The following is a 47,414-nucleotide window of genomic DNA, read 5'->3' as shown; positions in this document are numbered from 1 at the left end:
TTATGCTAGTTTACAGATGTTTTATGATGCTGTTGTTGATTATAGCAAAGGGATACAACTAAATCCGAACTATGCTGATACCTATAATAATCGGGGGGTTGCTTACTATAATTTAAGAGACTATCAAAAAGCGATCGCCGATTATGAACAAGCGATTAGATTAAACCCCAATCATCCCCTAGCGAGGACTAATCTAGAGAACTTAAGACAAGAATTAGGAAGATAAGGACGCCGATAAACAACGTCCCTAACTATTTTATCCTAAAAGTTCCTGCGCAGAAGAAGCGATCGCTTCTACCGAATCCTGTGCTAAATGTTCTAAGATAGAACGAGATTCTGGGGTGATGCCCAAATTCGAGATAGCTTGTACTAAACGGTAGCGAATTTGCCAATCAGGATCTTGAGCTAGAGGTAATAACAAAGGTATTGCTTGAGGATCTTTTAACTCACCTAGTGAACTGACAGCTGCGGTTTTCACCAAAGGATTATCAGAGTTGAGAGCATCTGTTAGGAGTGCAAAACCCCGAGGATCGCCAAATTCTCCCAAACTAGCGATAATACTCATTTGAATAAGCCATTCAGAGGTGGAGTAGTAAACCTTTTCCAAATCGGCAAAAGCTTCGGTTAATTTTAACCCTCCGATCACATCTGCTGCTGCTGCTTGTACATCAACTTCAGAGTCATTATAGAGGCGATCGCGCAATAGTTCTAGAGTTTTGCTGAGATCACTTTGACCCAATGTATCCAATTGGCTAACCGCTGCATAACGTATCCTTGTGTTTTCGTCATTTAACAGAGGTTCAAGTATTTGAAAACTCCTATCTGGATCATTTAGGTGACGTAATTGATTAATTCCTTTGATGCGATCGCCGAAATTTTCCGAATTAATTAACTGTTGAACTGATTCTGGAGTAATGCTCATTATAAACCTGCCATGCTCCGAACGATATCACCTCTGGTAATTATTCCGACTACCTGAGCCGCTTCATTAACTACAGGTAATCTACGTACGTGTTTATCGTGCATTAAGCGAGCCGCATCCTTAACAGAAGATTGAGGATCGATGCTAATCGCTTTAGCCGTCATTACCTCTCCTACGGTTTGTCCAAGGGCTTTGTGAACCTCTTTTTCATAACGTGCGGGATTTTCTAGATAGATAACACTATCAAGGAACATCACGTAGGGTGGAGGCTCTATACCCGTTTCCTTCCACATTAAATCCGTTTCTGAAATCACCCCTACCAATTTACCATTATCATCGACAACTGGTAAACCACTAATCCGTTTTTCGGCGATAATTTTAATCGCCTCTGTCAGAGAAGTTTCTCTGGTAACGGTGATAGGATCTCTTGTCATTACCTCTGCTACTGTTTGATTCATAATTTAATGACCATTACTAGCTAACACATTAGCAGTTATTTTCTCTGGTACTTCTTGAAGATGATCATATTCCCAGTGGAAGAAGCCAACCCCTAGAGTCAGAGAGCGCAATTCAATGATCAGATTTTGCATTTCTGCTTGGGGTAAATAACCTGTCACCTGATCCCAACCTTTCCAATTAGCAACAGGTTCAAACCCGAGAATTTGTCCTCTTCTAGTGGTAATTAACTGCAAGACTTTAGAGGTAAACTCACTAGGAGCAGAAATAGTTACAGTTAGAATCGGTTCGAGTAAAATCGGCTCACAACTTGGCAATCCCTCACTCATAGCGATTCTCGCTGCTTGTTTAAAGGCTTGTTCAGAACTATCTACCGAGTGATAAGAACCATTAGTTAGGGTTACATCTACATCCACCACAGGAAACCCCAGAGGTCCTTGTTGCAGGTATTCTCTGACACCCATTTCTACTCCAGGTATATACTGTTTAGGTACAACTCCACCGACGATGGTTTCCTGGAAATTAAAACCTTGACCACGAGAGAGAGGTTTAATATCGAGATACACATCACCAAAAGCACCATGACCACCGCTTTGATGTTTATAACGTCCGTGGACGCTTTTACCTTGACGGATAGTTTCTTTATAGGGAATTTGGGGTAAATGGGTTTGCATAGGTAGATTATACTTACGTTTGAGACGTTCTAAAGCTACCCTTAGATGGATTTCACCTTGTCCCCAGAGTATCACTTCGTGAGTATCTCCATGTTGTTCCCAATCTAAGCTAGGATCTTCTTCTACTAATTTAGTTATAGCTGCACTGAGTTTTACTTCATCTTTACGATTTTCTGCGACGATCGCCAAAGCATAAACGGGTTTAAGTTGTTCCAACTTAGTCAACTTTTTCGGTTTCACCGTACCATTACTAAGAATATCCCCTGTTTTCACTCCTTCTAAGCGACTAACCGCGACTATTTCCCCAGTTTGAGCGGTGATTACACCTTGTGTTTGTTGTCCTAGCAATTGATAGAGATTACCAACCCGAAGCTCATTTAACACCATTCCTTCGGTTAGTTCTCCTTGCCACACTCTCACTACCGATAATCTGCCACCTTGGGGATTATAATAGGTTTTAAGAACTTGAATGATGGTATCGTTACTTTGATTTTTCAGTCCTCGACGAGCTGCACTTAATTCAGGTTCGGGAGCTTCTTTGACCAAAATATCTAAGAGAGGACGAACCCCATAATCTTGTTCAGCCATACCAAAACAAACAGGTACAATCTGATCTGCGCCTAATTCTTTCTTGAGATCTTCTCTAACTTCTTGTTGAGGTGGCTCGATATCTTCTAACAATTCTTCGAGGAGATGATCATCAAAATCTGCTATAGTTTCCAACATCTGGGCGTGAGCTTGTTTTTCTTCGGCTCTTAACTCTTCTGGTAAAGAAACCCGATCAGCTAAACTTCCTGGATGATAGTGATAAGCTTGTTCGGTAACTAAGTCTATATAACCTACTAAATCTCGTCCTTGATGAATTGGGTATTGTAGCGGTACTAGAGGACGACTTGATACTTCTTTGAGTGCTTGTAAAATTTCTTGATAGTGGTTGTTGGCGCGATCTATCTTATTGATAAAAACGATGTGAGGTATTTCCCAATCGTCTAGAAACTTAAACAAAGGTGCAAGGGTTAAAACCTTTTCCACTACTGGTTCACAAACTACTACTGCTGCGCCAACACCTATTAAAGCGTTATAAGTTTCTTGCAAAAATTCTACAGATCCTGGACAATCTATGAATTGTAAATCTATGTCTTGATACTCTGTTTTAGCTAAAGAAATCTCTACACTCATTTGGTGTTCTCTAGCTTCAGGACTACTATCTCCTACTGTATTTCCTTCTTTAATGCTTCCTTTGCGGTTAATTTTTCCCGTTACAAACAGTAAACTCTCTAGTAAACTAGTTTTACCGCTGGAATAAGGACCTACCAGGGCGACATTACGAACGCTATTAATCGCCATTTTTTCTTTCATACTATACTCCTAATATAGTCTCACTAAAATCTTTACTTAGTTCAGTTGCCGATTTTAGTTATCTATTGGGGAAACATTGTATTGATCATTTCCCCTTACTTTTGAGATTAGCGTATTCAGCATCAGGAGTAACCAAATTGCAATGTATTTTAACTTACAAATCCTTAAAAAAATATTAATTTAACCGTTTCCAGGCTATTTCTCGATGTTTTAGCTTAAACCAATCGGGATGGAGTATTTCTGCGAGAATTTCTATCGATTCTACTAAACGAGGTCCAGGACGATTGAAATAAGCATTACCATCGGTTATATACAAGCGATCGCTGTTAACTGCACGTAATTTTTGCCAATTAGGGTTAATATCCATGATTGCGGTTATTTCTGCTTTTGTTCTCTGCAAATCAAACCCGCAACACATGACAATAATCACATCAGGATCTGCTGTTAGTAAGTCTTGCCAAGATAAATACACCGATGGTTTACCTTTTGTACCGAATATATCCTCTCCTCCTGCTAATTCTACTAGTTCGGGTATCCAATTACCACTTCCCATCAGTGGATCTAGCCATTCTAAGGTTGCTACTCGTGGTTTTGCTAATAACCGTTGGCTATGTTGTTGATATTCTTCTACTCGTTGTTGTATTTTACTTAAGGTAGGTTGGGGGTCAATACCTAATTTTGTGCCAACACGGGTAATATCTCCCCACACATCAGCAAGGGTATGAGGTTGTAGAGAGATAATTTCGGGTTGAGGTTCAGCTAAAGTAGCTACTGCTTTAGTAACATCAGCAAAAGTAACCGCACAAACATCGCATTGATCCTGAGTAACAATATGAGTAGGTTTTAACTGTTTAATAACCTCAATATTGATTTCATAAATACTTAAAGCTGTTTGTAACAATTTTTGGACTTCTGTATCAATTTCAGCACTAGATTGATTAGTACTGAGTTTTGCGCCTGTACAAATCGGTAAATCGATAATTTCGGGTGGATAATCGCACTCGTGACTACGTCCCACCATCGCGGAGGTTAGATTTAAGGCTGCCAAAATTTCTGTAGCACTAGGTAATAAAGATATTATGCGTAAAGATTGTTCTTGTTTCATTTTTGAAATTGCTATCTTGATCTAAATGTCCTTACATTTTATCTAAACTTGATGAGCTATACTCTTGACAAAACTACATCTATCTTAGATACACCTGGGCGATCGGTTTGGAGAAATTAGTCTCTGTATCGCTGAACAGTTGTCTCAAGAAGGGATTGCACTCTTCAACAACAGTATAATTAGGTTACAATCAAGACAAGAATCAATGAAAAAACAGATGATAAAATGGAGTTAACAGAAAAGTACATTACGGATAGACAAGGTAATCGAATAGGTATTCTTTTGGATATAGAAGAATATCAAAAACTCTTAGAAGAATCAGAAGAACTAGAAGCCATCCGAGCCTATGATCAGGCTGTTTCATCAGATGATGAGGAAATTTCTTTTGAGCTAGCAGTGGCTGAAATTGAAAATTGTCGTCCATAAATTACGATATTACTATTAAAAAAGCTGCGGCTAAAGCTTTAAGCGTTCTCCCGAATGAAGATTATCAAAAAGTTCGGGATGCTATTCGGGCACTCGCCGAAAACCCCAGACCTTCAGGATGTTTGAAATTAACAGGACGAGAAGGTTGGCGTATTCGGATAGGAGTTTATCGGGTTATCTATAAGATCAATGATCAAGACAAAAAAGTAGTTGTCCTTGCTCTTGGACACCGACGCGATATTTATAGGTAAGATCATTGAGGTTAGATTTAAAGCTGCCAGAATTTATGTAGCACTAGGTAATCAAGATATTATGCGTAAAGATTGTTCTTGTTTCATTTTTGAAATTGCTATCTTGATATAAATGTCCTTACATTTAATTTAAACTTGATGAGCTATACTCTTGACAAAACCAAATCCATGCACATCAACCCTATCTTTAATCCAGAAGGGGATGACGCAATTGAAAATCGTTCGATTTGGTTCGGTAATACCACTAATTTAATGCAATTAAACGATGTTAGATACACCTGGGCGATCGGTTTGTATCAACAAATGCGTGAGAATTTTTGGATACCACAAAAACTGGATATTACCCAGGATGTGACTGATTATACTAATCTTACTCCTGAAGAGAGATACGCCTACGATGGGATTTTGTCTTATCTAACTTTTTTGGATTCTGTCCAAACCTGCAATATACCTCACCTTAAAAATAGTATAACAGCACCTGAAATCAGTCTGTGTATGGCTGAACAGCTTTCTCAAGAAGGGATGCACAATCAGTCTTACCAATATATTATTGAGACGATTATTCCTAGTGAGAGAAGAAGTGATGTCTATGATTTTTGGCGTCAAGACAAAGTTTTAGCCGATCGCTGTGAATTCATCGCTAAATTGTATCAACAATACGTGGATAACCCTAGTGCTGAAAATTACTTCATTTCTTTGTTAGCTGATTATTTGCTCGAAGGGTTATATTTTTATAACGGGTTTATTTATTTTTATAATTTAGCCTCACGGATGTTGATGCCAGGTTCAGCTGATATCTTCAAGATGATCAACAGAGACGAATTAAGTCACGTCAGACTCTATCAGCGCATTATCCCCGAAGCGATGAATACTTTTACTCACTCTCGGGAACAAATTTACGAAATGTTTGATTTAGCGGTTAAACATGAGTGTCGCTGGACTAACCACATTGTGGGTAATAATATTCTTGGTATCACAGAAGAAAGTACAGAACAATATACTAAGTATCTCGCTAATATCAGATTACGCTCAATTGGTTTAAATCCTCTCTATCCTGAAGAAAAGTACACCAAGAGTCCCTATAGTCATCTAGAACGCTTTTCTGACACTAAAAAAGAAGCCTTTACCAAAGCTAACTTTTTTGAATCTAGTGTTACCAGTTACGTTATGTCCTCTGGTGTCACAGGCTGGGACGAAATTTAAACAAAAACTATGCTAAGCTAAGGTAGCTAGCATAGTGGAGAGATGGCAGAGCGGTTGAATGCGACGGTCTCGAAAATCGTTACACCCGCAAGGGTGTCGAGGGTTCGAATCCCTCTCTCTCCGTTCATCAGGTTAAAAAATCTAAATGTTTGCCCTCTATCTTGCTTAATTCTGCCAAACTACCCTGTTGTTTAATCTTCCCTGATTCCAAATAAATAATATAGTCTGCTCTTTGTACTACCGTTGGGCGATGACTGATTAAAATTGTTGTTTTATCTTGACGATAGCTCAATAATTTATCTAGCAATTGAGCTTCACTAATGGGATCTAAACTGGCGGTGGATTCATCTAAAATTAAAATAGGAGGATTATTGACAATCGCCCTCGCCACTGCAATGCGTTGTCTTTCACCTCCTGATATATTTGCCCCAAATTCCCCTAAAACCGCATCGTATTTTTGTGGTAAATCGTTGATAAATTCGTGGGCTTCTGCTATTTTACAAGCGTTAACTATTTCTTCAAAAGTAACCAAAGGTGATGCTAAATAAAAATTTTCTCGGATAGAGCGACTCCAAAAATGCGCTGTCAATTATATTTGATGTGTGAAGTAACTAAGTATATTTACCACGTATAATCTAAAGCCTTTGCTATTAGTCGATTACAGAGCTTTGAAATACGATAAGTTTTTTTTAATGAATCTTTTAATTTATGGATTAAGCTGTCGATCGCGCTCTAAAATAATGTCAGGGAATCTTGATATTATTACGGAATGATTAAGTACCAAATATGGTACAATAACATCATGGATGACCAAAACTTAATTTTAACAGTTATTTTTTATCGTTCCGAAAGTAAACGAGAACCAGTTAGAGAGTGGTTAAAAAGTTTGTCTCAAGAAGAAAAAAAACTGATAGGGGAAGCAATTAAAACAGTACAATTTTCCTATCCAGTAGGAATGCCATTAGTCAAAAAAATATCTAGTGATTTATGGGAAGTAAGAGTTAATTTAAATAATAAAATTGCCTTTTCTTTACCATTCAAGATCAATCAATGATTTTACTACATGGTTTTATTAAAAAGTCGCAAAAAACACCCCATCAAGAATTAGAAATAGCCCAAACAAGATTGAAAAAGTTACAAGGATGAATAATTATGAATAATCAGCATTTAGGTAGTAATTTTGATGATTTTTTAGCAGAGGAAGGTTTATTGACAGAGGTGGAAGCAGTTGCTATTAAGAGGGTAATTGCTTATCAAATTGAACAAGAAATAAGTAAAAAAGGATGGACAAAAACAGATATGGCAAAGAAAATGAATACTAGCCGTTCATCTTTAGATCGTTTATTAGATCCTGAAAACTCCTCTATTAATCTGCAAACTATTATCAAGGCAACATCTATTTTAGGAAAAAAATTAAAGATAGAATTAGTTTAATAGGCTAATTTATTAGGTTCTCCCGGACTAAATATGGTAAATCAGTAAGAAAAATACCAGTTAAGTAAAATTCTTATTTTCTTTGCAGTATGCAAACAGTCTCTTTCCCGATGAAGAGGAGATGGTTTAGTGCCATTCAAGCCATTTACCTGGTGTCACAGGTATCAAGCGTATTCCTGCTGTGGTGTTGTCGTCCGCAGCTTATTTGCATATATTTTTAACGGAACTTCCCCCTGAAAAAAAATCAAGAAAGAGCTGAAAAGAGCTTCTAGAAGAGAATTGAGCCTAATAATGTCTGAGAACTGTACCCATGTAAATTTAAGATTTTCTTAAGATTTTTGACTTAAGGAAAATGTTAAAATTGTAGACATGTATATAGAAAGAGTTCCCAATCGTAATTCTCCCCCAGCCATATTACTTCGCGAATCATATCGCGAAGGAGATAAGATTTGCAAAAGAACCATAGCCAATCTTTCTCAACTACCAGATGATGTCATTGACAATCTCAAAGCCGCTCTTAAAGGCGGTAAAATTATAGATAATATTGAATCAGTATTGAAGGTTAAAAGAAGTCTACCACATGGTCATATTGCCGCAATACTAGGAACAATTAAAAAGATAGGATTAGAGCCAATAATAGAAAGCGAAAATAACAAGAGAAACGCCATTATAAAAAGTCTAATTACCGCCAGAATTATTGACCCAAAATCCAAGCTAGCCACGAGTCGAGGGTTAAGAAGAGAAACGGCTAACAGTAGTTTGGGCAAAATACTGAACTTAGAAAAAGTAACAGAAGATGATTTATATGAAGCCTTAGATTGGTTGGGAGACTCTCAAGAAGCAATAGAAGAGAAATTAGCAGCAAAAGAATTAAGAGAAGGTTCACTAGTCTTATATGACCTCACCTCAACTTATTTAGAAGGAGAGGCATGTAACTTAGGAAAATATGGATATAGCAGAGACAAAAAAAGAGGATATACTCAAATAGTATTTGGCTTAATTTGTAACAGTCAAGGATGTCCTGTTGCAGTAGAAGTGTTTCCAGGAAATACAAATGATGCTAGTACAGTCAAAAAACAAATTGAAAAAGTTAGAGATAGATTTAGACTCTCTTCAGTAGTGTGGGTAGGAGACAAAGGAATGCTCACTAATCTAGTTATCAAAGAAGAATTAAGCAACAGTGAAAGTATCGATTGGATAACTACATTAAGAAAAAGCCAAATCAAGCAACTAGTTGAAAGACAAGAAATACAGCTCGGACTATTTGATGAAAGAAACATAGTCGAAATTGAATCAGATGAATATCCAGGAGAAAGATTAGTAGTCTGTAAAAATCCCTTATTAGCAGCAAGTAACCAATATAAAAGGGAAGAATTAATCAAAGCTACAGCTATTGAATTAGATAAAATAGTAGCAGCAACTCAAAGAGAAAAAAGAGCCTTATCTGGTCAAGATAAAATCGGATTAAGAGTAGGTAAAGTAATTAATAAATATAAAGTAGGGAAATACTTTGAGTTAGAAATGACAGACAACAGTTTCCATTATTCCCTGAAACAAGAAATCAAAAAAGCCGACGAGGTTATGGATGGACTATACATGATTAGAACGTCAGTAAAAGCAGCAAATATGTCCGCAATTGAGACAGTAAAAGCCTATAAAAAATTAGCAAAAGTTGAACAAGCATTTCGCTCATTGAAGAGCATAGATTTAAAAGTTAGACCAATTTATCATTATCGTGATCATCGAGTTAAAGCACACATTTTCTTGTGTATGCTATCTTATTATGTAGAATGGTATATGCGGCAATCGCTCACAAGTTTATTATTTGAAGAAGAACCAGAAGAATTAAGTCTTGATGAAAGTCGAGTGCTGAAATATCAAGCTAGTTCTAAAACTAAAAGAAAGAGTAGAACGAAAAAAAATGAACTAGATGAGCCCGTACATAGTTTTCGGACTTTACTTAATGATTTAGGCACAATCTGTTTAAATACTATTGAGGTAGTCACTATTGGTCAATCTTTGATGTTTGAGAAGATTACAGAATTGACTGACTTACAACAGAAAGTGATAGATTTACTCAAAGTTACTCCCTTTTGTACCCATGTAAATGGCTAGCGTTCGCCCTTAAAACTCAGACACAGCATAGATTTCTATTTTTGTCAAAAGGGAAGTTCCGTTATATGAGCGCTTCTTTTTTTCTTCTTGCTTTGAGCGTAGCGCTATCTAAGGTTTTCGTCAAAAACTTTCCCTATGATTACCAGAAAATGCAATTTAGTATCAAATATTGTAGAATACAAAAAACCTTTGTATGCCATGTTGCTATAATGTGATTATGATTTACACAAAAACTATTCCTTTTCATGGTCAAAAATCAACAGTTATTGGTACCGCTCAAACCATTTTAATACAAAGTAGTTTTGTTATTACTTCATTAACTGAAAATGGAATTGTCGCTCTTGCTAATAATCCTTTTACCTCAGAAAATAAACAGTTTAGTGAGCTGGCTTATGTTAAAATTTATGTCACGGATAGTTCAATTACTCTAGAGTCTAAGACAAAAAAAATGGTTGATTTTGGGATGATTTTTGCGAGTTTTACGGTAATTATCTCATTTATTGTTATGTGTGTGTTTTTATTTCGGACATTGAGAGCAGATAATTCTATTGAGCCATTTTTTGTATTATTTTTTGCGTCAATGAGTCTATTCTTCGGCTTTTTGCCAATACTTACAAACAAATTATATAAACGACAATTAGATATCTTGCTCAAGAATTTAGCTCAAGTTGGCTAAATCAATCGGGATTAGGCTCTTTCGCCATTATGATACTCCCGTCAGTTAAGCTATTCCCCTTATTTTTCGAGAAGATTTAGCTAATATGGGCTTCTCGTCCCACACTTTGTTTTCGACACAAAAATAATCGCTCCAAGTGTAGGATGAATCGCCAGTGTGTGTTACTATTTTCCTAGTGGAGCTGGACGTGTACCTCACTATAAAAAGCTGTAGTGGGAAAGAAGGAGTACCACGATGGAAGTTCAAGAAGGATAATTTCCGCTTGAAGCCTACACTTTACGAACGTAAGTGTATGGAGCGTCACCCTCAATTCATTTTTGGGCTAATAATTTCATAATTGTATCCTAGGGATATCAATTTATTTCTTTAGGCTACGTCATGAAAATCATAGATTAAAACTCCAGTAACAGGGTGGTTAGTAAGAGATATATAACCTCGTTTAACCATCTCTGAGAGAATAGCTTCGGCTTTTTCAAAAGTTATCCCTGTATCAATCACCGCGTCTGTGAGAGAGAGTTTACCTTGTTTTTTTTGTGAAGCTTTAGTCAGAATAACCATTAATTCTTGGTCAGATAGATTATTAATATTTTCAGCTTTTTTATCTGGTACAGTAAGGGTAACTTGGGGTAGTTGAGATCCGCCAACAGAACCAGGATTTAATAACCCATATTTGCGATAGACTTTAAAGTTATGTTCATCTACCATATCCGACATGACAAATAAGTCAATAAATTGACCTATACCAAAAAATCCCCAGGTACACAACCAGAGTAAACCAGTAAAAATCTTTTTATTATAAAATCGATGTAATCCAGCTACTCCAAACAGACAAGCTAACCAGAGTAGGTAACTCATCCCAACGTTGTTAAGATGGTATTTGATATCGTTTGAATTGTTATTCATAGTCTCTGACTTTTTAAGTACCTCTAATTTCCATTATGAGTCGTTTTGCTAAAGATAACAACAAGGGGAAAGTATATTTAGTAGGTGGTGGACCTGGTAATCAAGATTTGCTGACTCTCCAAGCTCAAGAAGTATTACAACGAGCAGAAGTACTAATTTATGATGCTTTAATAGACTCTGATTTGTTAAATATAGTTCCCGAAGACTGTTTAAAAATAGATGTGGGTAAACGGGGAGGACAAAAAAGTACTCCTCAAACTAAGATTAATCAGTTACTCGTGGCTTATTGTCATCAGGGTAAACAAGTAGTCAGATTAAAAAGTGGTGATCCGTTTATTTTTGGGCGTTCTCGCGCTGAAATTGAGGCTTTAAACCAAACTAATTGTGCTTATCGAGTTATTCCTGGTCTTTCCTCTGCTTTAGTTGCTCCTTTGTTAGAGGGTATCCCTTTGACTGATCCTCTCTTGAGTCGTCATTTTGTGGTTGTGAGTGGACATCAACCCACAGCTTTAGATTGGTCTGGTTTAGCTAAGATAGATACTATAGTGATTTTAATGGGGACTCATAATCTAGAAGTAATTATAAATAAACTAGAAGAAGAAGGGCGATCGCCTAGTGAACCTATCGCTATTATCCAATCTTGTGGTACTAATAAACAGAAGATTTGGCGAGGGACTTTAGCTGATATAGTAGAAAAAACCAAGAATTTGTCTCTCTCACCTGCAGTAATAATTATTGGTCAAGTTATTCAAAATAGTTTTATGTCTCAATCTCTACCTTTAACGGGTAAAACTATCCTAGTTACCCGCGCTGCTGAACAGGCGAGCGAATTTACACAATTGCTACAACATGAAGGAGCAAAGGTCATAGAAATGCCAACTCTACAGATTACCCCTCCCTCGGATTGGCAAGATTTAGATAGGGCGATCGCTTTTCTTGATGATTTTGATTGGCTAATTCTTACCTCAGCTAACGCGGTTGAATACTTTCTACAACGCTTAATTAAGTTAAAAGGAGATATCCGCGGGTTAAGTAAACTAAAAATAGCGGTAGTAGGCAAAAAAACCGCTAGTAGTCTAACTAAATATCATCTCAAACCCGATTTTATTCCCCCTAATTTTATCGCTGATTCTTTAGTAGCCAATTTTCCTGAGAGATTATCTAATCTACAGATTCTTTTTCCTAGAGTAGAAACAGGAGGGAGAGAAATACTTGTACGAGAATTTACTAAACAAGGTGCTATGGTTACTGAAGTTGCAGCTTATCAGTCTCAATGTCCTCAAAATCTAGATAACATCACCAAAACTGCTTTACTCAACCGAGAAATAGATATCATTACTTTTGCTAGTTCTAAAACCGTACAGAATTTCTCTACATTAATAGCATCTCTTCCCTTGTCTAGTCTCGATGGGGTGATTATTGCTTCTATAGGACCACAAACTTCTCAAACTTGTCAAGAATTATTCCAAAGGGTGGATATAGAAGCGCGAGAATATACTCTTTCAGGTTTAACCCAAGCAATCTGTGATTATACCGCTAAGAATTCTTGAATAATTTCTTTACTTAAATCCTCGGTTAAACCAGAAGCAACAATACCTCCTTTTTGCATAGCATAATATCTATCAGCTTGACGGACAAAGTGTAAATGTTGTTCTACCAATAATACTGAAATACCTGTAGCTTGGATAATTTTACGTACTGCAGCTTCAATCTCTAAAATAATCGAGGGTTGAATACCTTCTGTGGGTTCATCTAATAATAACAGACGGGGTTGTCCCATTAAAGCACGAGCGATCGCTAATTGTTGTTGTTGTCCTCCACTTAAATCACCTCCCATCCGAGATAACATCGTCTCTAAGACGGGAAATAATTCGTAAATCGTTTCGGGTATTTCTGATTTACCATTCCCTCTGTCTCCTAGACTCTCTAAACCCAACAGTAAATTTTCTTTTACCGTTAAACGGGGTATAATTTCCCTTCCCTGGGGAACATAACCAATACCTAAGCGTGCACGTTTATCTGTAGAATAGCGCAATAAGTCTTTATCGTCGTAAATAATTGTACCAGTACGAGGCTTGAGTAAGCCCATAATCGTTTTCATCAGAGTTGTTTTACCAACCCCATTACGCCCAATTAAACACACCATTTCCCCTGTAGGTATATTCATATCTACATCTCGCAGAATATGACTCTCACCATAGTAAACGTTTAAATTAGTAATCTGTAGCATTATTTTGATCTATTTAGTAATTGCAACTGCTCGAAGAATATTTAAGGGTTGATATTCCTTAACAAAATCTAATTCCTCTTGATGACGCACTAACATTGCACCTGCAAAACCTAAAGAATTGATACCAATCTCTTGATAACCAGGTTGAGAGCGCGGAATTATTAACATCCATTCTCTTCGCATTAATAAATTATAGGGTGCGCCCTCGGTTAAATTCAAAGCGGTTAATAATTTTTGATAGCTATTTAAACTAATTTGAGCTAATTCTGCTATTGTCTTGGATTCTTGATATTCCAATTTAGTATAAACATGACTGAAGGGAAAAGCTTTAATTATTCCAATTGATTGTTTCCACTCGACATTATTCATAACTCCTTCAATAGGAATCCCAGGAACTCCTGGAGCTAATTCTAAAGGAATCAATTGTAAATGTTTGTGTTTAACAGAAGCTCCTGCTATTTTGCCAGCGTTGTAAAAGGCTAACCCGTCAAAATGGGCTAAAATTGCCCAAAGTCCTAGGAAATCAGCGAAATTGAGCAATTTTTCTTGTTCTTCAAACTCACGAGTAACAATCAATAAGTGCTCATCTATGACATTATATTTATTCAATAGACATAAGTGAGTATCAGAAATATCTGTCACAAATAAATCTGTTTCGTAGGGTAGAAAAGGGTTAAAGTTGGGTTTGAGCGCTTCTTTTTGTTGTGCTTCTTGTTTACGTCTTAAATTCTTAACAATTCTAACGACAAAATCTATCCCACCATTAGATATTATTTCATAAGCGGTGGGAATAGACTGTAATGCTCCTGTTTGTTGAGCTAGAGATATTTGGTTTTTGAGTTTTTGCTGGAAGTCTTTTGATTCTAAAATAATTGTGCTCATTGATACATTTTTTTGTGATAATAACCAATAAGCATTAAGCTAGCGTTCTAAGATTTAAGAAGCTATATAACGAGATTGTTGTTTAACTTGACCCCTGATGACTGCTTGTTGTAAGCTCATGAAGGCTTCTAAATCTTCCTGCTCGTATTTTTGCTTTAACATTAGCCTTAGTTTTTGTTCGTTAGCCAGGGTTAGACTTCCTGTAGCTATAGCCGCTTCGGCAATTTCACGTATAAAGACCATTATTTACCCCTCACCTTGATTTAGTCATAGGTTAACAAATTTTTAGTTAAATTAGGGTTAACTTTATATAAATATAAAGAAAATATAAAGAAGAAAAGCCTCCCACCTAAGAGAGACTTCATCTGCTATAATGATAAACCTAGCTTACCTAACTTTTTTTTCAATGACAGCTAACATTCGCTCCCGTACCACCTGTGCCCATAAGGAAAAATCAAATTGAGCATCGACAGGGTCAAGAGCGCGTTTATAAGTGTAAATACTAATTACGTTGGTGGTGGGTAGCTGGACAGAGTTAAGTTGATTTTCTGGTGTTTGTTTAATCATTGAAGAACCTTTGCCTCAAATTTAAGAGTAAACTGAATGAGGCGCGTTCCTTCGGGAGAGCTATCTCCTTACTTCCGTCTCTAATCTAGAGATGAACGTTTTTATTTTACTGTTATTAATATAATTATAACTTACAAAATTGGAGAGTTGAGCTTATTTTTTGTCAACTTTCTCGGATATTGAGGACGACAGGGATTCCCCCAAGCGACTAAATTTTCAGATAAATCATTAAAAACACTGCTACGCGCTCCTACCACTGTATTATTACCAATGATTACTCCAGGAGCTATAAAACAGTCTGTAGCTATCCAAACACCACTACCAACAATAATTGGTGCAGTAATCAACCCAAAGTGTATATCTTCTAGATCATGACTACCAGTACAGAGATAAGATTTTTGGGAAATTACCGTATGAGAACCAATCTCAATATTATCTAGACTATAAAAGGTGACATTATCGCCAATCCAACTATAATCACCAATGGTTACTTTCCAAGGATAAGTAAATCTAGCTGTAGGACGAATAATAACTTGTTCACCAATTTTAGCGCCAAATAGACGCAACAGTGCACATCGAAACCAGTTAAAATTGTGTAAGCTCAAAGGAAAACCAATACTTTGTACTAACCACCAGAGTAAAATAAACCAAGTTGGACGTCCTCTGTCGAATCCCGATTGGTCATATTTACGTAAATCTACTGTTTTCATGCTCTCGATTCGTCTGGTAAATTGAGTTTACCGCCAAACTTGCGTAGCTCATAGAGTTTTACTTGAATTTGATATTCATATTGACTTAGTAAACGAGCGTAAATATAACCCGCTTTACCATCGAGAAAACCTAAACGAATCCAGTAAAACCAAATAAATCGCAATAGGGGTTTAAAGGGTAAATAAATCCAAATTTTTTTGAGAAAACGTTTTCTTTGTATAGGATTACCTAGAAAATTAGCCTTGATGGTGTTTTCTTGTTTTCCCCCCTGAAGCAAATTATAATAAACTCTCGCTTCCCAGTTGGAATAACGGTTATGACGCTCTAACCATTGATAGATATCTCTAAAATCTATGTGCAACATATCATTTTGCAGATAGCCTGCTTTTCCTGTTAACAGGATATGCTCATGAACTTCGTTATCTCCTGTATTGGGTACATCTTCTGTATGTAAATTTTCGTAACGACCTTTTTCGTGTCGAAATAACCGTAAATTCCAGTCGGGATATTTCCCACCATAACGAATCCATTTACCGAGAAAATAAACCCTACGATTGAGATAATAACCGTTGTACTCCGTATGTTGAATCACTGTAGCAATTTCTGACCACAATTCTGGAGTGATTCTTTCGTCACAGTCAACGATTAAAACCCACTCATAGTTAAAAGGGAGATTATCTAATGCCCAATTTTTCTTTTTGGGCCAACCTCCCTTAAAATAAAATTGCACTACTTGTGCTCCATAACTTGTGGCAATTTCAAGAGTGCGATCGTCGCTTTGAGAATCAACCACAAAAACTTCAGCTGCTTTATTGACGCTTTCTAAACAACTAGGTAAGTTTAATTCTTCGTTTTTAGCAGGAATCAAGACAGATACAGGGATTTTTTCAGACTGACTAGTCATGGTCACAATTAGTTTATCTTACTGGGAAGAGCGAAGATCTTGGATATTGCTAATCAACCATCGTTGATCAACTTTATTCAAATCATAACGTACTCTTAAGGTTGAATCATAGGATTTATCGGCAAGAAAACGCTCATTTTGATAGTATTTACCAACTTCTCTGACTTGGGCTATTATTATCGCTTTTTCTGGGTTATTTTCATCCATAATTACCGATTCAATCTCAAAATCATGCTCATATTCTCGGTAGCTATTTTGACTCTTAACTAGATTAGCTATTTCTACTCTTTTACTTAGTAAAGGATCAACTAAAATCTCATTGAGAGCATTAATTTCATGATTAATCCCAAAAGCTCTCGATTTTGCTTCTAACCATTTAGCTACTATTATACTAGCTTGATCATTATTTAATATTTCAGGTAAGATATTTTCAGTAACAACAGGAGTTGGTATCTCAATTTGATTGGTTTCGGGTATAACTATCATAGGTTGATTTAAACTTAATATTAATTGTGAATCTGGTGTAGTTGTTTTTTTCCACAGACTAGCAATTATTGTTAAAAATCCTATCCCTAATAGACTAGCTAAAACTATTTTCCAGAGATTACTATTCTGCAAAATTTGGCTCTGCTTGTTTGTTTGTCTAGCATTAGTTTCTCTAACTGCTTCTTCCATAGTTAAATTGGCAGTCGTTTTAGACTCTTTAACTGGTGGTTGCAGAGTTTGTAGAGAACTAGCATTAAATAATTGTTCACTAACAGGAGTTATTATGGGTGTTTCCTTAATTATTTCTGGTTGTTGGTTTAATTCTTGGGGTAAACTATTTAAATAATTTTGCACATCTAAATCATTAAAATAGTCTTCTAGAGAAGTAGAGCAATCGGTTAAGTCTCGAAAATGGGGAAAAACTTCTGACTGTAACCATCTTTCACTATATAGACATAATCCTGGGAGTAAATCAGGAGAATTTGCTGATTGTTGTTTAATAAAATCAAGAGTTGCTGATTCTTGACTTTTGTCTAGAGACTGTAAAGCTGCTTCTGTTTGTCCTAATAATAAATTACATACTCCTTCTTCTAGATAAATGTCTTGATGTTTGAGCAAGGGTTTTAATAAAGTTTTAGCTCTAAAAATTAACTCAGGTTGTTTGTGTGCAAAACCCCTAGCTAACAGAGCATAAAATGCTAAATAGGTGGCTACAGGAGAAGGACGTTTAGCTTCTCGTTCAAAAATAGTTTGTTGTTCAGTTACGGTTAAATAGCTTTGAATTTGTTGAATAAATCGCAAAAAATCATCAAGACTTAAACCAGAATAATCATTAGTTTTTCCCTCTATACCTTGACGTTTATCCAGCATTTCTTGGAGTAAATTTAAGCCAGTTTGACGCTCTTTAGTATGTTTAAGATTTAAAGACAATAATTCAATAATGCGATAGGGACGAAGTTTACAAAGGTCTTGTTGAATTTCCTGTTGTATTTTTAAACAGATTTGTTGCTCTGCTAAAATTTTTTGTCCTGCTAAGAGAAAAGATGCTGCTTTTTCGTATTTACCCTGTTGCCATCTTTCTCTACCTAATTCTAGATTAGCTAAAGCTACACTTAAGAGAATATCTTGATTTTCTTGGGGAGTTAAATTAGAATCTTGATAATTTTGGCTAAGTTTTACTACTAATTCGTATTCCCCAAATTCTTGTAAAATAACTAAAGCACCTGCTAATTGTGTAGGAGCAATAGTAATTTCAGGAGTTGAAGAAGAGAGGAATTTTGTATCATAATTTTGTCTTTGTTGTGGTTCAGATAAAATTTGATAAGATTCTCTGATCAATTGTTGACGAGCTGTAATCGCTTTATGACTATACTCAGCGCGAGGTAATTGTACAGAGCGATCGTGATAAGCTTGGGCTATTTGTTCGGTGGTTGCTTGAACAGGTACGCCTAAAACGCGATAATAATCTAGAGGGATATTAATTGGGTGCTTCTCTAAGGCAAAATCTTCTAACGAAAGCATATTGACCACTTTTAAGTTCCTTTGCACATAATCTTCAATTATGATGTTATCTCATATCTCTAACAAGCAAAACAATTAATTAATCATAATGACAATCATCTCAGAACGAACTATACCCCCCTTTGACCCTAATTCAGTAACCATTACTCGCGAAGAAGCGATGATCTTATATAAAGATATGGTGCTTGGTCGTGTTTTTGAAGATAAATGCGCGGAAATGTATTATCGGGGCAAAATGTTTGGGTTCGTGCATTTGTATAATGGACAAGAAGCCGTATCTACAGGAGTAATTAAAGCCTTACGGCAGGATCATGATTATGTATGTAGTACTTATCGTGACCACGTACACGCTCTCAGCGCAGGTGTACCACCAAGACAAGTAATGGCGGAATTATTCGGGAAAGAAACGGGATGTAGTAAAGGTCGTGGCGGTTCAATGCACATGTTCTCAGCAGAACACCACCTGCTAGGAGGTTATGCGTTTGTAGCTGAAGGAATACCAGTAGCCACAGGTGCGGCTTTTCAAAGTAAATACCGTAGAGAAGTATTAGGAGATCCAGAAGGGGATCAAGTGAGTGTTTGTTTCTTTGGGGATGGTGCGAGTAATAATGGTCAATTCTTTGAGTGTTTAAATATGGCAGCACTTTGGAAATTACCAATGATTTACGTAGTAGAAAACAATAAATGGGCGATTGGGATGGCTCACGATCGCGCTACCTCTCAACCAGAAATCTATAAAAAAGCCAGTGTCTTTGACATGGTAGGTGTAGAAGTAGATGGTATGGACGTATTAGCAGTGCATACAGTAGCTCAAGAAGCGGTAGCTAGAGCACGCGCGGGAGAAGGTCCAACTTTAATTGAAGCCTTAACCTATCGTTTTCGTGGTCATTCTCTAGCTGATCCCGATGAATTGCGATCGCCTGATGAAAAAGAATTCTGGGCTCAAAAAGACCCTATTACCAGATTTACTAACTATCTCCTAGAGCAAAATTTAAGCACAACTGAAGAGTTAAAAGCTATAGACGACGAAATTAAAGCTCAAATCGAAGACGCGGTTAAATTTGCTCAAGAAAGTCCCGAACCCAATCCCCAAGAGTTACACCGTTATATTTTCGCTGAAGACTAAAGCTTTTCACTTCTGCTTTAGGGCGCTTTTGATAAGCGCCCCACTAAGCCTAGGTGTCATAAAATGTTAGAAAATCCTGTAAAATCTTTTGATGAGGACTTCCTAAAGGTCGAGTTTGGGCGATTTTCTCCGAATAATAACAACCCTGGTGAATAGCTGCGGGTGAGACTAAAGCTAAATCTTGTCCTTCCTGTTGTATCAACTGATCTAAAGTAACTGTTAAGGGAGCGTGGTAAATATAACTAATTCGCTTAGAATCTACATAACGGCGAAATAAGTTCAACCTGGGAGGTTGATAGGTAATTTCTTCTAATAATTCTCTGTTTAAACCTGCTTCGGGGGATTCCCCTGATTCTAAATGACCACCAAATAAACCCCAATGTCCAGGATAGAGAATAAAAGGATAATCATCTCTCAACTGTAGTAAGAATTTATCTTGTTGATATAAAATTGCCATTGCTACAGCAATAGGTTGAGCGTTCATAGTTATTTTTTTCAGAGGTACAATTATTATGGTGCAAAATGAATCCCTTTGTCAGGCTAAAATCTTAGATGGTAAAGCCTTAGCTCAAAAAATCCAACAACAATTACAAGAGCAAATATCTACTCTAACCCCTACAATAGGACGTCCACCAGGTTTAGCGGTGCTAATGGTAGGAGATAATCCCGCTAGTACTGTTTATGTGCGCAATAAAGAACGCGCTTGTAACAAAGTCGGTATTACTTCTTTTGGTAAGCATTTCCCTGGAGATATTGCTCAAGAGGAATTAGAGTCAGTCATTGATGAATTGAATCAAGATACTAGAGTGGATGGTATCTTAATTCAGTTACCCCTACCCCCTCACTTAGATAGTGTGGCTTTATTGAATAAGATTCACCCTGATAAAGATGTGGATGGACTTCATCCTCTTAATTTAGGACGTTTAGTGCGAGGAGAAGAGGGTTTACGTAGTTGTACTCCTGCTGGGGTAATGGAGTTATTAAAGGAATATCAAATAGAATTAGCCGGAAAAAATGCGATCGTGATTGGACGCAGCATTTTAGTGGGTAAACCCATTGCTTTGATGTTATTAGCAGAAAACGCTACTGTAACTATGGCTCATTCTCGTACCCAAAATTTAGGTGGTTTAATCCGTCAAGCTGATATTATTGTGGCTGCAGTAGGAAAAGCTGAACTAATTACAGCTGATCTGGTTAAAGAGGGAGCAGTTGTTATTGATGTGGGGATTAACCGTGTCACCGATAGTGAGGGTAAATCTCGCTTAGTTGGTGATGTGGCTTTTGCTGGTGTGGCTGATGTCGCATCTGCGATTACTCCTGTTCCTGGTGGTGTTGGTCCGATGACTGTAGCTATGTTATTACAGAATACTTTGACTAGTTATAAGCATAAATACTTAATTTAAAGCTTCTCTGAGATGTTTTGCGAGGGTTTCCCTAGTTAAAGGACCTTTGAGATGATGCCAAGGTAAAATAGTATCTGTGGACCAATCCTGATGGACATAGAAATCTAGGGGGGGTAGTTTACCGCGCAACTCTTTAAAAGCACGCTTGTAACTACCCAGACTGTCTCCATAGGAGCGAGTTAATTTAAGCACCTCCGTAAGACGGCGATCGCCTCGGGAGATTAAAGCTTGAATTACTGACCAATTATAACTCTCAGGACGTAAATCTATACCCTGTTTAGCTAGTTGTTTTTCTAACCAGGGTAGTCTTTTTTTGGCTTCGGGATTGACACCTAACCATTGAAAAGGGGTATGGGCTTTAGGTACAAAAGTACTGCAACCAAAGGTTAGACGTAATCCTCCGGCTACTTTTTTCATCTCTTTAAGCATATTAACGGTAGCTTCTAAATCCGACATATCTTCTTGAGGTATTCCTACCATTCCGTATAATTTTAGTGCTTTTAAACCTCCTGCTTTAGCATTAATCGCAGCTTGAATAATTTCTGCATTATCTAGTTTTTTATTAACAATCTTTCTAATCCTGTCTGAACCACTTTCTACAGCTATAGTTAAAGAACGAGTATCTCTACTAGCTAAAGTACGAGCTAATTTTTCTGTCACAGTATTAGTGCGCACTGAAGCAATACTAACTCTAATATCTGCATACTTAGGCTGAGTCAGATAGTCTAATAAACTTTCAAATTCGGGATGTTGTGTCACCGAAGCACCTAATAATCCTAAACGGTTAGTAACCTGTAAACCTCTTTCAATGGCGGGAATCAAGGAAGATTCTAAACTAGCGGTACGAAAAGGAAGGGTTAGATAACTCGCTAGACAAAAGCGACACATTTCGGGACAACTGCGCACCACTTCCACCATATAGATACTCTCCCAAGCTGCTTTAGGGGTAACCACGGTAGAAGCAGATAAGACATTACTACGATAGGTTTGTTTAGTAATTTGAGGGGGTATATCGGTATCTATTGGTTCAATTGCGGTAATTTCCCCTTCGAGACTTTCATAAGTAACGTTATAGAGACTAGGTACATAGATACCTGGAATTTGCGCTAAATGGCGTAGTTTACTAAGGCGATCGCTATTTCTGACCTTTTGATAAGTGTCGATAAAATTGCTTAATAATTCTTCCCCATCTCCTAGTAAGATTACATCAAAAAAAGCGGCAAAGGGTTCAGGATTAGCGGTTAAAACAGGACCTCCACCAAATACTAAGGGGTGATCATCTTCTCTAGCTTCTGCATCGATAGGAATAGCTAAAGATTCTAAGATATTTAATATATTGACATAATCTAGTTCCCAAGAAAAAGAGAAACCGATTAATTCAGGTTGAGGAGGTAAATACTCTTGCCAATCGGTAAATAAACGACTAACCTGTAAGTCTGAGCGCATGGCTAAACTAGCCCAAATGATTTGATAACCTAGACTAGTAATACCCACGCTATATTCATTGGGAAAAGCGAAAATAACTGGTATAGCCTCTGCTGAGGGAATAGCCCGAGTAAATAATAAATGTTCAGATTCTGTGATACTCACTGTGCTGCTTTTTCCTGACAACTATGACATAAACCAAAAAATTCTAGGGTATGATAATAAACCTTAAAATTTTGGTCATCACACCATTGCTTTAGTTGTTGTGTAACAGGACAACATTCTATAGGGATAGATTCTCCACAATGAACACAGTTGAGATGATGATGATGGGTTTGACCAATCAAACTATAAAAAGCTTCACCATTGGTACTGATTCTCTCTTGGATAATTCCTTCTAGATGTAAGGTTTTAAGCACCCGATAAACTGTAGCTAAACCGATGCGTGATTGTTGTTCTCTTAATTGGGTATATAACTGCTGAGCACTGATTTCCCCTGAAGTTTTATGTAAAATATCTAATACTTGACTTTGGTTTCTCGTTGTTTTCATCGAATTATGAGCTTATTCTTCTTAATTAATTTTAACTTAATACCAGAGGAAGCCACTGTCAGTCTCGCCTTAACCAGTATAGCTCGACATCTCCCCTCAGACAATGTAAAGAAATGTAAAGAAATGAAAAGTTAGATTGCTAAGGTAAAATAGCGGTTATACTTAATTTTAAGCCTTTATATATTAATCAAGATTTAAGTATCAACCAAGAAGGCTTAAAATTGATTAAAGCAACTATCAACAGATTAATTATCAAGAGGAGGAGAGTAGTCGATGGGACTACCTTGGTATCGAGTTCACACAGTTGTCCTGAATGATCCAGGGCGCTTGATTTCCGTACACTTAATGCACACTGCGTTAGTAGCAGGTTGGGCGGGTTCAATGGCTCTCTATGAGTTAGCTATCTTTGATCCTAGCGATCCTGTCTTAAACCCCATGTGGCGTCAGGGAATGTTTGTTTTACCCTTTATGGCGCGTCTAGGAGTAGTTGGCTCTTGGAGAGGTTGGAGTGTAACTGGTGAGACAGGTGTAGATCCTGGTTTCTGGTCCTTTGAAGGTGTAGCCGCGGCACACATTATCCTCTCTGGTTTACTATTCTTAGCTGCTTGTTGGCACTGGGTATATTGGGATTTAGAGTTATTCACCGATCCTCGTACTGGTGAGTCTGCTCTTGATTTACCCAAAATGTTTGGTATTCACTTATTTTTGTCTGGTTTACTTTGCTTCGGTTTTGGAGCATTCCATTTAACTGGGGTATTTGGACCAGGAATGTGGGTATCTGATCCTTATGGTATAACAGGTCATATTCAACCTGTAGCTCCAGAATGGGGACCCGCTGGCTTTAACCCCTTTAATCCTGGTGGTGTGGTAGCTCACCATATCGCTGCCGGGGTGGTAGGTATTATTGCTGGTTTATTCCATTTAACGGTTCGTCCACCAGAAAGACTATACCGCGCTCTGAAAATGGGTAACATCGAAACAGTGTTATCTAGTAGTATCGCTGCGGTGTTCTTTGCTGCTTTCGTAGTAGCTGGGACAATGTGGTATGGTTCTGCGACAACACCTATCGAGCTATTTGGTCCAACTCGTTATCAGTGGGATCAGGGTTACTTCAATCAAGAAATAGAACGTCGTGTAGAAGCTAATCTAGCAGCCGGAGATACTCCCTCAGAAGCTTGGTCAAAAATTCCTGATAAACTCGCTTTCTACGACTATATCGGTAATAGTCCCGCTAAAGGTGGTTTATTCCGTACAGGAGCAATGAATAAAGGTGATGGTATCCCTCAAGCTTGGTTAGGTCACCCTGAGTTCAAAGACGCTGAAGGTCGTGTTTTAAGCGTACGCAGGATGCCTAATTTCTTTGAAACCTTCCCCGTAGTCTTGACTGATGCTGATGGAGTGGTTCGCGCTGCTATTCCTTTCCGTCGCGCTGAATCTCAGTATAGCTTTGAACAAACTGGGGTAACTGTTAGTTTCTACGGCGGTTTATACGATGGACAAACCTTTTCTGATGCTCCTACCGTTAAAAAATACGCCCGTAAGGCTCAGTTAGGCGAGCCTTTTGAGTTTGATCGCGAAACTCTTAACTCTGATGGTGTATTCCGCACAAGCACCAGAGGTTGGTTTACTTTCGGTCACGCAGTGTTTGCTTTACTATTCTTCTTTGGTCATATTTGGCACGGATCACGTACTCTCTATCGCGACGTCTTCGCTGGTGTTGATCCAGATTTAGAAGAACAGGTAGAGTTTGGTCTGTTCCAGAAAGTTGGTGACCTCAGCACTCGTAAGCAAGAAGTATAACCTAACTTTTGACTTAGACTAAAGGTGGGACGTTGGTCCTACCTTTTTTTATGGTTTTAACGTCTAATTGTGAGAAGATAAATTGTTACTTTAAATTATTATTCTTGAGGATAAAAGCGATCGTGAAGCTCTTTGTTTATCACACTCCAGAACTATGTCCTAGTGAAATTGTCCCTGATTGTGCTGTAGCTATCGATGTTTTGCGTGCTACAACGACAATAGCAACTGCTCTTCATGCCGGCGCTGAAGCTGTACAAGCTTTTAGTTCAATCGACACTTTACTGGAGGTGAGCGCAACTTGGCCCTCTCATCTACGCTTGAAAGCAGGAGAAAGGGGTGGAGCAAAAGTACAGGGTTGTGATTTGGGCAATTCTCCTCTAGACTGTACACCAGAGTTGATGCAGGATAAACGCCTATTTATTAGTACCACCAATGGGACTAGAGCTTTAGAAAGGGTTAGAGACGCTAGAGTAGTTATGACCGCAGCTTTGGTTAATCGTCAAGCCGCTGTTGATTATATTTTGGCTAAACAACCCGAAACGATTTGGTTATTAGGATCAGGTTGGGAAGGTGGTTACTCTCTAGAAGATACTGTTTGCGCAGGGGCGATCGCTTATAAGTTACTACCAGAGTATGAGATTGGTAATGATGAGGTGATCGCGGCGATCGCTCTCTATAGGCAATGGCAAGATAATCTGTTAGATTTGTTTAAACAATCTAGTCATGGTCAACGACTACTCAGACTTAACTGTGATGCTGATTTAGCTTATTGTGCTCAAACGGATATACTAAATACTTTACCGATTCAAACTGAACCTGGTGTCTTAAAATCTTTGGCTGTGTAATACTTACTTTAATGTACATACTTAGGGGCAAAAAAAGCACCCTAAGTAAGTTTTGAGAGCTTATTTGTGGTTAATTACCTGAGCAGTAGAGAGAGCTTCTACTAAACTACGGACTACCGCAATCATTTCTATTTCAGTAGATAATTGATTAATCGCTGAACCAACACCGACACCAGAAGCTCCCGCGGCGATCGCCATAGGTACAGTAACTGTAGATAAACCAGAAGCACAGATAACTGGTACAGATACTGCTCTAGAGATACTATAAGCTGCTGCTAAAGTTGGGGTAGCTTTTTCGATTAAACCTAATACCCCGGGATGAGTAGGATTACTGCTGGTACCTCCTTCGGTTTGAATTAAATCAGCCCCATTAGCTACAAGAGATTCTGCTAATTTTACTTGTTCATCTAGGGGTAAAATATGGGGTACTGTTACCGATAGAGGTAAATCTGGAACTAAGTTTTTAGTTGCTTGGGTCAATTCGAGAACTTCTGCTGCACTAAAATAGCGTCCTTGAGCATAAAAACAATCAAAATTACCAATTTCTAACAAATCAGCTCCTGCGATCGCTGCTTGGGCTAATAATTCTGGTTCTACTGCCGATACACAAATAGGTAAACTAGTGATTTGACGGATTTTTTGGACTAATTCTGGATCTGCGGCAATATCAATATAACTAGCGCCACCTCTTTCTGCTGCTTTAGCGATCATCTCTACGCGTTGATGATCAAAATTATTTAAACCGCTAATAACTTTAAGGGCTTTTTTACTAGCAAAAGCTTGACTCAGTTGAGAAGATATCTTCATGTCTTACCGTTTAATTTGACTCAATCCTAGATTATATCATGAGATTTTAGAGGACTAATCCAATCAGGAATAATATTACTAGATCCATACCAGGGTTGACCATGTTCTCCGGGTGCGTGTCTAACACCTTCTAGGGTTAAATTAGTAGCCCCAGGTAGGTGGGCTACTTCAATTGGAGTAATACCATCTCCCCATGTATTTCCTTCTCCACAAGTAATACGATAACTATTATAAGCGAACCAATTTGGCGTACGCTTTTCTCCATAAACAGCTTTACCCGCGACGCAAATATAACGCACTTGATCATAAAAAGCACCGGGATAATTTTCCTCCACAAAGGCTAAATTTTTGCGCGTCCACCTTTCCTGACTATAATGAGGAGTACCTAAAGTAACTAAAGTATGCACAAACTGATGAGCTTTCCAGGTGTGCTTATCATAAATTTTCTCCCCCAAATAAATCCGCGCGATCCATCCACCTGCGGAATGACCAATTAAATTAACTTGCTTAGTGCCATATTCGGTTAGAATAGCTTTAACCGTTTGGTCGATACTCTTGATAATTGGAGTAACAGAACGTCCAATGGTTGGTAACCAGTCTCTCTTGCGAATAGGAACAACCCTAGTGGGTATTCCTAAGGCAATGAGACTTTGTTGTAGAGGGTAATAATCTCTACCTCGGGCTAAGTACCCTGGTAAAATAACGGTAGGTAATGGCATCTTCAGATAATCTTGGTATTTTATATGGTGTTAGTGTTGGTACAGGAGATCCTGAATTAATCACCCTGAAGGGGTTAAAAATTCTGCAAAATTCCCCTGTAGTTGCTTTTCCCGCAGGAGTAGGTAATAAACCTGGAATAGCTGCTCAAATCATCGCTGATTGGTTAAAACCTACACAACGTACTCTCGCACTCAATTTTCCCTATGTACAAGATTTGACTGTTTTGAGTCAAGCTTGGTGTCAAGCTGCAACTCAAGTCTGGGAATGTTTAGCCCAAAATCAAGATGTTGCTTTTGCTTGTGAGGGTGATGTGAGTTTTTACAGTACTTTTACTTATTTAGCACAAAATCTTCAGCAAATGTACCCCCAAGTTAAGGTTGAAGCTATACCTGGTGTAACTTCTCCTTTAGCTGCTGCTGCTGTTTTGGGTATTCCTCTCACTCTACGAGACCAAAAGTTAGCTATTTTACCCGCGCTTTATTCGATGACTGAGTTAGAAAATACTCTACAATGGGCGGATGTGGTGGTTTTAATGAAGGTTAGCTCTGTTTATACTCAAGTTTGGCAAATTTTGGCTAAATATAATCTGTTAAGTCAAGCTATGGTGGTAGAAAGGGCTACTTTCCCTAATCAAATAGTTTATCGTGATTTGCCCAATCTCCCTTATCTGAAACTTTCTTATTTCTCTCTGCTAATTGTTTCTAAGTCTTAACTATTACCTGAAGCCTTGAAAAAGGCTATATATAACTAAAAAGTATTTTTAGTTATATGTTTATTTAGTTATATATAGGATATATTTCCATTATCTAAATATACACTTTTTAAGGAGTTTTGTCAAATCAAGTCAATGAAAAAATAAAATTTTTTTGTATAGTAGGGGGAAAGATGAGGAGTCAGGATGAAGAAACTAAACAAACTTTTCTCTCAAAATCTAACAGGATTTATACTAGGGCTAAGTTTAAGTTTAACACCAAAATTAGCTTTAGCTACAACAACTGAAACAACAAGTCAACCAATTAACTGGTTTCAAGCAGTTATACTAGGGATGATTCAGGGATTTACTGAATTTTTACCGATTAGTAGTACAGCACACTTAAAAGCTATACCAGTAGCGATAGGTTGGGGAGATCCTGGGGTAACTTTTACCGCGATTATTCAGTTAGGGAGTATGGTGGCGGTAATTTGGTATTTTTGGCAGGATCTCAGTCAGATTACTAGAGGGATGTTTGAAGCGATTCGTAGATCAGATTATCAGTCTTTAGACTTTCGCTTAGCGATGGGGATAGGATTAGGAACAATTCCCATCTGTATAGGAGGATTGGGGTTAAAATTGTTCGTTCCCGATTTAGATAATTCCCCTTTAAGGAGTATGAGTGCGATCGCCATAGCTTCGATAGTGATGTCGTTATTACTAGCATTAGCCGAGAAACTAAGTCAACATAAAAGAACTTACGACGAATTAACAGTAAAAGACGGTATTTGGATGGGAATAGCGCAAACATTGGCATTAATTCCTGGGGTATCCCGTTCAGGTTCAACCATTACAGCGGGATTATTTGCGAATCTAGAGAGGTCAACAGCGGCGCGTTTTTCCTTTTTGTTAGGAATACCAGCGATTACCTTAGCAGGTATAGTAGAATTAAAAGAAGTACTAATCCAAGGAGTAGCCCAGAGTGAAATTGTTACTGTAGTCATTGGTGTAATTTCCTCGGGGATATTCTCTTATCTAGCGATCGCCTGGTTAATTAAATATTTACAGACTAAAGATACATGGGTATTTGTCTGGTATCGTCTCATTTTTGGGATAGCTATTTTAATTGGAGTGGTTACTAACTTTATTCCTAATTAGATGAGATAATGTAGTCTATTTAAAATAGATTTTCAATGAGTCCTACTGTTTTTCAAGAAGGTGGATATCGTTTCTTTTTCTTTTCTCGGGAAGAAACGAGAATGCACATCCATGTTAATTATACCGAAGGAGAAGCTAAATTTTGGCTTGAGCCTGAAATCGAGTTAGCCGGTAATTATGGTTTATCTCGAAAACAACTTAAAACCATAGAAGAGATTATTGAGAAACGACAAGATGAAATCAGAAATGCCTGGAAAAAATACTTTAAAAGTTGAAGTAACTCACGTGTCATCTAAGGGGATTTGGATCTTATCAGAAGAAGAGATGTTTCTTTCCTATGAAGATTTTCCTTGGTTTGAAAATGCTACAATTAAACAAATACTTAACATCCAAGAACCATTTCCCAATCATTTCTATTGGCCAGATTTAGACATTGATTTAAGCAAAGAAATTATTCAAAATCCTCAAAGATTTCCTTTAAAACACAAATAGTTTAAACCGAACAAGAAACTATGAGTAAAACTGCTACTCAACCTGCGCGCATTAGCCAAATTATCCCCAACTCAATTGCTGAAGAGATCGGATTTGCTATAGGAGACGCCATAATTAGTATCAATGGAACATCTCCTAGAGATTTAATTGACTATCAATACCTTTGTGCTGATGAATTTCTGACTTTAGAGGTATTAGACAGCCAAGGAAAAACACACATAGTCGAAATAGAAAAAGATTATGACGAAGACTTAGGGCTAGAATTTGAAACAGCCTTATTTGATGGTTTAATCCAATGTAACAATCGTTGTCCATTTTGTTTTATTGATCAACAACCTCCAGGAAAAAGAGATAGTCTTTACTTAAAAGACGATGATTACCGTCTCAGTTTCTTGTATGGAAGTTATCTAACCCTAACCAATCTGACACAAAAAGAATGGCAAAGAATTGAACAGATGCGCTTATCCCCATTATACGTATCCGTACACGCCACAGAGCCAGATATCAGGATTAGATTACTCAAAAATGAGCGCGCGGGTCAAATTTTAGAGCAATTAAACTGGTTTAAAGAAAAACGTTTATCAATTCATGCTCAAGTAGTAGTTTGTCCAGGAATTAACGACGGAAAGCATCTCGAAACAACCCTCTTAGATTTGAGCAGTTTTCATAGTGGCGAAATCCCCGCAGTATTATCAGCAGCGGTAGTACCCGTGGGTTTAACTAGATTTCGTCCCCAAGAGGATGAATTAAACCCTGTAACCAGAAGTAAAGCACAAGAAGTAATCGAGCAAGTAGAAACAATCCAAAAGAAATTTAGTCAAAAATACGGTACACGTTTTGCTTGGTTAGCAGATGAGTGGTATTTAATAGCTCAAAGAGAATTACCAGCAGAATCAACTTATGAAGATTATCCCCAAATTGGTAATGGGGTAGGTTCAATACGTCAGTTTCTCAAAGAATTTCAGATTCAAGCCCAAAAAATATTACCTGCTAGTATAAAGCAGCCAACAAGGTTGACTTGGGTAGTAGGAAACGCTGTAGCCATGGCTTTTCAACCCTTAGTAACCAGATTAAATCAAGTAGAGGGTTTAGAGGTAAACTTAGCACCCTTACAGAGTGATTATTGGGGACAAGAAATGACAGTAACAGGGTTACTCACGGGACATGATTTACTGTTAGGATTAGCAGAAAAAGACTTAGGAGAAGGGATTATTTTACCCTCTTTGATACTGAAGTATGGTTCTGAATACTTTTTAGATGACTTAACAGTGAGTGAAGTTTCCCAACGCTTAAATATACCTATTATAGTGGTTGAGGGTATTGAAGACTTACTCAGGAAAGTTATTAACGTAGGATGGGTTAGCGTAGCGTAACCCGTGACTTCCGTAAGGAAAATTACTAAGTCAAGATTTCTGTTAAAATGAGTAAAAAGTCATAAAAATTTACATAAGTTATCGTGGAAGAACCCCAAGTCCATCAAGCCAAATTTGACAGTATAGATTCAGCTTTAGCAGAATTAAAAGCAGGTCGCCTCATCGTAGTCGTAGATGACGAAAACAGAGAAAACGAAGGCGATTTAATCGGTGCTGCTCAATTTGTCACCCCAGATATGATTAATTTCATGGCGGTAGAAGCTAGAGGATTAATCTGCTTGGCGATGACTGGGGAGCGCCTAGACGCCTTAGAATTGCCATTAATGGTAACAAACAATACAGACACCAATCAAACCGCCTTTACCGTAAGTATTGACGCTTCACCCAGTCTAGGTGTAACCACAGGTATTTCAGCAGAAGATCGCGCTAGAACAATACAAATAGTCTTAAATCCCCAAACTCAACCAGAAGATTTACGACGCCCTGGTCATATCTTCCCCATTCGGGCGCGTGAGGGAGGAGTCTTAAAAAGAGCGGGTCACACAGAAGCAGCGATCGATTTAGCACGTTTAGCGGGGTTATACCCTGCAGGGGTAATCTGTGAAATCCAAAATAATGACGGTTCGATGGCGAGATTACCGCAATTATTTGAGTACGCGCGCAAACATCAACTGAAAATAATTAGTATCGCTGACTTGATTAGTTACCGTTTACAACACGATCGCTTTGTGAAAAGAGAAGCAGTCTGTCAACTACCTAGTCAGTTTGGCACATTTCACCTCTACGCTTATCGTAATCTCTTAGATAATAGTGAACACGTAGCGATCGTCAAAGGAGATATCGAGTCATTCCGTGATCAACCAGTAATGGTGAGAATGCACTCAGAATGTCTGACAGGGGATGCTCTTGGCTCTTTGCGTTGTGACTGTAGAATGCAGTTAAATGCAGCATTAAAAATGATTGAAGCCGCGGGATTTGGTGTAGTAGTGTATCTTAGACAGGAAGGGAGAGGTATCGGCTTAATTAATAAACTAAAAGCCTATTCTCTCCAAGATATGGGTTTAGATACGGTGCAAGCTAACGAAAAATTGGGCTTTCCCGCTGACTTGCGAGACTATGGTATGGGTGCGCAAATGCTCAATGATTTAGGAATCAGTAAAATTCGTTTAATTACCAATAACCCGCGTAAAATCGCGGGCTTAAAAGGTTATGGCTTAGAAATAGTAGAGAGGTTACCTCTATTAATCGAAGCAAATGACTATAACTCGATTTATTTAGCTACCAAAGCCAAGAAACTAGGTCATATGTTGTTACAGACCTATTTAATCACCATTGCGATCGCTTGGCAACAGGAAACAGAATCAATTCAGGAAAATTATGAGAAATTGGCTAAAATTCGCCATCTCGCTGAAACATATCATTTAGTAATACAAGAAGAAGCACGACCAGTAGCGATCGCCCTTTTTAATAATCCTGCTTTAATTTTCCATCTCGGTTTTGATCAAAGTGATTTAGCTACATCTAATTGGTATCAAGATAGGAATCACCCCTATTTACAAGCAATTGCTAGTATTTTAACTGAATTAAGTAATTGGTCTTCTCTGAAGTATTTAGAATTTCTGATTTCTACTGGAGACGATCCCATGACTGGTTTACAGGTTAAACTAGATAGAAGAAACTTTCCTAGTGCTCAATCTTTAGTTAATCTAGCCAAGGAGTTAGAAACACAGATTATTTATACACTTGTAGTGTAAGAACAACTCTTGTCCAACCTGATTAACAGATAATAACTCTAGGAGTTGTGGTGAAGGTAAGCCCAAACCATCTACAGGGGTGGGTGAGTCTTTACCTCCTAACATAATTGGACAAATAGTTAGCCAAAATTCATCAATTAACCCTAAAGCTAATAAAGACGCCACTAACTCTCCTCCTCCCAAGACACCTAGTTTAGTGATTCCCAATTGATGCAATTGAGTTAAGATTGCTAACCATTGAATCTCATCATTAATAATTAAGCGCTCAAAAGCAGTAATTTGCTCATTTTGCCAGATTTCAGCACCAGTAGTGGTAGTGATTAACCAACGAGACACAGGTTGAGTAAAGAAAGGTAACTGAGGGGAAATTTCACCAGAATAGGAAATAACGATATTAATAGGTTGCCATTGAGAGTTAGGGATGGTTATAGTTGTACCATAAGCTCTTAATGTGCCTGCTCCGAATAAAATAGCGTCGAATTGAGTTATAAGCTCTCTTAAGTGCTGTTTATCTGCAAGAGAAGTAAATGTAGCTCTAGTTTTATGGCGATCGCTAATTTTGCCATCAGCAGTCATTGCTAGAATAGCTGTTAACTTCATCATCATTTTTTTACTCATGTTTCCCATTCCACAACTTTCTTTTCGTCGCATTTTATTTTTAGGCTTATTTGGAATGACAATGCCGGTTTTACTTGGTGGTATAGGTTTAACCTATCTTAAAGCTAGGTCAGCTTTTTTAGAGACAGGGAGACAAAATTTAACCCAAAGTGCGATCAGAAAGGGAGAAGATATCCAAAACTCAATCGAAGCTCTTCGTAATCATTTAGTAACAGCGAGTCAGAGTTCTTTACTACAAACTGGTAACATTTCAGATTATCAACTTTTTCTGAATCAATTGCAAACAGATTTACCCACTCATATCAACTGTGTGCAACTAATTAACTTAGCAACTAACCAATTAACCGCTAATACTTGTACTGAGAATATGTTAGTTGAATTGAACAATCAATGGTCACCAAGACAAGAAAATATTTTAACCACCTCTAAACAAGTTTATGTACAACAAATTTTACCCCAAGCACAAACCAATACAGATAATCAACTAGAGTTAATTTTAGCAGTGCCAGTTTATAATCAGTCGGGAAATTTAACATATGGATTAGTAATCAAAGCAGCTTTACTCAAACAAGAGAAACCCACTCCAGGGATACTAATTGGTTATCCCGTGGTTATTAATCAAGAAGGAGTTATTTTAACTCATCCTTTACCCCATCAAGTTGGACGTAATATAGATGAGTTAAGCGACGCACCAAGATTACAAAGGTTAGTAGAAAACGCGATCGCAGGTGAAGAGAATTTTTTACACTTATTCGCGTTAGAAAAAAATGGTTTAGAAGTAGTAGCCGGTTATAGTTCCCTTCCCAATCCTGTTACCTTAGAAGAAGGACAAATGTGGGTTATTTTAGCAGTAACTCCTCTAGAAGATGCACTTATTCCTTTAGGAGATATTTGGCAAGTTTTATTAGGAATGGGAGTTTTAATGTTTATAATTAGTGCTTGGGTAATGTTATTAATTGCCAATACCTTAGCACGTCCATTAGAAAGACTCAGAGATTATGCTTTAGAAACTAAACATTTAGAATCTAACGAAAAAATACCTCAAGATTTTTATATTCGAGAAATCAAGCAACTTTCCGAAGGTTTAAATCTAATGATTGATCAGTTAAAAACTTGGGGAAAAAAAGTAGAGCAATATTGGGAAGAAGCCAAAATAGCCAACCAATTAAAAATCCAATTTCTCGCCACAACATCTCATGAATTAAGAACACCACTCAATGGCATAATTAACTTGATCGAGTTAGTAAGAGGAGGATTTTATAACAGTGAAGAAGAAAAGCAAGAATGGTTACAAAAATCAGAAGAATCAGCCAGATATTTACTCAGTATAATTAATTCCATTTTAGATATTACCCAAATAGAATCTGGTAAAGCTTCAGTACAATTAGAGTCTTTAGATCTTAATAATTTAATTAAAAATATTGTTGATTTAAAGAAAATAGAGATAGACAAAAAAGGTTTAAGGTTAGCCGTTAATTTATCTGATAATATCCTAATGGTGTATGCAGACAGTCTCAAATTAAAACAAGTTCTGACTAATGTCATTCATAATGCCATCAAATTTACCGAAACAGGAATGATTAGTATTAGTAGTCAAATAGTCGATAATTTAGTGATCATTAGTATTAAAGACACAGGAATTGGTATAGCGCCAGAATTACAAAGTAAACTATTTAGACCCTTTGAGATGATTGACTCTTCAACTACTCGTAAAAACGAAGGAACAGGATTAGGATTAGCCATTTCCCGCAGCTATACAGAATTAATGGGAGGGACAATTGATCTGTATAGTGAAGGAATCGAGCAAGGAACTACTGTACAAATCAGGTTACCATTATTATGCCAAAAAGAAGAACTTGCCATTAGTAGTTTAAATGGTCAAGTTCAACAAAATTAATCCCCGTAGATACTAGTTTTCACCTTACCGCGGAAGACAACGTATTGATAAATGTTATAGAACAACATAATCGGAATCAACACACCGATAAAAATGAGCATAAATACCAAAGAGCTAGGAGAAGCAGCAGCTTGATAGATAGTAATAGTCGGTGGAATGATATAAGGAAAAACGATCAAAGCCAACCCCAAAAAAGTGAGGACATAAATAAGGATAGTCATCACAAAAGGGGTTACTTCCTGACGTTTATTCAACCCAGTAATTAAGCGCCAAATCAAGAAAGTTCCTACAACAGGAATCAGAGCAAAAATGTAAACAAAGGGTTGTTGAAATAAACGTAATCGAATCTCATCAGAGAGGAAAGGAGTAGCAACAGTGATGGCTACAGCGCCGATGAGAGTAGTTACCGCAGCGATTTTAGCGGTTTTATAATGAGTTTCTTGTAACTTACCCTCTGTTTTCATCACCAGATAAGTAGAGCCAATCAAGACATAACCCTGAATCAAAGTCAAAGCTACTATAGCATTGTGCCAATTTAACCAATCCCAGGTAGAGCCAATAAAATGACCACTTGCATCTACCTTAATCCCATCGATAACCGCACCGAGAGAGAATCCTTGACCAAGTGCAGCCAGAAAACTTCCCGCACCAAAAGCAAAATTCCAAAAGATCTTATTATCAGAATGTTCGCGAAATTCAAAAGCCACAGCGCGGAAGATAAAACCAAACACCATAGTTAAGATAGGGATATATAACGCGGTGAGAATCGTACCATAGGCTAGGGGAAAAGCCCCAAATAATGCGCCACCCATTAAAACTAGCCAAGTTTCATTAGCATCCCAGACATTACCTAAACTAGTCATGAGAATACCGCGTCTTTCCTCACTAGAAGCAGTCAGAGAGAGAATCCCCACACCCAAGTCAAAACCATCGAGCACAACGTAGAGAAATAAAAACAGTACGAGGATAAAAAACCAAACTTGGGGTAAAAAATAGCCGAGTGTTTCCATAGTTAATCTCCTTATTGTGCTTCAACAGGGCGACTATCTGGTCTGTGTTCAGCGGGCTCTACTTTAAGACCAACTATGGGTTCACCTGGAATAGGTAGGTCAAGATTAGGACCTGTGATAATAATGCGACGACCAAAATAGAGAGCACAGACAAAGAGAATAGAATAGACTGTGACAAAACCGATCAGTGAGCCGAGTACGTCACTAGGAGGGATAACCGAAGCAGCATCAGCGGTGCGAATTTGTCCGTAAAGAGCCCAGGGTTGTCTGCCCACACAACGTACAATCCAACCGCACTCAATGGCTAAATAACCCAGAGGTCCTGCAAATAGCCAACTTAGTAATAACCAGCGTTGTTTAATAATTTTTTCGTTAGAGAGACTACCGCGTAACCATTGAATGAGGGTAATTAACATTAATCCTGCTAAAAAGAAGCCCACGGCGATCATGATGCGGAAGGAGTAGTAGATTAGACCAATCATTTTGGGGCGTTCTGTTGGTTGCCACTCTTTTAATCCCAATACAGGTGAGGGTAGTTCTTTTTTTAGTTCGAGGATATAACCGAGAGCGTTAGGAAAGCTTATTTCCCAGTCGTTTTTTTCTTCAGCTTCATTAGGTAAAGCTAGCATACTCCAGGGAGCGCTTACTCCTGCGGGGATAGTTTCCCATTGGGCTTCCATCGCTGCTAGTTTAGTGGGTTGATATTGATAGACTTGTTCACCGCTGAGATGTCCTGCGTAAATTTGCAGTGGGGCGATGGCGATCGCTGCTATCAAGACTATTTTGAATGATTTGCTAAAAAATTCTTGATGACGTTGATTGAGGATATACCAAGCGCTGATTCCACCGATAACGAATAGGGAGGTTTCCCAAGTAGCTAGGGACATATGTAAAACGCTTTTTGCCATAAAGGGATTAAAAATGGCGGCAAAAAAATCTTTAACGATAAATTTGCCGTTAACCAATTCACCGCCTGCGGGTGTTTGTAGCCAAGAATTAGCGGTTAAAATCCAGAATGTAGATAGGTTAGCGCCAAAGGCTACTAGGATAGTTGCTAAATAGTGGATGAGGGGGTTAACCCGTTCCCAACCAAAGAGCATAATTCCTAAGAAACCTGCTTCTAGCATAAACGCCATAGAGGCTTCAAAACCGAGGACACTACCGAAAAAGTCTCCTACTGCTTCAGAAAAGGGTGCCCAATTTGTACCGAATTGGAATTCCATGGGTACACCACTAGCTACCCCAATCCCGAAGTTAAGTACGTAGAGTTTTGCCCAAAACCTAGCGTGATGATAGTAAGCAGGGTTACGGGTTTTTAACCATAATCCCTCTACTATGACTAGATAGATGGACATTCCCGTAGTTAATACGGGCCAAAGCATATGAAATATCGCTGTTAAAGCGAATTGGGTTCGCGATAGAGCGACTGTATTGCTGAAAAAATCCATAAAACTTTATATTTACTAGATTATTGACTCTAATATAAATAACAATTGTTTAAGTATTCTGTTTTTTTGTAAATTTTTAAGATTCTCAAAGATTAGGTTAAAAAAAATTTATAATTTTTAATATATATTAATATGGAGAAAAGCACGTGACCATTAACTTTATCAAAGAAAAGAAAGAAGTTGTTGTAGCCACTGGAGCAAATCTGAGAGAGAAAGCCTTGCAAAATGGCATAGATTTGTACACTTTAAAGGGAAAATTGATGAATTGTGGGGGTTATGGTCAATGTGGTACTTGTATCGTGGAAATAGTCGAGGGGATGGAGAATCTCTCTGAGCCTACGGAATTTGAACAACGTAAACTCAAGAAAAAGCCTAGTAATTATCGTTTAGCTTGTCAAACCTTGGTCAATGGTCCTGTTAGCGTCAATACAAAGCCTTAGTCTGTTGTGAGCAAAAAATGATATCCTATCTTTAGCTCGGATTAATTAGTTTACAGGTGTTTTTCTATGCAAGTTAATGATCTTGGTTTTGTGGCAACAATTCTCTTTGTATTAGTTCCTACCGTTTTTCTACTAATTCTATTTATCCAAACCGACTCAGGTCAAAGAGAAAGATAAAAAAAAGCCCCGCGAGTAACGCGGGGTATTTTTTCTTTAACATCATTGAGCATTGACTAATTCTTTGTGATGTATTTGTAAGACTTCGGGATGTTCAGCGCAAAATACTTGAAAGGCTGTCATTTCAGGAGCATCATCGCCATTTTGATAGGCTATTTCTGTTTCTAATTCATCTACTAAAGCCCAAGCTTCTAAACAACTAGGAGAGGTTGCACCGTTAATGGCTGCTAGAGAGCGTGCTTCTTCGATCGCTCTGGCTAATTCACGTTTGAGCAGGGGTGCTTTAGGATTTTCGACAAAATCACCTTTATGTAGAATATCTCTTTCAGAAATTATGCCTAATAATTCGCCTTGGATAACAGGAGCGATACGTATGCCTGTTTGAGCAAATAAGCGCGCGATGTATTCTACTCCTAAATCTGGGTTGACAACGATACAAGGTTTGGTCATGACTTCATAAACCCGAACTTTAGTTGTATCTTTTCCATAAGCAACTACTTTAGTAACGATATCATTATTGGTAATAATTCCATAAGCGTCTTGAGAATTGCGTATATCTACAACCAAAGCTTGGAGATTGTGTAGTTTCATTAATTTTACAGCTTCAGCTACTGTAGCAGATCCGCGAATAGTTACAACTTCGGTAGTCATGATTTGGGAAGCTTTTAACATTATCATAATCCTTAACTCCTTTTTGTTCAATCTGAACTTAATCGTTTTTCTTTTGGTGTTCTTTGTTACTGAATTCATCATAGCTTTTTAAAAATATGCCCGAGTAGAAAAACATTAAATTAACTTAATTAAAAATAATTAAAAAAAACTCAAAAATTACTACTATTACTAGGTATAGTTTAGAAAAATTTAGAAAATTTTTTGGGGGTTAGGGTGTGATCATTTTTGAGGTTAGGTAGAGTAATTAATCAGATAGGGTGTGAGTATTAATCTACTCAATAAAAAAACCCCCATCTTCATGACTACAGGGATTAGATGGAGGTTTTGATTGTGAGTATGTTAGAGTATTCCTTTAGAACTAGGAATCTGACTAGCACGTAAAGGATCGATGGCGATCGCCATACGTAAAGCGCGAGCAAAAGCTTTAAAAGTAGCTTCAATAATATGATGAGAATTAATCCCCTCTAGTTGACGTATATGTAGGGTTATCTGACTATGGTTAACCAAAGCGACAAAAAACTCTCTCACTAGTTGAGTGTCATAATTTCCCACCCTTTCGGTAGGAATCTCTAGACTATAGTTTAAATAGGGACGTCCCGAAAAATCTAGGGTAACTTGAACTAAAGCTTCATCTAGAGGAGCAACAAAGTTACCAAATCTGACTATACCACGGCGATCGCCGATAGCTTTGGCGATCGCTTGTCCTAGGGTAATTCCCACATCTTCGTTAGTATGATGGTCATCGATTTCCCAGTCTCCTGTTGCTTTAATTTCCAAATCAATCAGACCATGGGATGCTAATTGATGTAACATATGATCTAAAAAAGGAATACCCGTGTTAACTTGACATTGACCTCTACCATCGAGATTGATATCAACCTGTACATCGGTTTCCCCTGTAGTTCTATTGAGAGAAGCTACTCTATTTCCTGTCAGATAATCTGTTGTTTTTATTTCTGTGGACATATGGTCAAACTCTCCTAATTACTATTTATCCTCATCGAAATCGGAAAATAGTTCAAAATCGTCACTTTGAACATCTTTTTCTAAATCGTCTAATTCTAATAAAGCTGCTAAATCATCATCAGAATTATCTTCTCCTAACATTTCCATAAGATCTAGATCATCTTCTGTTTGACTATTATTGAGCTGATTTTCTTCAAAAGACATCAAATCACCTAGATCATCGTCACCACCGATTAAATCCATTAAATCCGCATCATCGGTTAGAGATTCTTCGGCTGTTATATTTGGGGTTTCTTCTTCAACCAAGAACAAATCATCTAAGTCATTAGACTCTTGAGTAGCTTCTAACTCACTGTCAAAGGGGTTAAACTCATCGGTACTAATCATCTCTGAGAAGGGATCATCGCTATTGACTACAGGTGATGATTCCTCGGAAAAAGCTTCTAATTCTTCTACAGAAATTAGTTCTGAGAAGGGATCTTCTTGTTCTTCTATTGTGGCTGATTCTTCAGCTCTGAGCATAGCATTAATTTCTTCAGAGCTAATAATTTCCGTATCACGACTGACTCCAGTTTCTTGTTCTGGAAATGGGTAAACCATGTTATCGGTATCTATTTCTGCAAATTCTTCTATGTCCTCTTGGGTATAGATTTCCGTTTCAGTAGAGATTGCTTCTGGTTGAGATACTAACTCTTCTATTTCCTCTTGGGTATAGATTTCCGTTTCAGTAGAGATTGCTTCTGGTTGAGATACTAACTCTTCTATTTCCTCTTGGGTATAGATTTCCGTTTCAGTAGAGATTGCTTCTGGTTGAGATACTAACTCTTCTATTTCCTCTTGGGTATAGATTTCCGTTTCAGTAGAGATTGCTTCTGGTTGAGATACTAACTCTTCTATTTCCTCTTGGGTATAGATTTCCGTTTCAGTAGAGATTGCTTCTGGTTGAGATACTAACTCTTCTATTTCCTCTTGGGTATAAATAGCTTCTGGTTGAGATACTAACTCTTCTATTTCTTCTTGGGGTGCTGTAGTTGTTGTAGCTACAATAGTTGGTGCTTCCTCTAGGAATTCGGGAGTTGTTTGAGTTGATGTTGTTGTTAAATCTCTGATGCGTTCTTCGTAATCTTGTTTGACTGATTCTAGTTCCCGAGTTAAAGCGCTATTACGATTTGCCGTTTCATTATAAGCTCTTTCTAAATCGTGTATTCTGTCTTGGTAGTTTGCTGTTAACTGTTTAAGTTCTTCTAATTCAGCGCGATCGCCCGAATCATGAGGACGAGATTGTTGTAATTGTTGAATTCTTTCTTGACTTTGTTGATGAGACTCTTCTAACTCAGCTAGTTGACGTTCATAATTCCCCTTAATCTGTTCTAACTGATGGATTTGTTGAGTATATGATTGTTCTACTTGTTGAATTTGAGACTGTTGATCTTCGGTTAAACCATTTAATCGTTGTTCTAACTGTTCTTTTTCTAGTCTTAGGGTTGTAGTATCTTCTTTGAGAATCTCGTTTTCTCTTTCTACGTCGCGAATTTTTTTGTTAGATTCTTGTTTTAGTTGTTTGAGTTTTTGTTCTTGAGCTTGTAATTGTTGTTTTTGCCAAAAGACAAAACCAATTCCTACTGCTAAACCTATGGCGAATCCTATTAAAGCGGCTGACATGATTACCTCCTAATTTGCTTAATTTTAAGTGTTTTTTATTAAGAGCACTTTTTTTGAGATTTGGCAACAGAAATCTTACTTGAAATTTAGTCTGATGCTAAAATTAACTAATCTTAATATTTTGGTTTGTTTAAGTTCTTTTCAGCATAAGCCTCATAAACTGCTTGCACATTATACCAATTTAGAAAGATTCGAGCAATTTCTAAGGCTAATTGAGATTGTCCTTGCTTGATTAACTTTCCTAAAAAGGTGCTCAGGGTTTTTTCGTTAAGTCTCCCATTGAGAGTAAGCATCCCCCAGAGGAGACGATGTAACCAAGTCATTTGAATCATCATCCGAACGTTAAAAGTTGGGTGTTTTTCGTAAAACAGGATACCCATGCGTCCCCTTTGTTTTTCTTTTTCGATTAAATTAGGAATTTGTTCTAAACTAAAGGGAGGATGCCAATGATAACCTACTGCTTGAGGACATTTAATTAATTTTAACCCTAGTTTTTGCAGACGTACACCTAATTCCAAATCTTCCCAACCATAAAGTTGAAATCTAGTATCAAATAATCCTGCGGTTTCTAGCCATTTTTTGGCGATCGCCACATTACCTGTAGCGAAGTAAGCCGCGGAGAAGTCGGTTAACTTATAGGGCTCTGAGGTAGGATCATCAAAGTTAGCGGTATTGACTACCCTTCCATAGGTGAAGAGGCGATCGTTTCCTAATTTTGTTTGGTTAGTGATCAGACAATGAGCGTGAGCTTCGATAAAATTAGCTGTAACCACCAAATCACTGTCAATAAAGATAATTATATCTCCCGTTGCTTTAGCTACCCCTAGATTGCGCGCTAGGGCCGGTCCTGCGTGATTTTGGGTGATAACCTTAACATGGGGTAATTGTGCTTTAGCTTCAGATAACCAGGTTAAGGTATTATCTGTTGAGCCATCATCAACGACAATTACTTCATAACCATTTATATAACCACTAGTAATAAATTGTGTTTCTAAAGCTAGTAAACACTTGGCTAAAATAGGTTGACGATTATAGGTAGGAATAACAACACTAAAAAACATAGAAATATTTATTTACCTTGACGCTTGCGCGCTTGTACTTGAGCACGTAATAATTTTAGTTGATAGGGATCTAAATCTTTTCGCCAAACTAAACGATGACCTCGAATAACAGCTCCCTGTGTTGCTAAACATTCTAACCAACCCTTGAGACGACTGATTTTACCCTTATCGGTGTATAAACCCCATTGCTTTTCTTGGCGAGTTAGATTAGCAAATTTAGCATAATTAGGGTACTCAGGATGAACTAAACTATCTTTGCGGTGGATAATCGGGGGGTTATCATCCTCTAGGTAGTCAAGATAATCAATTTTTAGGGTATCTAAAGCAACGCTCATGGTATGCTTTACCAAAGGATGGGCTGTGGTGTCAAAATCGGGACAAGCTAAATAGGTAATTTGGGGTTTTTGCCAAGAAAATTTAATCAAGTTAGTTGCTTCTAAACGTCCAAAGTTACGACTAGCACAACCTTCGTATAAACGCAACATCGGATCTAAACTATCTAAAGCAGTAATATGAATTAAAAAAGAATCAGCAGATTTTTGCCCAATGGGACTATTATCGGCTAAATCTTGGAGATTTTCCAAATCATGGAGACTGATGAGCATTAAACTAGCTAAAAGACAAGCTTTTTGATAACTACCAAACAAAGCTTTAATATCCTGTCTAACTAGAGGGGGTAGTTGTTTAAAAGTAGGACGAACCCGAAAAGTACTCAAAGCAATATAGAGAAGTAAATCTTGACGACGTTGTTCGGCGATCGCTTCCCATTCGTTAACGTCGGTAACCTGAGAAATCAATTTAAACCCGCGACGAATACTCCCTAATTCAGAGATCACCTCTGATTCGTTACTTAATTCTCCTTTGACGGGAAGACGTCCCCTACGAGTCATAAAACCCATTAAGGGTGCTAATAACTCCTGATAATCCTCATAACGTTTACTAGAGTGAGATAAACCAGGTATGCGTAACCTTCGCTGTAAACAACTAGCGCGGAAATTTTCGCCAACCACTTGATCCCGAAAGATAAAAAATATACCTAAATCTACGGGAATCGCATCTACTCCTAAGACTTGGTCAAGATAATTTTTTAACTCAGTTGGGTGATAATATTTCTGGAAGGTATTGCGATTAGTAATCACGCCATCTCCATAACTTAACCAACCTTGATAACTATCGTCTAATAACACTTGAGCTGCTACTATTAATACTTGTTTGGTTAATTCCCAAGCTTGTTGTAAGGTTTGACGACGTTCGTTAAAGTCTTCAATCACGTTGAGGATATACCCTAAATTGACGATATCACTATTAATTAGGGGTTGATCTTTACAGTAATGAGGATCCCATCCGCTACTTTGATAACCAAGATCTGCTATTTGACGGACATCTTCTCCATGACCACAACCATAGTCAAAGAAAGTTGTTTCAGGAGTGAATAAACCCGCGTGTAACGCTAAACGTACAGGACGAGATAGCCGACGACGATGTATAGCTGCTTTGTGACGTTCTACGATTATTGTCTCTAGTTTAGGTTGAAGAGTACAAACCAGATTATGTCCTCTAAACTCTAGATGTTGTGCTTTTAAGCGTTGTTGCCATTCTAACCGATTACCGATTAAATGAGATTGCTCTAGTAATCCTAATTGTTCTTCTATGTGGGTAAGATAACTAAATTTTTGGTAACCAGGGTGATTGCGATTAACAAAGGTTTCTTTACGATGGAGTATCGGAGGATTTTTACTTTGAGTATAATCCCAGATTTTCTCTTCTAGGGTATCCATATTGATGATGATACTAGTAGCTAAAGCAGGATGGGGATCATCTTCAAAGTGGGGATAAAATAAGTAGGAAACTAATAATTTATTGGTACTAAATTTAACCAAGGTAGCATTTTTACTCTGCTCGTTGACTGTACTAGCTACTTGTTCATACTTTTGCAAAAGGGGATCAAGTTCTGTTAGATAATATTTGTGAACATAGAGTGCTTGGGGTAATAGCTTACCAATGGTACTATTATGACAACAGGCGGCGATCGCCTCTAATTGATAACGCATAGATGTAATTATGAACAAACCTAGGGCAATAGTTAGCGGTTATTATGGTAAGGGTAACGCGGGAGATGAGGCTTTATTGTTATCTCTTTTGCAAATGTTACCTCCTTCAATCACTCCTATTGTCCTTTCTGCTGATCCTACAGCAACTAGGGCTATTTATGGTGTAGAAAGTATTCCGAGGCGATCGCTTTTCCCTGTCTTATCATCTTTATCTACTGCTGATTTATTTATTTGGGGTGGAGGTAGTTTATTACAGGATGTGACTAGTTTAGCTAGTCCTTATTATTATCTTGGTTTAATGACTTTTGCTCAACGACTAGGTTTAAAAACTTTTGCTTGGTCTCAAGGTATTGGTCCAGTAAAAGCGCAAATTACCCAAAAATTGACTAAATCTGTCCTGCATAATTGCACGAAAATTAGTGTCAGAGATAATGCTTCGGCTAAGTTACTCCAGGATTGGCAAATACCTTGTTTAATTGCTCCAGATCCAGTGTGGTCTCTAGAATCTTATCCTGTTAAAGAGATTCAAAAAATCAGATCTCCTAGAGTAGCTGTTAATTTACGTCCTACAGCTGCTCTTACTCCTTCACGTCTTAGTTATCTTACTAAAGCTTTAAAAGATTTTCAATTAGCTACTAACGCGTCTTTAATTTTTCTCCCTTTTCAAGTTAGTCAAGATCTTCCTCTGATTAAACAGGTTACCGCTGAACTTTCTGGTGATTATCATATTCTCTGTTTAGATGATCCTCGCGCTTTAAAAGGTGTTTTCCGCGGTGTAGAAATGCTGATAGGTATGCGTTTGCATAGCTTTATTATGGCGATGGCTGAAGGTTGTCGTTGTTTTGCGTTAAGCTATGATCCTAAAGTTACTCAATTGCAGTTAGAGTTAAGTATCCCTGGTTGGCATTTAGCAGATCTTCCTGAGAGTGCTGATTTAATTAGTACTACTTGGCTTAATGAATATGTTAACGGAGATTCTCTTAATTCTGCTCAAATTCAATCTTTAGTAGATCGTTCCTGGTTACATCAACAACTTTATAAGGAGTATTTCTATGAGTGAGTTAAATCCTAATACTGATTCATCTATACAGTCTGAGATTCAAAAAATTATGTTTTCTTTTCAGATTGAATCTCCCCCAGAAATTATTACGGAAAATCAAGAGTTTTTAGCTGATAATATTATTGATGATTTGGTCGATTGTTTGGTTGAAGAATCCGAACCTACTCTACCTCAAGTTAATGTTTATGAACTTCCTGTTTCTGAACCTGTAGAAGTTGAAACCAATCATGATTTAGAATTAGAAAATTCTCAACTTAAGGCTAAAATAACTGAGTTAGAATCTGTGATTAATTCTGCTCAAACTCCTCAAGAAAATCCTGAAACTGAACTCTTAATTAACCAATTAGAAATAGCTCAGCAAACGATTAAAAATCAACAGTTAATGATCGAAACTCTCTCTCGTCAATTAGCCGAAACTCAAGAACATTTATCAAATTTAGAGAGGGAATGTTCCCAAGTTCAAGATAACTATAATCAACAGACTTACAAACTTCTAGAAACAGAAAAACAGTTACAAGAATTACATGGAAGGTTATTAAGACAACAGCGCTATACTTTAGAATATAAAACTGTTTTAGAAGAATGTTTTAAAGAAAGTAGCGCCACAATTCTGTTAGCTAATAATTCTGTAACTAAACCTACTCCTGAAAGTCAAGAAAAACCTCTTGAGCAACCTAAACCTAAAGCTCATTGGCCCTCCCCAGGAATTGATCGTGTTCCTGAAACAACGATTAAAAAGATGAAAAAGGCGATCGATTTACCTACTTTTATGTAGCACTAAAAAATACGTATTTTGCTATCTAGATCTTTTCGCATTATGGGGAAAATTGTCTCTAAAATTAGACTTTTTTCCTCTTTCCACCTGCCAATTACCTACACAATCATACTATTAAGTAATATCATGTCGGTTAAATCACTATAATAAAATCGAAACGAAGTTCAGCATTAGGCTCTGCGTAGCAACCGCAAGGTCTCTATAACTATTATAGGGTCAATTATATTAACGTTTATTTAGACCTACCTACTTAGCATTTCTTTTGATTATTAATATAACTTTCTAGAACATCATTGATTAAATCTTCATATTTTTTTTCTTGAGCATGACTTTTGAACCAGTCTAATATATCAGATCTAATATTAATGCTATCTACTTTTGGTTTTAGTTGTTTGATTCTTTTAGCATTTTTAAAAAACTCTTCATCTAGCTCTGGTATATCAGAGTAATCAATATCTTCATCGGACATTTCCAATAAAGTTTTATGTCTTTCTTCTTCTGACATATTAGCAAAATCATAAGGATTCATATTGTTTTTTCTCCTTTTTATTGGCTTTTCTTGCTGAAATCAGACGGATCTCCCCGTTTCTTTCAGTATATACAACAA

At 37.5% G+C, this 47,414-nt stretch carries 51 protein-coding genes, 1 tRNA gene and 1 pseudogene; 25 read left to right on the top strand and 28 right to left on the bottom strand.

All coding sequences use genetic code 11. The features are described 5' to 3' along the window. A partial coding sequence (locus tag EA365_09370; protein ID TVQ44865.1) for a tetratricopeptide repeat protein occupies positions 1-226 on the top strand: 226 nt, incomplete at its 5' end. A 30-nt stretch (positions 227-256) separates the two neighbouring features. On the opposite strand, the gene EA365_09365 is transcribed toward EA365_09370, so the two are convergent. The 4 genes from EA365_09365 to EA365_09350 form a co-directional block, all read right to left on the bottom strand. Then, positions 257-922 carry a HEAT repeat domain-containing protein gene (locus EA365_09365; GenBank protein ID TVQ44860.1) on the bottom strand — a complete coding sequence of 222 codons (666 nt, stop codon included), beginning with the start codon at positions 920-922 and terminating at the stop codon, positions 257-259. Continuing rightward, positions 922-1,380 carry a CBS domain-containing protein gene (locus tag EA365_09360; GenBank protein ID TVQ44859.1) on the bottom strand — a complete coding sequence of 153 codons (459 nt, stop codon included), beginning with the start codon at positions 1,378-1,380 and terminating at the stop codon, positions 922-924. The genes EA365_09365 and EA365_09360 overlap by 1 nt, the downstream gene beginning before the upstream one ends. Positions 1,381-1,383: 3 nt before the next feature. Further along, on the bottom strand, positions 1,384-3,411 hold the full coding sequence (locus EA365_09355) for an elongation factor G (protein TVQ44858.1): 2,028 nt from the start codon (positions 3,409-3,411) through the stop codon (positions 1,384-1,386). Between the two features lie 175 nt (positions 3,412-3,586). Further along, positions 3,587-4,516, bottom strand: a complete 930-nt coding sequence (locus EA365_09350) for a cobalamin-binding protein (GenBank protein TVQ44857.1) — start codon at positions 4,514-4,516, stop codon at positions 3,587-3,589. Between the two features lie 225 nt (positions 4,517-4,741). Here EA365_09350 and EA365_09345 point away from each other — a divergent pair, with 225 nt between their 5' ends. The 4 genes from EA365_09345 to EA365_09330 all read left to right on the top strand — a co-directional run bounded on the left by EA365_09345 (position 4,742) and on the right by EA365_09330 (position 6,519). Then, positions 4,742-4,942: a hypothetical protein gene (locus EA365_09345; protein ID TVQ44856.1), complete on the top strand. Its 201-nt coding sequence runs from the start codon at positions 4,742-4,744 to the stop codon at positions 4,940-4,942. Beyond that, positions 4,939-5,193, top strand: a complete 255-nt coding sequence (locus EA365_09340) for a type II toxin-antitoxin system RelE/ParE family toxin (protein TVQ44864.1) — start codon at positions 4,939-4,941, stop codon at positions 5,191-5,193. The genes EA365_09345 and EA365_09340 overlap by 4 nt, the downstream gene beginning before the upstream one ends. 168 nt (positions 5,194-5,361) lie before the next feature. Further along, positions 5,362-6,396, top strand: coding sequence for a ribonucleotide-diphosphate reductase subunit beta (locus EA365_09335; protein TVQ44855.1), 1,035 nt, complete (start codon positions 5,362-5,364; stop codon positions 6,394-6,396). Positions 6,397-6,432: 36 nt separating this feature from the next. After that, positions 6,433-6,519: transfer RNA gene (locus tag EA365_09330), tRNA-Ser, on the top strand. Between the two features lie 4 nt (positions 6,520-6,523). On the opposite strand, the gene EA365_09325 is transcribed toward EA365_09330, so the two are convergent. Beyond that, complete coding sequence (locus EA365_09325; GenBank protein TVQ44854.1) at positions 6,524-6,985, bottom strand: ATP-binding cassette domain-containing protein; 462 nt, start codon at positions 6,983-6,985, stop codon at positions 6,524-6,526. A gap of 213 nt (positions 6,986-7,198) precedes the next feature. On the opposite strand from EA365_09325, the pseudogene EA365_09320 reads away from it, so the two are divergent. The 4 genes and pseudogenes from EA365_09320 (at position 7,199) to EA365_09305 (ending at position 10,621) form a co-directional block, all read left to right on the top strand. After that, a pseudogene (locus EA365_09320) lies at positions 7,199-7,542 on the top strand (type II toxin-antitoxin system RelE/ParE family toxin). 6 nt (positions 7,543-7,548) lie between these two features. Then, positions 7,549-7,830 carry a Fis family transcriptional regulator gene (locus EA365_09315; GenBank protein ID TVQ44853.1) on the top strand — a complete coding sequence of 94 codons (282 nt, stop codon included), beginning with the start codon at positions 7,549-7,551 and terminating at the stop codon, positions 7,828-7,830. A gap of 369 nt (positions 7,831-8,199) precedes the next feature. Next, the gene (locus EA365_09310; protein ID TVQ44852.1) at positions 8,200-9,945 is read left to right on the top strand and encodes an IS1634 family transposase; all 1,746 of its coding nucleotides are present in this window, start codon (positions 8,200-8,202) and stop codon (positions 9,943-9,945) included. A 217-nt stretch (positions 9,946-10,162) separates the two neighbouring features. After that, positions 10,163-10,621, top strand: coding sequence for a hypothetical protein (locus EA365_09305; GenBank protein ID TVQ44851.1), 459 nt, complete (start codon positions 10,163-10,165; stop codon positions 10,619-10,621). 366 nt (positions 10,622-10,987) lie between these two features. Here EA365_09305 and EA365_09300 read toward each other — a convergent pair whose 3' ends face one another. Beyond that, positions 10,988-11,524, bottom strand: a complete 537-nt coding sequence (locus tag EA365_09300) for a TM2 domain-containing protein (protein ID TVQ44850.1) — start codon at positions 11,522-11,524, stop codon at positions 10,988-10,990. A 35-nt stretch (positions 11,525-11,559) separates the two neighbouring features. Here EA365_09300 and cobA point away from each other — a divergent pair, with 35 nt between their 5' ends. After that, the gene (gene cobA, locus EA365_09295; protein TVQ44849.1) at positions 11,560-13,074 is read left to right on the top strand and encodes a uroporphyrinogen-III C-methyltransferase; all 1,515 of its coding nucleotides are present in this window, start codon (positions 11,560-11,562) and stop codon (positions 13,072-13,074) included. Here cobA and urtE read toward each other — a convergent pair. The 7 genes from urtE to EA365_09260 all read right to left on the bottom strand — a co-directional run bounded on the left by urtE (position 13,053) and on the right by EA365_09260 (position 18,825). Beyond that, positions 13,053-13,754, bottom strand: a complete 702-nt coding sequence (urtE, locus tag EA365_09290; GenBank protein ID TVQ44848.1) for an urea ABC transporter ATP-binding subunit UrtE — start codon at positions 13,752-13,754, stop codon at positions 13,053-13,055. The genes cobA and urtE overlap by 22 nt on opposite strands. Before the next feature lie 9 nt (positions 13,755-13,763). Beyond that, positions 13,764-14,636 carry a phosphorylase gene (locus EA365_09285; protein ID TVQ44847.1) on the bottom strand — a complete coding sequence of 291 codons (873 nt, stop codon included), beginning with the start codon at positions 14,634-14,636 and terminating at the stop codon, positions 13,764-13,766. A gap of 54 nt (positions 14,637-14,690) precedes the next feature. Beyond that, positions 14,691-14,879 (bottom strand): hypothetical protein, encoded by a 189-nt coding sequence (locus tag EA365_09280; protein ID TVQ44846.1) that lies wholly within the window; start codon positions 14,877-14,879, stop codon positions 14,691-14,693. A 144-nt stretch (positions 14,880-15,023) separates the two neighbouring features. Continuing rightward, positions 15,024-15,203 (bottom strand): hypothetical protein, encoded by a 180-nt coding sequence (locus EA365_09275; GenBank protein ID TVQ44845.1) that lies wholly within the window; start codon positions 15,201-15,203, stop codon positions 15,024-15,026. 131 nt (positions 15,204-15,334) lie between these two features. Beyond that, a complete protein-coding gene (gene wcaF / locus EA365_09270) occupies positions 15,335-15,913 on the bottom strand; it encodes a colanic acid biosynthesis acetyltransferase WcaF (GenBank protein TVQ44844.1) in 579 nt (192 codons plus the stop codon). Further along, positions 15,910-16,818 (bottom strand): glycosyltransferase family 2 protein, encoded by a 909-nt coding sequence (locus EA365_09265; GenBank protein TVQ44843.1) that lies wholly within the window; start codon positions 16,816-16,818, stop codon positions 15,910-15,912. Before EA365_09265 ends, wcaF begins: the two co-directional genes overlap by 4 nt. An 18-nt stretch (positions 16,819-16,836) precedes the next feature. Next, positions 16,837-18,825 (bottom strand): DUF4101 domain-containing protein, encoded by a 1,989-nt coding sequence (locus EA365_09260; protein TVQ44842.1) that lies wholly within the window; start codon positions 18,823-18,825, stop codon positions 16,837-16,839. 94 nt (positions 18,826-18,919) lie between these two features. On the opposite strand from EA365_09260, the gene pdhA reads away from it, so the two are divergent. Next, entirely contained in the window at positions 18,920-19,951 is a 1,032-nt protein-coding gene (gene pdhA, locus EA365_09255; GenBank protein TVQ44863.1) for a pyruvate dehydrogenase (acetyl-transferring) E1 component subunit alpha, read from the top strand. Between the two features lie 49 nt (positions 19,952-20,000). Here pdhA and EA365_09250 read toward each other — a convergent pair whose 3' ends face one another. Next, positions 20,001-20,435, bottom strand: a complete 435-nt coding sequence (locus tag EA365_09250; GenBank protein TVQ44841.1) for an NUDIX domain-containing protein — start codon at positions 20,433-20,435, stop codon at positions 20,001-20,003. A 28-nt stretch (positions 20,436-20,463) separates the two neighbouring features. On the opposite strand from EA365_09250, the gene folD reads away from it, so the two are divergent. After that, positions 20,464-21,354, top strand: coding sequence for a bifunctional methylenetetrahydrofolate dehydrogenase/methenyltetrahydrofolate cyclohydrolase FolD (gene folD, locus EA365_09245; GenBank protein ID TVQ44840.1), 891 nt, complete (start codon positions 20,464-20,466; stop codon positions 21,352-21,354). On the opposite strand, the gene EA365_09240 is transcribed toward folD, so the two are convergent. Together EA365_09240 and EA365_09235 are read right to left on the bottom strand one after the other, a co-directional pair. After that, positions 21,346-22,944, bottom strand: a complete 1,599-nt coding sequence (locus EA365_09240; GenBank protein TVQ44839.1) for a radical SAM protein — start codon at positions 22,942-22,944, stop codon at positions 21,346-21,348. The genes folD and EA365_09240 overlap by 9 nt on opposite strands. Beyond that, a complete protein-coding gene (locus tag EA365_09235) occupies positions 22,941-23,330 on the bottom strand; it encodes a transcriptional repressor (protein TVQ44838.1) in 390 nt (129 codons plus the stop codon). Before EA365_09235 ends, EA365_09240 begins: the two co-directional genes overlap by 4 nt. A gap of 273 nt (positions 23,331-23,603) precedes the next feature. On the opposite strand from EA365_09235, the gene psbB reads away from it, so the two are divergent. Together psbB and EA365_09225 are read left to right on the top strand one after the other, a co-directional pair. Next, positions 23,604-25,130: a photosystem II chlorophyll-binding protein CP47 gene (gene psbB, locus EA365_09230; protein TVQ44837.1), complete on the top strand. Its 1,527-nt coding sequence runs from the start codon at positions 23,604-23,606 to the stop codon at positions 25,128-25,130. A gap of 50 nt (positions 25,131-25,180) precedes the next feature. Beyond that, a complete protein-coding gene (locus EA365_09225) occupies positions 25,181-25,975 on the top strand; it encodes a 2-phosphosulfolactate phosphatase family protein (protein TVQ44836.1) in 795 nt (264 codons plus the stop codon). A gap of 60 nt (positions 25,976-26,035) precedes the next feature. Here EA365_09225 and EA365_09220 read toward each other — a convergent pair whose 3' ends face one another. Next, on the bottom strand, positions 26,036-26,782 hold the full coding sequence (locus tag EA365_09220) for a DUF561 domain-containing protein (GenBank protein ID TVQ44835.1): 747 nt from the start codon (positions 26,780-26,782) through the stop codon (positions 26,036-26,038). A gap of 26 nt (positions 26,783-26,808) precedes the next feature. Next, complete coding sequence (locus tag EA365_09215; protein ID TVQ44834.1) at positions 26,809-27,501, bottom strand: alpha/beta fold hydrolase; 693 nt, start codon at positions 27,499-27,501, stop codon at positions 26,809-26,811. Between EA365_09215 and EA365_09210 the strand changes: the two genes are divergently transcribed. The 6 genes from EA365_09210 (at position 27,495) to ribA (ending at position 32,970) form a co-directional block, all read left to right on the top strand. After that, on the top strand, positions 27,495-28,214 hold the full coding sequence (locus EA365_09210; protein ID TVQ44833.1) for a precorrin-2 C(20)-methyltransferase: 720 nt from the start codon (positions 27,495-27,497) through the stop codon (positions 28,212-28,214). The genes EA365_09215 and EA365_09210 overlap by 7 nt on opposite strands. A gap of 186 nt (positions 28,215-28,400) precedes the next feature. Further along, a complete protein-coding gene (locus tag EA365_09205; protein ID TVQ44832.1) occupies positions 28,401-29,351 on the top strand; it encodes an undecaprenyl-diphosphate phosphatase in 951 nt (316 codons plus the stop codon). A 35-nt stretch (positions 29,352-29,386) separates the two neighbouring features. Next, positions 29,387-29,626, top strand: a complete 240-nt coding sequence (locus EA365_09200; protein ID TVQ44831.1) for a DUF4160 domain-containing protein — start codon at positions 29,387-29,389, stop codon at positions 29,624-29,626. Further along, positions 29,586-29,843, top strand: coding sequence for a DUF2442 domain-containing protein (locus EA365_09195; GenBank protein ID TVQ44830.1), 258 nt, complete (start codon positions 29,586-29,588; stop codon positions 29,841-29,843). Before EA365_09200 ends, EA365_09195 begins: the two co-directional genes overlap by 41 nt. A gap of 20 nt (positions 29,844-29,863) precedes the next feature. Beyond that, positions 29,864-31,216, top strand: a complete 1,353-nt coding sequence (locus EA365_09190; GenBank protein TVQ44829.1) for a TIGR03279 family radical SAM protein — start codon at positions 29,864-29,866, stop codon at positions 31,214-31,216. An 83-nt stretch (positions 31,217-31,299) separates the two neighbouring features. Beyond that, positions 31,300-32,970: a bifunctional 3,4-dihydroxy-2-butanone-4-phosphate synthase RibB/GTP cyclohydrolase II RibA gene (gene ribA, locus EA365_09185; protein ID TVQ44828.1), complete on the top strand. Its 1,671-nt coding sequence runs from the start codon at positions 31,300-31,302 to the stop codon at positions 32,968-32,970. Here the strand turns inward: ribA and EA365_09180 are convergent. After that, positions 32,935-33,570, bottom strand: a complete 636-nt coding sequence (locus tag EA365_09180) for a RibD family protein (protein ID TVQ44862.1) — start codon at positions 33,568-33,570, stop codon at positions 32,935-32,937. The genes ribA and EA365_09180 overlap by 36 nt on opposite strands. Positions 33,571-33,586: 16 nt before the next feature. On the opposite strand from EA365_09180, the gene EA365_09175 reads away from it, so the two are divergent. Beyond that, positions 33,587-35,485 carry a sensor histidine kinase gene (locus EA365_09175; protein TVQ44827.1) on the top strand — a complete coding sequence of 633 codons (1,899 nt, stop codon included), beginning with the start codon at positions 33,587-33,589 and terminating at the stop codon, positions 35,483-35,485. Here the strand turns inward: EA365_09175 and cydB are convergent. Both cydB and EA365_09165 read right to left on the bottom strand, forming a co-directional pair. Further along, positions 35,482-36,495 (bottom strand): cytochrome d ubiquinol oxidase subunit II, encoded by a 1,014-nt coding sequence (cydB, locus tag EA365_09170; protein ID TVQ44826.1) that lies wholly within the window; start codon positions 36,493-36,495, stop codon positions 35,482-35,484. The two genes, EA365_09175 and cydB, sit on opposite strands and share 4 nt — an antisense overlap. 11 nt (positions 36,496-36,506) lie before the next feature. Further along, positions 36,507-37,943, bottom strand: coding sequence for a cytochrome ubiquinol oxidase subunit I (locus tag EA365_09165; protein ID TVQ44825.1), 1,437 nt, complete (start codon positions 37,941-37,943; stop codon positions 36,507-36,509). A 146-nt stretch (positions 37,944-38,089) separates the two neighbouring features. Between EA365_09165 and EA365_09160 the strand changes: the two genes are divergently transcribed. After that, a complete protein-coding gene (locus tag EA365_09160) occupies positions 38,090-38,383 on the top strand; it encodes a (2Fe-2S)-binding protein (GenBank protein ID TVQ44824.1) in 294 nt (97 codons plus the stop codon). Between the two features lie 66 nt (positions 38,384-38,449). Beyond that, positions 38,450-38,560 (top strand): photosystem II reaction center protein M, encoded by a 111-nt coding sequence (locus EA365_09155; GenBank protein TVQ44823.1) that lies wholly within the window; start codon positions 38,450-38,452, stop codon positions 38,558-38,560. A 42-nt stretch (positions 38,561-38,602) separates the two neighbouring features. Here EA365_09155 and EA365_09150 read toward each other — a convergent pair whose 3' ends face one another. From EA365_09150 to EA365_09130, 5 genes are all read right to left on the bottom strand, one after another. Continuing rightward, complete coding sequence (locus EA365_09150; protein TVQ44822.1) at positions 38,603-39,232, bottom strand: CBS domain-containing protein; 630 nt, start codon at positions 39,230-39,232, stop codon at positions 38,603-38,605. A 339-nt stretch (positions 39,233-39,571) separates the two neighbouring features. After that, a complete protein-coding gene (hisB, locus tag EA365_09145) occupies positions 39,572-40,168 on the bottom strand; it encodes an imidazoleglycerol-phosphate dehydratase HisB (protein TVQ44861.1) in 597 nt (198 codons plus the stop codon). A 51-nt stretch (positions 40,169-40,219) separates the two neighbouring features. Next, positions 40,220-41,860 carry a hypothetical protein gene (locus tag EA365_09140; protein ID TVQ44821.1) on the bottom strand — a complete coding sequence of 547 codons (1,641 nt, stop codon included), beginning with the start codon at positions 41,858-41,860 and terminating at the stop codon, positions 40,220-40,222. Positions 41,861-41,973: 113 nt separating this feature from the next. Beyond that, a complete protein-coding gene (locus EA365_09135; GenBank protein ID TVQ44820.1) occupies positions 41,974-42,921 on the bottom strand; it encodes a glycosyltransferase in 948 nt (315 codons plus the stop codon). An 8-nt stretch (positions 42,922-42,929) separates the two neighbouring features. Next, on the bottom strand, positions 42,930-44,972 hold the full coding sequence (locus tag EA365_09130) for a DNA phosphorothioation-associated putative methyltransferase (protein ID TVQ44819.1): 2,043 nt from the start codon (positions 44,970-44,972) through the stop codon (positions 42,930-42,932). A 10-nt stretch (positions 44,973-44,982) separates the two neighbouring features. Here EA365_09130 and csaB point away from each other — a divergent pair, with 10 nt between their 5' ends. Both csaB and EA365_09120 read left to right on the top strand, forming a co-directional pair. Further along, positions 44,983-46,032, top strand: a complete 1,050-nt coding sequence (gene csaB, locus EA365_09125; GenBank protein ID TVQ44818.1) for a polysaccharide pyruvyl transferase CsaB — start codon at positions 44,983-44,985, stop codon at positions 46,030-46,032. Next, positions 46,025-46,807 carry a hypothetical protein gene (locus EA365_09120; GenBank protein TVQ44817.1) on the top strand — a complete coding sequence of 261 codons (783 nt, stop codon included), beginning with the start codon at positions 46,025-46,027 and terminating at the stop codon, positions 46,805-46,807. The genes csaB and EA365_09120 overlap by 8 nt, the downstream gene beginning before the upstream one ends. A 250-nt stretch (positions 46,808-47,057) precedes the next feature. Here EA365_09120 and EA365_09115 read toward each other — a convergent pair whose 3' ends face one another. Beyond that, positions 47,058-47,336: a hypothetical protein gene (locus EA365_09115; protein ID TVQ44816.1), complete on the bottom strand. Its 279-nt coding sequence runs from the start codon at positions 47,334-47,336 to the stop codon at positions 47,058-47,060. Next, the coding region (locus EA365_09110) for a BrnT family toxin (GenBank protein ID TVQ44815.1) at positions 47,323-47,414 on the bottom strand (92 nt) is incomplete at its 5' end. The genes EA365_09115 and EA365_09110, both read right to left, overlap by 14 nt.

The sequence above is a fragment of the Gloeocapsa sp. DLM2.Bin57 genome (assembly GCA_007693955.1).
Classification (GTDB): Bacteria; Cyanobacteriota; Cyanobacteriia; order Cyanobacteriales; family Gloeocapsaceae; genus Gloeocapsa.
The sequence above is the reverse complement of the archived record's forward strand: the minus strand, read 5'-3'. Positions and strand labels throughout refer to the sequence as shown.

Bases quoted from the DNA above. Each gene is read 5' to 3' on its own strand.
- EA365_09365 (TVQ44860.1), bottom strand. From the start codon at position 922: ATGAGCATTACTCCAGAATCAGTTCAACAGTTAATTAATTCGGAAAAT.
- EA365_09360 (TVQ44859.1), bottom strand. From the start codon at position 1,380: ATGAATCAAACAGTAGCAGAGGTAATGACAAGAGATCCTATCACCGTT.
- EA365_09355 (TVQ44858.1), bottom strand. From the start codon at position 3,411: ATGAAAGAAAAAATGGCGATTAATAGCGTTCGTAATGTCGCCCTGGTA.
- EA365_09350 (TVQ44857.1), bottom strand. From the start codon at position 4,516: ATGAAACAAGAACAATCTTTACGCATAATATCTTTATTACCTAGTGCT.
- EA365_09345 (TVQ44856.1), top strand. From the start codon at position 4,742: ATGGAGTTAACAGAAAAGTACATTACGGATAGACAAGGTAATCGAATA.
- EA365_09335 (TVQ44855.1), top strand. From the start codon at position 5,362: ATGCACATCAACCCTATCTTTAATCCAGAAGGGGATGACGCAATTGAA.
- EA365_09315 (TVQ44853.1), top strand. From the start codon at position 7,549: ATGAATAATCAGCATTTAGGTAGTAATTTTGATGATTTTTTAGCAGAG.
- EA365_09310 (TVQ44852.1), top strand. From the start codon at position 8,200: ATGTATATAGAAAGAGTTCCCAATCGTAATTCTCCCCCAGCCATATTA.
- EA365_09305 (TVQ44851.1), top strand. From the start codon at position 10,163: ATGATTTACACAAAAACTATTCCTTTTCATGGTCAAAAATCAACAGTT.
- EA365_09300 (TVQ44850.1), bottom strand. From the start codon at position 11,524: ATGAATAACAATTCAAACGATATCAAATACCATCTTAACAACGTTGGG.
- cobA (TVQ44849.1), top strand. From the start codon at position 11,560: ATGAGTCGTTTTGCTAAAGATAACAACAAGGGGAAAGTATATTTAGTA.
- urtE (TVQ44848.1), bottom strand. From the start codon at position 13,754: ATGCTACAGATTACTAATTTAAACGTTTACTATGGTGAGAGTCATATT.
- EA365_09285 (TVQ44847.1), bottom strand. From the start codon at position 14,636: ATGAGCACAATTATTTTAGAATCAAAAGACTTCCAGCAAAAACTCAAA.
- EA365_09280 (TVQ44846.1), bottom strand. From the start codon at position 14,879: ATGGTCTTTATACGTGAAATTGCCGAAGCGGCTATAGCTACAGGAAGT.
- EA365_09275 (TVQ44845.1), bottom strand. From the start codon at position 15,203: ATGATTAAACAAACACCAGAAAATCAACTTAACTCTGTCCAGCTACCC.
- wcaF (TVQ44844.1), bottom strand. From the start codon at position 15,913: ATGAAAACAGTAGATTTACGTAAATATGACCAATCGGGATTCGACAGA.
- EA365_09265 (TVQ44843.1), bottom strand. From the start codon at position 16,818: ATGACTAGTCAGTCTGAAAAAATCCCTGTATCTGTCTTGATTCCTGCT.
- EA365_09260 (TVQ44842.1), bottom strand. From the start codon at position 18,825: ATGCTTTCGTTAGAAGATTTTGCCTTAGAGAAGCACCCAATTAATATC.
- EA365_09250 (TVQ44841.1), bottom strand. From the start codon at position 20,435: ATGAACGCTCAACCTATTGCTGTAGCAATGGCAATTTTATATCAACAA.
- folD (TVQ44840.1), top strand. From the start codon at position 20,464: ATGGTGCAAAATGAATCCCTTTGTCAGGCTAAAATCTTAGATGGTAAA.
- EA365_09235 (TVQ44838.1), bottom strand. From the start codon at position 23,330: ATGAAAACAACGAGAAACCAAAGTCAAGTATTAGATATTTTACATAAA.
- psbB (TVQ44837.1), top strand. From the start codon at position 23,604: ATGGGACTACCTTGGTATCGAGTTCACACAGTTGTCCTGAATGATCCA.
- EA365_09225 (TVQ44836.1), top strand. From the start codon at position 25,181: ATGGTTTTAACGTCTAATTGTGAGAAGATAAATTGTTACTTTAAATTA.
- EA365_09220 (TVQ44835.1), bottom strand. From the start codon at position 26,782: ATGAAGATATCTTCTCAACTGAGTCAAGCTTTTGCTAGTAAAAAAGCC.
- EA365_09210 (TVQ44833.1), top strand. From the start codon at position 27,495: ATGGCATCTTCAGATAATCTTGGTATTTTATATGGTGTTAGTGTTGGT.
- EA365_09215 (TVQ44834.1), bottom strand. From the start codon at position 27,501: ATGCCATTACCTACCGTTATTTTACCAGGGTACTTAGCCCGAGGTAGA.
- EA365_09205 (TVQ44832.1), top strand. From the start codon at position 28,401: ATGAAGAAACTAAACAAACTTTTCTCTCAAAATCTAACAGGATTTATA.
- EA365_09200 (TVQ44831.1), top strand. From the start codon at position 29,387: ATGAGTCCTACTGTTTTTCAAGAAGGTGGATATCGTTTCTTTTTCTTT.
- EA365_09195 (TVQ44830.1), top strand. From the start codon at position 29,586: ATGAAATCAGAAATGCCTGGAAAAAATACTTTAAAAGTTGAAGTAACT.
- EA365_09190 (TVQ44829.1), top strand. From the start codon at position 29,864: ATGAGTAAAACTGCTACTCAACCTGCGCGCATTAGCCAAATTATCCCC.
- EA365_09180 (TVQ44862.1), bottom strand. From the start codon at position 33,570: ATGAAGTTAACAGCTATTCTAGCAATGACTGCTGATGGCAAAATTAGC.
- EA365_09175 (TVQ44827.1), top strand. From the start codon at position 33,587: ATGTTTCCCATTCCACAACTTTCTTTTCGTCGCATTTTATTTTTAGGC.
- cydB (TVQ44826.1), bottom strand. From the start codon at position 36,495: ATGGAAACACTCGGCTATTTTTTACCCCAAGTTTGGTTTTTTATCCTC.
- EA365_09165 (TVQ44825.1), bottom strand. From the start codon at position 37,943: ATGGATTTTTTCAGCAATACAGTCGCTCTATCGCGAACCCAATTCGCT.
- EA365_09155 (TVQ44823.1), top strand. From the start codon at position 38,450: ATGCAAGTTAATGATCTTGGTTTTGTGGCAACAATTCTCTTTGTATTA.
- EA365_09150 (TVQ44822.1), bottom strand. From the start codon at position 39,232: ATGTTAAAAGCTTCCCAAATCATGACTACCGAAGTTGTAACTATTCGC.
- EA365_09140 (TVQ44821.1), bottom strand. From the start codon at position 41,860: ATGTCAGCCGCTTTAATAGGATTCGCCATAGGTTTAGCAGTAGGAATT.
- EA365_09135 (TVQ44820.1), bottom strand. From the start codon at position 42,921: ATGTTTTTTAGTGTTGTTATTCCTACCTATAATCGTCAACCTATTTTA.
- EA365_09130 (TVQ44819.1), bottom strand. From the start codon at position 44,972: ATGCGTTATCAATTAGAGGCGATCGCCGCCTGTTGTCATAATAGTACC.
- csaB (TVQ44818.1), top strand. From the start codon at position 44,983: ATGAACAAACCTAGGGCAATAGTTAGCGGTTATTATGGTAAGGGTAAC.
- EA365_09120 (TVQ44817.1), top strand. From the start codon at position 46,025: ATGAGTGAGTTAAATCCTAATACTGATTCATCTATACAGTCTGAGATT.
- EA365_09115 (TVQ44816.1), bottom strand. From the start codon at position 47,336: ATGAATCCTTATGATTTTGCTAATATGTCAGAAGAAGAAAGACATAAA.